This is a genomic window from Streptomyces sp. NPDC059477 (assembly GCF_042749375.1).
Classification (GTDB): domain Bacteria; phylum Actinomycetota; class Actinomycetes; order Streptomycetales; family Streptomycetaceae; genus Streptomyces.
On record NZ_JBHYUG010000055.1, the window covers coordinates 1 to 56,300 of the forward strand.

Consider the following 56,300-nt stretch of genomic DNA (forward strand, 5'->3'; position numbering starts at 1 on the left):
GGGGTCGCGGTCCGGTCCGGGGGGCGGGGTGGTCGGGCGGGTCGCGTCGCGTCGCGGTTTGGGGCGGTGTGCGGTGGGGGCCGCGCCCCCGGGCGGGGGGGGCTGGGCCCCCGGGTCGCGGCCCCCCCCCCCGGGGCCCGCCCGTTCCCCGTACCCGGACACCCCCCCCCGAAACCGCAAACCGCAAGCCCCCGCACACACACGACATATCGCGACCGTCGAACATCGGCCACGGCGTGAGCACTTGGGTCCGGAGCGGATACGGCCGTGTCACGCGGCCGAAACAGCGCGTCCCTAATTTCTGTCGCTCGACAGGAATTCTTCGCGCTCCCAGGCAGGTGCCGCCGTGACCACCACCGCTCCCTCCGACGTCCGCCCCGACCCGCCGCGCTCCGCGCAGTCCGCCCCGGACGGCACGCTCGCCGAGTTCGGCTACCGCCAGGAGCTGCACCGCAGCCTGGGCCGGTACGCCTCGTTCGCCGCCGGGTTCTCCTTCATCTCGGTCCTGACCACCGTCTTCCAGTTCTTCGCCATCGGGTACGCGTTCGGCGGCGCGGTCTTCTTCTGGGCCTGGCCGGTGGTGCTGGTGGGGCAGTTCCTGGTGGCCGCCTGCTTCGCGGAACTGGCCGCGCGCTACCCGATCTCCGGCGCCATCTACCAGTGGTCCACCCGGCTCTCGAACGCCGTCTTCGGCTGGTTCGCCGGCTGGATCATGGTGATCGGGCAGATCGTGGTGGTCGCCGCGGCGGCGCTCGCGCTCCAGATGGTGCTGCCCGCGATCTGGTCCGGCTTCCAGCTGATCGGCACCGACCCGGCCCCCACCTCCGCCGACGGCGCCGCCAACGCCGCCGTCCTCGGCGTGCTCCTGCTGGCCCTCACCACCCTGGTCAACACCCTGGACAACAAGGTCCTGTCGGCGGTCAACCGGATCGGCGTCACCGCCGAGATCATCGGCGCGATCCTGATCGTCGTCCTGCTCCTCACCCACTCCGAGCGCTCCCCCGGCATCACCTTCCACACCACCGGCGGCGCCGAGTCCGGGCTGCTGGGCGCGCTGCTGGTGGGCTCGTTCACGGCGGCGTACGTGATGATCGGGTTCGACAGCGCGGGCGAGATGAGCGAGGAGACCCACCACCCGAGGCGTACCGCGCCGCGCACGATCCTCACCGCGCTCGGCGCGGCGGGCCTGCTCGGCGGGCTGATCGTGCTGGGCGGACTGCTGGCCGCGCCGAGCCTGACCGACGGCCGCCTCGCCGTCGACGGGCTGAGCTACGTCCTCACCAGCAGCCTGGGCGACGGGGTGGGCCGGCTGCTGCTGGCGGACGTGGCCCTGGCCATCGCCGTGGCGGCGCTCGCCATCCAGACCTCCGCCTGCCGGATGCTCTTCTCCATGGCCCGCGACGGGCAGCTCCCCTTCTCCCGCCGCCTGGCCCGCGTCAACGCCCGCACCGGCATGCCCCACGCCCCCGCCCTGGTGGTCGGCGTGCTGGCCGCCGCGCTGCTCCTGCTGAACTTCGCGTCCCCGGAGGCGTTCCTCGCCATCGGCACCACCTGCATCGTCATGCTCTACCTGGCCTACGCGATGGTCACCGGCCCGCTCCTGATCGCCCGCCTGCGCGGCCGTCTCCCCCGCACCGGCACCGACGAGACCGGCGCCCCGCTCTTCTCCCTGGGCCGCTGGGGAGTCCCCGTCAACGCCCTGGCCCTCCTGTACGGCCTGTTCATGACCGTCAACCTGGCCTGGCCCCGCGCCGAGGTGTACGACCCGGCGGGCGGGCATTGGTACTTCCAGTGGTTCACCCTGATCTTCCTGACCGTCACGATCGCGGCGGGGGCCGCCTACCGGGTGTGGCGGACCCGGCGCCCCGAGCCGGTACCGGTGCCGGAGCCGGGCTCGGCCGAGACGCCCACGACGGCCGTCCCGGCGTAGGGCCCGTCGGCATCGTCCTGTCGCCGTCAGTCGCCGCGCACCCGGGCACGCAGGTGCGTGTCGTGCCAGCCGTCCGTGTGGAGCAGCGCGGAGCGCTTGGTGCCCTCCAGGGTGAAACGGGCTCGGGCGGCGACCCGCCGGCCACGGGCCTCGGTGACCGTCCAGTACGCCACCTCGGCCATGCCGTCCCCGAGCGCGAGGGAGCGCAGCGCGACCCGGCCGAGCAGCCGCCCGGAGTCCTCGTCGGCCACCGCGAACTGGACCCCGCGCTCCGCCGCCCACTGCGCCCGCCAGTCCTCGACCCAGCCCCGCACCTCGTCCGCACCGGCCGCCGCCCGCAGATGCCAGCGGTGCAGCGCGGGGTCCTGGTACGCCCGGTGGACGGCGGGCACGTCCCCGTCCCGCCAGGGGCGCAGCAGCAGTCCGTCACCGGTGGGGAGCGTGGGCTGCGGGCTCCCGGCGAGGACACCGGCGGGCAGCACCCGGGAGGTGAGAGGAGGCATGCCCGGTATCCTGCCGGGCCACGACAGCCCGCTCCCAGCGAATTCCGGCACCCGCGCGGCCCCAAGCGCGGCCCCACCCGCCGCCGTTTCCCGGCCCCGCACCCCACCTCGTACCCTGAACCACCATGACCCGCCGATCCGCTCCCCCGCCCGCCCCGCTCCCCCAGCGTGACGGGGTCGACGCGGTGCGGGTGCGGCTGCCGTGGGAGGGGGACTGGGGGTCGGTGCGGGAGTACCTGGTGGAGCGGCTGTCGGGGGCGGGGCCCGGGGTCGTGGCGGGGATGTTCGAGGCGGGGCTGGTCGTCGGGGCGGACGGGCGGGCGGTGGCGCCGGAGACGGACTTCGTCCCGGGGATGTATGTGTGGTTCCACCGCGAGCTGCCCTACGAGGTGCCGGTGCCGTTCCCGATCGACGTGGTCTACCGCGACGAGCATCTCGTCGTCGCCGACAAGCCGCATTTCCTGGCCACCACCCCGCGCGGCAGCCATGTCGTCCAGAGCGCCCTCGCCCGGCTCCGGCGTGAACTGGACCTGCCCGCGCTGGGCGCCGCGCACCGCCTCGACCGGCTCACGGCCGGCCTGGTGCTGTTCACCGTCCGCCCCGGGGAACGCGGCGCCTACCAGCGGCTGTTCGGCGAACGGCGGGTGCGCAAGGAGTACGAGGCGGTGGCGCCGTACGATCCCGGGCTCGCCCTGCCCCGGACCGTGCGCAGCCGGATCCTCAAGGAGCGCGGGGTGCTGGCCGCGCGGGAGATTCCGGGCGAGCCCAACGCGGTGACCGAGGTCGTGCTGGCCGAGCACCGCGCCGACGGGCTGGGCCGCTACCGGCTGCTGCCCACCACCGGCCAGACCCATCAGCTACGGGTGCACATGACCGCCCTCGGGGTGCCGATCCTCGGCGATCCGCTGTACCCGGCCATCGCCCCGCCCGTACCGCCCGGCGACTTCCGCCGCCCGCTGCAACTGCTGGCCCGGGCGCTGGAGTTCACCGACCCGGTGACGGGCGTGGAGCATCGGTTGCGCAGCGGGCGGGTGCTGGGGGCCTGGGCGGAGCCGGAGGAGTGGGCTGCGGGGCGGTAGCCCCCCCCCGCAGCCGGACCGCCGTCCCGCCCCGGCTGCCTCCTCAGTCCCCCCGCCACCACCGTACGAACCGCCGCCAGGCGCCCGGCCGTTTGTCGGGTTCCGGGGCGGGCTCGGGCGGTCGCGTGTACGGGGGTGGCGGGGGCGACGGGTTGGCGCGCAGTGGGGCGGTCGGGGTCGCGCCCGGCCCCGGGGAGACGATCTCCCAGGTCGGCGGGGGCTCCGGGTGCCGGATCGCCGGGGGTGTCTGGATGTCCTGCGTCGGCTTGGGGGCGAAGGTGACGGGGAGGGCGACCAGATGGCGGGAGGCGATGGACTCGGTCCAGCGCAGCCGGTCCTCGGGGCAGTCGAGTTCCACGTCGGGCAGCCGCATCAGCAGCGCGTCGACGCCGGTGTCGGCGATGGCGCGGCCGATGTCCTGGCCGGGGCATTCGTGCGGGCCGCCGCCGAAGGAGAGGTGGGAGCGGTTGCCCTGCATATGGGCGGCGAGGTCGGGCCGCACGCGCGGGTCGATGTTGCCCGGGGCGGGCGCGAACAGCAGGCCGTCGCCGCGTTTGATGCGCTTGCCGCCCAGCTCGGTGTCCTGCTTGGCGAAGTACGCGAACACGGTGCTGAAGGGGGGTTCGTCCCACAGGGACTGCTCGACCGCCTCGGGCACGGTCATCTGGCCGCCGTTGAGCTGGGCGCGGAAGCGGGGGTCGGTGAGGACCATGCGCAGCACGCTGGAGAGCAGGTTGACGGTGGTCTCGTAGGAGGCGAGCAGCACCAGCCGCAGATGCTCGCGCACCTCGTCGTCGCTCAGCTTGGCGGGGTGGCGGACGAGATAGCTGGTGAAGTCCTCCTGGGGGTCGGCGCGGCGGCGCAGGGTGAGCCTGCTGAGCGCGTCCATGACCTTGGCGTGACTGGCGATGGCGGTCTCGGTGCCCTTGAGGGTGTCGCGGGCGGCGTGCACGAGTTCGTCGCCGTACTCGCCGGGCATGCCGAGGATCTCGCACATCACGCCCATCGGCAGATGCTCGGTGAACTCGCTGACGAGGTCGGCGGTGCCCCGCTCGCAGAACCGGTTGACGAGCCGCTGGGTGTGCCGGTTGATGTGCCGGCGCAGCGAGCGGTGATCGATGGTGGACACGGCGCCGGTGACCGCGCCGCGCAGCCGCAGGTGTTCGTCGCCCTCGGCGTGCGAGGCGATGGGCTGCCAGGCGATGTGCGGCATCAGCGGATGGTCGTCCTTGACCTTGCCCTCGGTCATCGGGGTCCAGATGCGGCTGTCGCGGGTGTACTGCGCGGGGCTGCGCACCATGTGCAGGTTCTCGGCGTGGCCGAGCACCACCCACATGGGGATGTCGTCGTGGAGCAGCACGGGCGCGACGGGGCCGTGTTCGGCGCGGAGTTTCTCGTACAGGCCGCTGAGGTCGAGCGCCTCGGGGCCGTAGAGGCGCTGCGGGTCGCCGGGGCCGGGGCCGGGGCGGTGGGCGGGGCAGCCGGGGGGCGGGGCGCCGGGGAGGTCGTCCGTACCGGTCGAGGGGTGGGGTTCAGGCGTCACGGAAGGGCTCCGGTCAGGTGAGGACGCCCGCCGTGGCGAGCTTGTGCAGGAAGCGCATGAGGGTCATCAGGGTGTCCCGGCTGGCGGCCCGGCGGCGGGCGTCGCACTCCACGATGGGGATCTCCGGGGCGAGGTCGAGGGCGGTGCGCAGTTGCTCTACGGGGTAGTGGGGGGCGCCGGGGAAGGTGTTGACGGCGACCACGAAGGGCACGCCGCGCTCCTCCAGGCGGCCCATGACGTCGTAGCTGACCTCCAGGCGCCGGGTGTCGATCAGGACCACCGCGCCGAGGGCGCCCTCGAACAGGCCGTTCCACAGGAACCAGAAGCGTTCCTGGCCGGGGGTGCCGAAGAGATAGAGGACCAGTTGCTCGGAGACGGTGATACGGCCGAAGTCCATGGCCACGGTGGTGGCCGTCTTGGTGTCGGAGCCGCGGTTGTCGTCGACACCGACGCCTGCCTGGGTCATGGTCTCCTCGGTCGTCAGCGGTCTGATCTCGCTGACCGAGCCGACCATGGTGGTCTTGCCGACGCCGAACCCGCCCACGATCACGATCTTCACCGCGGCCTTGGCCGTGTGCGGGAGATGGTCCTCGGTGCGGGGGCCGGGGACGGTGTCAGAGCCTTTGAAGTCCATGCATCACCGCTTCGAGAAGGGACCGGTCGGCAAGCGCCTGGCGGACGATGGGGGCCCGCGCGTGGACCAGTTCGGCCGCCAGCATCTCGGTGAGCAGGACGGTCACCGCGCTGTACGGGAGGCTGAGGTAGGCCGAGAGTTCGGCGACGGACAGGGGGGCGGCGCACAGGCGCAGCACCGCGGCCTGTTCGGGGGCGGTGGAGGGCGGCGGGTCCTCGGCGCGCGCCACGATCAGGGTGACGAGGTCCAGTCCCGCGCGCTCGCTGTCGGCGCCCCCGATGACGTAGAAGCGCTCGGGGTTGCCGCCGGGCCTGCCGTCGCCGGGGGCGGTGTCCTCCGGGGGGTTGTCGTCGGGGGGCCGGCGCTGCGGGGACGGGGTCTCGGGGTGCTGGTCCTCGGGGTGGCGGTCGGCGCGGGGTCGGTGGTCGCGGGGGCGGTCCTCGGGGTGCCGGTCGGTGCGGGGCCCGTTCTGGCGGTGCCGGTCCTCCGGGGGGCGGCCCTCCCGGGGGCTCCGGCCGCCACCGGCACCCGGTGGGGGCGGGGAGGTGGCCGGGGGCGGCGTCGGCGGTGGCCGGAGTGGCTCCTGGGGGTAACGCCTCTGGCGTTTGGGAGGCGTCATACGGTCTGCCCGTTGCTGTGCCGCGCGGGACTGGTGAGGTGGGCGCCGATCCGGACGACCAGGTCGCGCATGCGGCTGCTCATCATGCCGGGCTCGCACCTGATGTCGGACAGGACCGCGAGATAGGCGTTGGCACCGGCCGCCATCAGATAGAAGTAGCCGCGGTCGATCTCGATGACGATGAGGTTCATCTCGCCGTCGCTGCCGGACAGTTCCTGGGCGACGGCGTTGGCGAGGCTCTGCATTCCCGCGCAGGCGGCGGCCACCCGGTCGGCGGCGTCCGGATCGCCGGAGTAGCGGGCGAGGCGCAGACCGTCGGCGGAGAGCACCACGATCATCTCGATGCCCGGCACCCCGTCGTACAGGTCCTTGAGCAGCCAGTCGAAGTTGGCGCGGTACGTCACTTGACGTCCCCTTCGTCATCATCGGCCTCGGTGCGGGCCGTCTCGTCGATCAGGTAGAGGTACTTGGTCGGGTTCCGGGTGAAGTCGGTCGGGTGGGTGCCGGGCGGCAGGTCCTTCTTCAGGCCCTCCCAGAAGGACTCGACCCACGCCCCGGGCGGCACGAACTCCTTCTCCGGGGCCGGCTCGGGCTCGGGTTCCGGCTGCGGGGTCCCGGCGGCCAGGGCGGCCTCACGGGCCTCGCGCTCGGCCTTCTCGGCGGCTTCGGCGGCGTACTGGGCGCGGTACTGCTCGGTGATCCGCTGGGTGATCGGGATGGTGGCGCGGCTGCGGCGCTGCGGCAGGCCGTGGGCCGTCCACTCGGTGATGACCGGGACGTCGTCCTCCAGGGAGACCCCCTGCGGGATCTTCGGGCTGGTGGGGCGCCGCTTCTTGGGCGGGCGCGCGGGGCCCGGCAGGGCGTCGGTGGAGACCGGGATGCCGGTGGCGCCGATGCCGTGCGCGAGGCCGACGCCGCGCTCGTGGGTGAGCATGTCCATCGGCACGATGAGCACCGCGCGGACCCCGCCGTACGCGGAGGTGCGCAGCGCGATCCGCATGTTGAACTGGCCGCACAGCCGCCCGACGACGGCGAGGCCGAGGCGCGGGCTGTCTTCGAGTTCCTGCATGTCGACGCCCATCATGGCGTTCTTGATCATCTTCTCGGCGCCGGCCCGGGACTCCTCGCCCAGGCCCATGCCGCCGTCCTCGATCTCGATGGCCAGCCCGCTCTGCACCTCGATGGCGGTGACATGCACCTTGGTGTGCGGGGGCGAGTAGCGGGTGGCGTTGTCGAAGAGTTCCGCGCAGGCGTGGATGATCGGCTCGACGTAGATGCCCTTGGCGCTGAGCCGGGCGATGTTGTTCAGCTTGATCCGGCGGTACTCCAGGATCCGGGACATCGCGCCGCGCAGGGTGGAGTACATGGAGACGTCCAAGGGCCAGTTGCGGCCGGGGCGTCCGCCGCCGAGCACGGAGATGGAGTCGGCGAGGCGGCCGATCAGCGCGGTGCCGTGGTCGATGCGCAGCAGGTCGTCGAAGACCTCGGGGTTGGTGCCGTGGTCCTCCTCCATCTCGCGGAGTTCATTGGCCTGCTGGTGGACGATGGCCTGGACCCGGCGGGCGATGTTGACGAAGGAACGCTGGGCGGAGTCGCGCAGGTTCTCCTCGTGGTCGACGATCCGCAGCATCAGCCGGACCAGTTCCTTCTGGACGTCGGGGATGCTGCCCCAGCCCTCCTCGATCTCGTCGAGTTCGAGGAGGGTCTCCCGGGCCGTGTTGCCCTTGCGCATGTGGTCGATGGCGCCGGGGACGATGTCGGTGGCGAGGTAGAGCATGCGCCCGTCGTTGGCGGCGATCCGCTCTTCCAGTTCGGCGGTGTACCGGGCGTGCTCGGCCCGCAGTTCGCGGATGGCCCGGCCGCGGCGCACCACCTCGGCGGCGGTCAGGATCACCAGGAGCGTGGCCACGGCGCCGCAGCAGCCGACCGCGAGACGGGCGGCCGGGGCCACCAGGGCGACGGCGGCGCCGGTCGCCGCGGCCATCAGTACGGCGGGCAGCAACAGCAGGCGCGCGTAGGGAAGTTCGCGGCGTCGGGGAGGGGGTTGAACACTCACCATGTGGGCCCTCGGAAGCGAATCGGCGGGGAGGTCGGGCGGGCATCGGGTGGACGTGTGACGGGCGTCGGTCGGGCAGCTGTCGGGCATCGGGCTGGCGTCGGTCGGGCGTCGGGCGTGCTGGGGAGCACCGCGCTGGGGGAACGCTGCGCATCGACACTTCGGCGTGTTCGAGACCTTGGGGATCTTTAGGAACAAACGCACGAATGATCTCAACTCGGTGCGCTGCGGGCGAGCTTAGTCCGGGCGGATCATCGCCGTGTCATCTTCGGCAAGCCCCTGAAATGGCGGCGCGACGGGAGTAGTCTCGGCTCCATTTGCACACTGAGCACCGAATCGCACACGCCGCGTAACGGTGTACAGGCGTCCGAAGTCCTCTCACCGTGACGAGTGAAGCCACCTCGGCCCGCGAGAGCCGGAGCACACCCCTTTGCCGGGCGCCCCGCTCAGCCGCCCCGCGCAGCCGCGCCTGCGCCACTGCGCCCGCTCAGCCGCACCTGCTCTACCGCGGCTACTCGACCGCGCCCGCTCAACCGCCCGCGATCCGCAGCGCGGCGTCCGCCGTGGCCTCCGCGAACACCCGCACCGGGCGTTCGGGCCCCGAGCGCCGGACCAGGATGACGCCCTCGATCAGCCCGAACACCAGATCCGTACGCAGCTCCAGCTCACCCTTGGCCAGCACGCCCCCGGCGTCCGTGGCGGCCAGCAACTTCCGGTAGGCGTCGCGCAGTTCGGCGCGCACCGCGTGGAACCCGGCGAACCGCTCGCTGCGCACCTCGGGCAGCAGATACAGCGCGCCCAGGTTGTCGGGGCCGCCGCACAGCAGCTCCACGTCCGCCCGGCACAGCTCCCACAGCCGCCGCTCGGCGGGCCGGGCGTCCTCGGCGAGCAGCGCACGGGCGTAGGCGAGGGACGGGGTGACCGTCGACTCCAGCAGTTCGGCGAGGAGTTCCTCCTTGCCGGACACGTAGTGGTACATCGACGCCTGCCGCATCCCGGCCCGCTCGGCGAGGGCCCGGGTGGAGGTGGCCGCGTAGCCGAGGGTGGTGAACAACTCGGCGGCGGCCAGCAGCAGTTCGGCGCGTGGCTCCAGCCCGCTGTCCGAGCGCCCCGCGGCCCGGGGCCGTCCGACCCGTCGTGCACCATCCGTCGTCCCCATACGTCCGATCGTCGCACAGCATGTCGCCGGGTGATCACAGCGCACACTGCCGGGCGATCACAGCGCACACCGCCGGGCGATCACCGCCGGTTGCTCACCGCCGCACCGCCGGACGATCCGGCCCCTTCCCCGCGCCCGCCCCGGTCCACCCCGCCCCGCCCCGCCGTGAGCGATCGGTAACCCCCCGGGAACGCACGGGCAACACCGAGGACCCGACCCCCACCTAATTTCTATCGAACGACAGAAACCCCCTTCAGCAGTCCCCTTCAGCAGTCCCCTTCAGGAATCCCCTCTCGTGTCCCATCGGATCGGTACCCCGCCGGAGGTTCCCCATGGCAACAGCCACCACATACGGCGCCCGAGCCCACGCACGGGCGCAGCAAGGCACCCGGGCCGAGGCCATGCCCGTCGTACCGGCCGCCGACTGGCCGGGGCCGCCCTGCGAGGCGGGGCACCTGGTGTGGGCCGAGACGGTCGCGGGCGGGAACTACACCCACCGGGTCCTCGCCCGCGGCACCGAACTGCGCCTGACCGACCTGCGCGGCGACGCCTGCGCCCATCTGCTGCTGTACGCCGCCGACCGGCCCTGGGAGCGGCTGAACGTCGCCGACACGGTCAAGGTGCAGTGGAACGCCTACCTCGGCGAAGGCGGGCTCCTGCTGTCCGACCAGGGGCGGGTGCTCGCGTCGACGGTCACCGACAGCTCCGGGCGCCACGACGCCCTGTGCGGCACCTCCACCCTCGCCCGCAACACCGCCCGCTACGGCGACGGCACCCCCCAGTCGCCCTCCCCCGCCGGGCGCGAGCTGTTCAAGCTGGCCGCCGCCAAGAACGGCCTGGGCCCCCGCGATCTGCCGCCCTCGCTCTCCTTCTTCCAGGGCGTCGAGGTCGGCGAGGACGGCGCCCTGGACTTCACCGGCTCGGCCGGGCCCGGAGCGAGCGTCACCCTGCGCGCCGAGCAGGACATCACCGTACTCATCGCGAACGTCCCGCACCCCCTCGATCCGCGCCCCGGCTACCACAGCACCCCGCTGGAGGTGCTCGCCTGGCGCGCGGCCCCGACCCGCCCCGGCGACCCGCTGTGGGACGCCACCCCCGAGGGCCGCCGCGCCTTCCTCAACACCACCGAATTCCTCGCCGCGAGGGGGCTCGCATGACCAGCAGCCAGAACACCGGGGCCGTCACCGGGACCGACACCGGAGCCGACGCGAGGGCCATCACCCGGACCATCACCGCAGCCGCCACGGAGGCCATCACCCGCACCACCGTCCCCGCCCGCGCCGCCTGGTCGTCCCTGATCCGCCCCGGCGAGACCCTCACCATCACCGACCTGCACGGCAACCAGGCCGTCGACTTCCTCGTCTACGACGCCCAGGACACCGCGATCCGCTACAGCGCGCCCGACACGATCCACGCCCAGGGCGGCATCTTCCTCACCACCGGCAGTGTGCTCCTCTCCACCGAGCACACGCCCCTGATGACGGTGACCGCCGACGAGGTCGGCCGCCACGACACCGTGGGCGGCGCCTGCTCCAAGGAGTCCAACACCCTGCGCTACGGCCACCACACCTGGTCCCAGCACGCCTGCGTCGACAACTTCCTCGCCGAGGGCGCCCGTTACGGCCTCGGCAAACGCGACCTGGTCTCCAACATCAACTGGTACATGAACGTCCCCGTCGAGAAGGACGGCACCCTCGGCATCGTCGACGGCCGCTCGGCCCCGGGCCGCTCCCTGAGCCTGCGCGCCGAACGCGAGGTCCTCGTCCTGGTCTCCAACTGCCCCCAGATCAACAACCCCTGCAACGGCTTCGAACCGACGCCGGTCGAGATGACCGTCACGAAGCCCAGGGCCTCGCGGACGACCCCGGAGACCACCCGATGACCTACGACACCCTCCTGATCGCCAACCGCGGCGAGATAGCCGTGCGCATCATCCGTACCGCCCGTGACCTGGGCCTGCGCACGGTCGCCGTCCACTCCGACCCCGACCGCTCCGCCCCGCACGTGCGGCTCGCGGACGAGGCGGTGCGGCTCGGTCCGGCGCCCGCGCGGGAGTCGTATCTGGACGCCGATCTGGTGCTGAAGGCGGCGAAGGACACCGGCGCGGGCGCGATCCACCCCGGCTACGGCTTCCTGTCCGAGGACGCCTCCTTCGCGCGGCGCTGCGAGGACGCGGGGATCGTGTTCGTCGGCCCGACGCCCCGGCAACTGGAGCTGTTCGGTACGAAGCACACCGCGCGGGCGGCGGCCCGGGCGGCCGGGGTGCCGCTGGCGCCGGGCACGGGACTGCTGGCGTCCCTTGAAGACGCGCTCGGGCAGGCGGCGGCCATCGGCTACCCGGTGATGCTGAAGGCCACCGGCGGTGGCGGCGGCATCGGCATGTCGGCCTGCCGGGACACCGCCGGACTCACCGAGGCGTGGGAGCGGGTGCAGCGGGTCGCCGCCGCGTCCTTCGCCACGCCCGGCGTGTTCCTGGAGCGGCTGGTCGAGCACGCCCGCCATGTCGAGGTGCAGATCTTCGGCGACGGCGCCGGGAAGGTCGTCGCCCTCGGGGACCGTGACTGCTCCCTCCAGCGCCGCAACCAGAAGGTCCTGGAGGAGGCCCCGGCCCCCGGCCTGCCCGACCGGGTCCGCACCGGGCTCGCCAACGCCGCCCGCGACCTGTGCGCCTCGGTCGGCTACCGCTCCGCCGGAACCGTCGAGTTCGTGTACGACGCCGCCCGCGAGGAGGCGTACTTCCTGGAGGTCAACACCCGCCTCCAGGTCGAACACCCGGTCACGGAGGAGACGTACGGCGTCGATCTGGTCGCCTGGATGCTGCGGCTGGCGCGCGGTGAGCGGGATGTCGTGCGCGACCCGGGCGCCCCGCGCGGTCACGCCGTCGAGGCCCGGATCTACGCCGAGGACCCCTCCCGCGACCACCGGCCCGGCGCCGGGCTGCTGACCCGGGTGGAGTTCCCGCCGGATGTCCGCGTCGACGGCTGGGTGGAGACCGGCACGGAGGTGACGACGTCGTACGACCCGCTGCTCGCGAAGGTGATCGCCCACGGCCCGGACCGAAGGACCGCGCTCGAACGGCTGGACGAGGCGCTGGCCCGCACCCGCGTGGACGGCATCGAGACCAACCTGGGCCTGGTCCGCGCGGCCCTGACCGACCCGGACTTCCGTGCCGCGCACCACTCCACGGCCACCCTCGCCGGCGTCCACGACCCCACCCCGCGGATCGAGGTGGCCGCCGCCGGGACGCTCACCACCGTCCAGGACTGGCCGGGCCGCACCGGCTACTGGCAGATCGGCGTCCCCCCGAGCGGCCCCATGGACGACCGCTCGTTCCGCCTCGGCAATCTCGCCCTGGGCAACCCCGAGGGCGCCCCCGGCCTCGAATGCACCCTCCAGGGCCCGTCCCTGCGCTTCACCCACCCCACCACCGTCTGTGTCACGGGCGCCCCGGCCCCGGTGACGCTCGACGGCACACCGCTCGCGCAGTGGACACCGGTCACCGTCCCCGCCGGAGCCCTCCTGGAGGTCGGCGCCCCCACCGGAGCCGGACTGCGCACGTACGTCCTTTTCGCGGGCGGCCTCGACGTCCCCGCCTTCCTGGGCAGCGCGAGCACCTTCACACTGGGCCGGTTCGGCGGGCACGGCGGCCGGGCACTGCGCACCGGCGACGTCCTGCACGGCGGCACCGTCACCGAAGGCACTCCGGTCACCGACCCGCCCGCCTTCACCTCCGTGTGGCACATCGGCGCCGTGGAGGGCCCGCACGCGGCACCGGAGTTCTTCACCGAGGACGACATCCGCGACTTCTACGCCGCCGAATGGAAGGTGCACTTCAACTCCGCCCGCACCGGGGTACGGCTCGTCGGCCCCAAGCCGCGCTGGGCCCGCACCGACGGCGGCGAGGCCGGCCTGCACCCGTCCAACATCCACGACACCCCGTACTCCGTCGGCGCCGTCGACTACACCGGCGACATGCCGGTGCTGCTCGGCCCCGACGGCCCCTCCCTCGGCGGTTTCGTCTGCCCGGCCACCGTGCTCAGCGGCGAGCGCTGGAAGCTGGGCCAGCTCCGGCCGGGCGACACGGTCCGCTTCACCCCGGTCCGCGTGGACGGCTCACCGCGCGCGGAGATCACCGACGGGGGCGTGCTCGCCCGGGACGGCGATGTCACCTACCGGCGCAGCGGCGATGACAACCTCCTCGTCGAGTTCGGGCCGATGCAACTCGACCTCGCCCTGCGGATGCGGGTGCACGCCCTCATGGAGGCGGTCGGCGCGGCGGATCTGCCCGGGGTCCTGGACCTCACCCCGGGCATCCGCTCCCTCCAGATCCGCACCGACCCCGCCCGGCTCCCCCAGCACGCCCTGCTCCCCCGGGTACGGCGGCTGGTGACCGCCCTCCCGCCCACCGACCGCCTGGTGGTCCCGTCCCGCACGGTCCATCTCCCGCTGTCCTGGGACGACCCCGCGACCCGCGAGGCCATCGCCCGCTACATGGCGGGGGTCCGCGACGACGCCCCCTGGTGCCCGTGGAACATCGAGTTCATCCGCCGCGTCAACGGCCTGAACACCGTCGAGGACGTGTACCGCACGGTCTTCGACGCCGAGTACCTGGTGCTGGGCCTGGGCGATGTCTACCTGGGCGCCCCCGTGGCCACCCCGCTGGACCCCCGCCACCGCCTGGTCACCACCAAGTACAACCCCGCCCGCACCTGGACCGCCGAGAACTCGGTCGGCATCGGCGGCGCGTATCTGTGCGTGTACGGCATGGAGGGCCCCGGCGGCTACCAGTTCGTGGGGCGGACCACCCAGGTCTGGTCGGGGTGGACCCAGCGGGGCGCGTTCGAGCCCGGCAAACCGTGGCTGCTGCGCTTCTTCGACCGGATCAAGTGGTACCCGGTGGACGCCGAAGAACTCCTCGAACTACGCGCCGACCTGGTCTCCGGCCGGTTCGTGCCGACGATCGAGGAGGGCACCTTCTCCCTGGCCGCCTACGAGGAGTTCCTCGCCCGCAACGCCGGGTCGATCGCCGATTTCCGTACCCGGCAGCAGTCGGCGTTCGCGGCGGAGCGGGACGCGTGGGAGGCGGCGGGCGAGTTCACCCGGGCCGAGGCGGCGGCAGCGCCCGCGCCCCCGGCGGGCGAGGTGACGGTGCCGCCGGGCGGACGGCTCGTCGAGGCGGAGTTCGCGGCATCGGTGTGGCAGGTGAACATCGCGCCCGGCGACACCGTGACGGCGGGTCAGCCACTGCTCGCGCTGGAGGCCATGAAGATGGAGTCACGGGTGTCCGCGCCGGTGGCAGGCGTGGTGACCGAGGTACTGGCCCGCCCCGGCGACCAGGTGGAGGCGGGCACGGCCCTGCTCGTCCTGGCCCAGGCGACGGGTTGAACAGGGGAGCAGGCAACCGGGCGAACCGGCGCCGACAGTCCGGCCGGCCGAACCAACGACACGAGGAGCGAGCAAGCATGTCCACCACCGTCGACCGGGTCCGTGCCGCCTACGAGCGGATCGTGGCCGTGGACCGCCCGGAGATCTGGATCGACCTGCGTCCCCGCGCGCAGGCCGAGGCGGAGGCGGCGGCCCTGGACGCCCGCGTGGCCGCCGGGGAACACCTCCCGCTGGCGGGCAGGCTGCTGGCGGTCAAGGGCAACATCGACGTGGCGGGCCTGCCCACGACGGCGGGCTGTCCGTCGTACGCCCACCGCCCGGCCGCCGACGCCCCGGCGGTGGCCCGGCTGCGGGCGGCGGGGGCGCTGGTCCTGGGCACCACCAATCTCGACCAGTTCGCGACCGGCCTGGTGGGCACCCGCTCGCCCTACGGCGCCGTGCGCAACGCGTGGGACCCGGCGCGGGTGAGCGGCGGCTCCAGCTCCGGCTCGGCGGTGGCGGTCGCCCTGGGCGTCGCCGATCTGGCCCTCGGCACGGACACGGCGGGCTCGGGCCGGGTTCCGGCCGCCTTCAACGGCATCGTCGGCCTCAAACCGACCCGTGGCCTGATCCCGACGACCGGCGTGGTCCCGGCCTGCGCCACGCTCGACTGTGTCACGGTGTTCGCCCGCACCCTCCCGGAGGCCGAGACAGCCCTGTCGTACCTGACGGCCCCACCGGCCCGGGACCTCCCGCCGCTCCCCGCACGCACCCCGGGCCCCTGGCGCATCGCCGTCCCGCCGACCGGACAGCTGGGCGAGCTGGACGAGGGCTGGGCCCAGGCGTACGAGGCGGCGGTGGCCCGGCTGACGGAGGCGGGCGCGGAGATCCGCACGCTCGACCTCACCCCGTTCACCCAGGCGGCGGCGATGCTGTACGAGGGCGCGTTCGTGGCCGAGCGCTACACGGCCGTGGGCGCCTTCGTCGACAAGGCTCTGGCCGCCGGTGCCACCGACCTCGATCCGACCGTGTCCGGCATCATCACCGGCGCCCGCGATGTCCCGGCCCACCGTCTCTTCGCCGACCAGGCCCGCCTGGCCACCCTGCGCGCCCACGCCCTGGCGGAACTCGCCGACGCGGACGCGCTGCTGCTCCCGACCGCCCCGGGCCACCCCACCCTCGCCGAGGTCGCGGCGGACCCGCTGGGCACCAACGCCCGCCTGGGCCGCTTCACCAACTCCACCAACCTCTTCGACCTGGCGGCGGTGGCCGTCCCGGCGGGCGAGGTGTCGGGCCTGCCGTTCGGCGTGATGCTGATCGGCCCGGCGTTCACCGACGAACGCCTGGCCCGCATCGCGGCCTCGCTGCCCCCACAGGCCCAAGTGGCCGTGGTGGGCGCCCACTTGACGGGCCAGCCCCTCAACCCCCAACTCCTGGCCCTGGGTTCCCGCTTGTCCCGCACGACGACAACGGCCCCCCTCTACCACCTGCACGCCCTGAACACGACGCCGGAGAAACCGGGCCTGGTGTACGTAGGAGAGGGCGGCCAGGAGATCGAGACAGAGATCTGGACCCTCCCCCCGGAGTCCCTGGGCAACCTCCTGACGACCCTCCCCCGCCCGATGACACTGGGCCGAGTCCACCTGGCAGACGGCACCACCACCCCAGGCTTCCTGTGCGAGCCGAGCGCACTGGAAGAAGCGGAGGACATCACGTCATTCCAAGGTTGGCGCGCATATGTGAATCGCCGTGCGGAGGTCTGACCTAAGGGGCGCGGGGAACTGCGCGACCAGCCCCCACCGGCCCGCACCCGCCGCCGAACCCCTCACCCCACCGACGAATAGGCCACAACCCCCCGCAACAACCCATCAACCGCCTTGCGCGCAGCCTTCCCCACCGTCGATCCGCTGGGCGCAGCCGCCGCCACCTGCCCCAGCACATCAATCACCTGCTTGCACCACCGCACAAAGTCCCCGGCCGGCATCTCCGCCTCCCGCAGCACCTCGTCGAGCCCCTTCCCGGAGGCCCACTGGTACGCGGCCCAGGCGAACCCGAGATCCGGCTCACGCTGCCCGACCCCTTCGGTCTGGGTGATCCGGAAGTCCTCCTCCAGGGCATCCAGCCGCCCCCAGATCCGCACCATCTCGCCCAGCGCGGCCGTGGCCTTCCCGGACGGCACCTTGGGTGCCATGGCGTCATCGGCGGCCCGCGCCTCGTACACCAGCGCGGACGCGCAGGCCGCCAGCTCGGCGGGCGCGAGCCCTTCCCACACCCCGGCGCGCAGGCATTCACTGGCCAGCAGATCCAGCTCGCCGTACAACCGGGCCAGCCGCTTGCCGTGCTCGGTGACCTCGTCGTCGCGCAGATAGTCCAGCTCGGTCAGCAGGGCCACGATCCGGTCGAAGGTGCGGGCGATCGTGTTGGTGCGCCCCTCGATCCGCCGCTCCAGCTGAGAGGTGTCACGCAGCAGCCGGTGATAGCGCTCGGCCCAGCGGGCGTGGTCCTCGCGGTCGGAGCAGCCGTGGCAGGGGTGCGCGCGCAGCTCGGCGCGCAGCCGGGCGATCTCCCGGTCGTCGGCGGCCTGGGAGCGCTGCTTGCGGTGCCGGTCGGCCGGGATGTGCCCGGCCTTGGTGCGCAGCGCGGAGGCGAGATCCCGGCGGGACTGCGGGGAGCGCGGGTTGAAGGACTTGGGGATCCGCATCCGCTCCAGCGCCTCCACCGGGACCGGGAAGTCCATCGCGGCGAGCCGCTTGACCTGCCGCTCGGCGGTCAGCACCAGCGGCCGGGGCCCGTCGTGCGCCTCGAAGCCGCGATGCCCGTTGGAGCGCCCGGCGGGCAGCCCCGGATCCAGCACCAGCGCCAGCCCGGCGTACTTCCCCGTGGGGACGTGGATGACATCGCCCGGCTTGAGCCGCTCCAGCGCGACCGCGGCCTCGGCTCTGCGCTGGGCGGCGCCCTGCCGGGCCAGGTCGTTCTCCCGGTCCTTGAGTTCGCGGCGCAGCCGCGCGTACTCCTCGAAGTCGCCGAGGTGGCAGGTCATCGACTCCTTGTAGCCGTCGAGACCTTCCTCGTTGCGCTGCACCTGCCGGGAGATCCCCACCACGGACCGGTCGGCCTGGAACTGCGCGAACGACGTCTCCAGCAGCTCGCGCGAGCGATGCCGCCCGAACTGCTCGACCAGGTTGACCGCCATGTTGTACGACGGCTTGAAGCTGGAGCGCAGCGGATAGGTGCGGGTACCGGCGAGCCCGGCGAGATGGTCGGGGTTCATGCCGCGCTGCCACAGCACCACGGCATGGCCCTCGATGTCGATGCCCCGGCGTCCGGCGCGGCCGGTGAGCTGGGTGTACTCGCCGGGGGTGATGTCGGCGTGCTGCTCGCCGTTCCACTTGACGAGCTTCTCCAGGACCACGGACCGGGCGGGCATGTTGATGCCCAGGGCGAGGGTCTCGGTGGCGAACACGGCCTTGACCAGGCCGCGCACGAACAGTTCCTCCACGACCTCCTTGAAGGTCGGCAGCATGCCCGCGTGGTGGGCGGCGATACCGCGCTCCAGGCCCTCCAGCCACTCGAAGTAGCCCAGGACGTGCAGATCCTCGGACGGGATGGACGCGGTGCGCTCCTCGACCAGTTCACGGACCTTCAGACGGGCCTCGTCGTCGTTGAGCCGCAGGCCCGCGTACAGGCACTGCTGGACGGCGGCCTCGCAGGCGGCGCGGCTGAAGATGAAGGTGATCGCCGGGAGCAGGCCCTCCGCGTCGAGCCGCTCGATGACCTCGGGGCGGCTGGGCGTCCAGATCCGGGAGCGCTGTCTGCGCTCGCGCTCACGGTCGGCCTCGCGCATGGACCGGCCGCGTCTGCGGTCCTGGTAGGAGGGCCGGCTGGCCTCCATGCGGGCCATCCGGGTCAGATCGGGGTTGACGGCCTTGCGGTGGCCCTCGCCCTCCTCGAACAGGTCGTACATCCGCCGCCCGGCGAGGACGTGCTGGAACAGCGGCACCGGCCGGTGCTCGGAGACGATCACCTCGGTGTCGCCGCGCACGGTGTCGAGCCAGTCGCCGAACTCCTCGGCGTTGGAGACGGTCGCCGAGAGTGAGACGAGCGTCACCGACTCGGGCAGATGGATGATCACTTCCTCCCAGACGGCGCCCCGGAAGCGGTCGGAGAGGTAGTGCACCTCGTCCATCACCACATGGCCCAGGCCGAGGAGGGTTCGCGAGCCCGCGTACAGCATGTTCCGCAGCACCTCGGTGGTCATCACGACCACGGGGGCGTCGGAGTTGACGCTGTTGTCGCCGGTGAGCAGGCCGACCTTGTCGGTGCCGTAGCGCCGGCACAGGTCGTTGTACTTCTGGTTCGACAGCGCCTTGATGGGTGTCGTGTAGAAGCACTTGCGGCCCTGGGTGAGGGCGAGGTGGACGGCGAACTCGCCCACGATCGTCTTGCCGGAGCCGGTGGGGGCGGCGACCAGCACGCCCTTGCCGGACTCCAGCGCCTCACAGGCCTCGATCTGGAAGGGGTCGAGGCCGAAGTCGTACATCTCGCGGAAGGACGCGAGCGCGGTGGCCTGGTCCGCAGCACGCCTGCGGGCTGCCGCGTACCGCTCGGCAGGTGAGAGGTCCTGTGTCATCGTGCTTTCGAGCGTACCGGGCCGCACTGACAACAGGACGATCATTATCCCGATCCACGTCCCGGCCCCCCGCTCCGCCGCCGGGATCGGCGCAGCTCAGGGCGCGGCGACCCGTACGGCGGCGGGGACACAGCGCGCGGTCAGCGGCAGCGGCCCGAGCGGTTCGCCGTCGGCGTACCCGGTGAGCCCCCGCGCCACGATCTCGACCGTCGCGGCCCGCACCACACTGACCTTCGGATGCCCGACATGCGTCCCCCGGTACACCTTCGGGAACACCCTCACCAGCGTCCGCCGACTGCAATCCCCCACCACGGTGATGTCGAACAGCCCGTCGCCGAGATCAGCACCGGGACAGATCCGCATCCCGCCCCCGTACGAGGACCCGTTGCCGACCGCGACGAGCGTGGCCTCGATCTCGCGCACCGCTCCGCCGTCGAGCGTGATCCGGTACGGCAGCGGGCGGAACGCGGCGAGTTCGGCGAGCATCGCCAGGTCGTACTTGAGCCGCCCGGCGGGCCACCGCATCCGGTTGCCGCGGTCGTTGACCCGTGAGTCGAAGCCGGTCGCCAGGACGGTCGCGAACCAGCGGTCCCCGACCCGGCCGAGGTCGATCTCCCGGAGCCGGGGGGCCTTGAGCCGGGCGGCGATCAGCCGCCCCGCCGCGGCCGGGTCGCGCAGGGGCAGCCCGAGGGCGCGGGCGAGATCGTTGCCGGTACCGGCGGCGACCAGACCGAGCGGCGTCGGGGTGCCGGCGACGGCCTGGAGCGCGAGATGTGCCATGCCGTCGCCGCCGACGGCGACCAGCGCGCCGGTGCCCGCCGCGACGGCCGCCCGCGCGCGGGCCAGCGCGTCCGGGGCGTCCCGGCCGAGGACCGTACGCACCGAGAATCCGGCGGCCCGCAACGCGGAAGCGGCCGGCCGCGCCGCGTGGGCGCCCCGGCCGCGACCTGCGGTGGGATTCACGAAGAGGGTTATCTCGCCGATGTCACTGCTCTCGCCGATCTCGCCGGTGTCGCTGATCTCACTGGTCATCCCGCAAACCCTATGAGGACCCCACGGGCGCCCGGGTGGGTCCTCAGGTCACGTCGTCATAACCGTTGACCCGGTCCGAGGACGCCTGCTCGGGCAGCGCGCGCGCAGCCGGCACGGTTTCCACCTCGCCGATCGCCTCGGGGGTGAGATCGAGGTCGGAAGCTTCGTCGTCGGCGGGGCCCGCGGCCTCGCGGCGGCGCCTGCGGCGGTCATTGAACAGCGAGACGATCACGGCCACGAAGTACAGGACCCAGATCGGCCCGGCCAGCCCCATCATGGTCAGCGGGTCGGTGCTGGGCGTGGCGATCGCGGCGAAGACCGTGATGCCCATGATCATGGCCCGCCACCAGCCGAGCATCCGGCGGCCGGTGATCGCCCCGGTGAAGTTCAGCATGATCAGCAGCAGCGGCAGTTCGAAGGAGAGGCCGAAGACGATGACCATACGGGTCACGAGGTCGAGCAGATCGTCCAGCGGCAGCAGGTTGTCCACACCGAACGGGGTGAACTCGATCAGCACCTTGGCGGTGGTGGGCAGCAGCTTGTAGGCGAAGAAGGCGCCGCCGAGGAAGAGCGGGAAGCCGGTGGCGACGAACGCGTAGGCGTACTTCTTCTCGTGCCGGTGCAGTCCCGGCGCGACGAACGCCCACAGCTGGTACAGCCAGACCGGCGAGGCCAGCACCACACCGGCCATCAGGGACACCTTCAGCGCCAGCGTGAACGGCGTCAGCAGACCGTTGATGGTGATCTGCGCGCACGGCTCGCTCGTGTCCTGCGCCCGCGCCAGTTGCTCGAAGGTCTGCGAGCAGCCGACCGATTCGAGGATCGGGTCGGTGAAGAAGTTGATGATGTCGTTGTAGAAGAAGGCGGCGACCAACGTGACGAGGACGATGGCGAGCAGCGCCTTCGCGAGCCGGTTGCGGAGCTCACGCAGGTGTTCCGCGAGGGGCATCCGCCCCTCGGGATCCTTCTCCTTGTTGCGGGCAGGCTTCAGCAACCCACGTTCCCATCTCGTGCGGCGGGCCGGAGGTCACCGGCCCATGATCAGCGCTTGGTCGAGTCCGTCGGCTCGGTGACCGGGCGGGAGCTGGTCACATCGCCGGGCGACGCCTGGATGATGCGCTGAGCCGGGCCCTGCTCGTCCGTCTTGGGCGGGTCGGCGGGGGCGGCGGTCTTGCTGCCGTCGTCCTTCATCGCCTTGGCCTCGCTCTTGAGGATGCGCGCGGACTTGCCGAGCGAACGAGCCATGTCCGGAAGCTTCTTCGCGCCGAACAGCAGGATGATGACGACGAGGATGAGAATGATCTCGGGGGCTCCGAGCCTTCCGAACATAAGTCTTTACCTTCTCACCGAGGCGGCTGGGTGGGTGCTGTCCAGCCGGTCGGACAAGAGTCCGATCAGCCGTGCGACAGCGATCGTAACGCTCAGGGGTAAACGCCGAGCAATCCCTGTGCGTACTCCGTACTCCCAATCCGCGGTCCGCGCCTCGTCTCCGGGCCGCGATCAGCAGCGTACCTGCCGGATACGGCCGGATGACAGGGCGAAGGGGCCCAAATCACGTGCGGCGCGGGGCTCCGTACTGGTCCCACCGCGCAGCCGCCCCTGTCCCGCGAACCCTGATCCACAGTGGATCCACAGCTCGCGTTCACAGCGAATCCGCAGATCGCGCGGTGCTCACCGATGCCCGTTCCAGCTCCTCGGCGGCCCGGTTGATCCGGGTCGCCGCCTCCGTGACCTGGCGCCCCAGCCCTTCGGCCGCCAGGAAAACCCGGACCGCGAGCACACCGAGCACCATGATCCCCAGGAAACCCACGCCTACCGCGAACATCGGCCAGAACATGGGCCAGAGCCTAGACCGTCTCGGGTGCGGGGGTGCACGCCGGTCGGGGCGGGACCGCGCGTCCGGGCGGGATCGCGAAGAAGCCCGGGCGGGACCTCAGTGCGCCGAGTGCAGTCTCAGCGTGCTGACCCCGCCGCCGGTGAGCAGCTGCACGATCCGCTCGCCGGCCGGCTTGCGCACCAGCGTCTCGCACTGTGGACACGTGAAGGAGTAGAACGTGGTGCGGCTGGTGGCGCCGATGGCCAGCCGCAGCGCGTTCGCGCCCAGTTCGAAGCTGCCCCGGCAGTCCGGGCAGCCCGCCCGGAACACCACGGGAGCCACACTTCTCATCCCGGCGAACGCGGCGGCGACCGTCATGTCCCGCGCACCGGACGACACCGTCTCACTCACAGCGCCAGCTCCTCTTCCCTCGCTCGTTCACCCCGGACGCCCCGGCCGGTGCCGGGTTCCCTCGCCCGCGTGTTGCCCGCATGTCGTACGTGTGGTCCTCGGCGCTCGTGGCCGGGGGTTCGGGTGGGCCCTGCCGGAGGCCCGGGCGGGTTCCGCCGGGTGCCCGGGGCCCGCGTGGGCTGCGTCCCGAGACGGGTGCCGTCCGGCCGGAGCCGGGGCGGGCCGCCTACTCGGGTAGGCAGCGATCAGGTCTCCGGCCGCTCCCTGGCAGCGTCTGGCGCGACCACGCCGGTACGGGCCGCACCGGCACCAAGGTGGTCGCCCTCGCGGCTCACGCCGTCCGGTGGTCCGAACCGCCGCCCGGTCTCTCGTCCGGACCGTCACCGACGGCATCGGACTCACCCGGCACACCCGAGGCACTCACCACACCCAACGTCCGGTCTCCCGGATCAGCGTGGCCCGTCGGATCCAGCTGACCCATCCGACCCATCCGACCCAGCCCACCCCATCCGATCCGCCTGATCTGTCCGGCCCGTCCGACCCGACTGCCCCGCCTGACTCCCCCCGCCCGACTGACCATCCCGGCCCGTCCGGCCCGTCCCCTCCGTGTAGTCCGCCTCGACGCCGTCATACGCCGCCAGCGCCTCGCGGGCCGCCTGGCGGGCGCTGGTGGCCAGCTCGCGGGGGGCCACGATGCGGCCGTCGGCGCCCAGGCGCAGGGCCAGGCGTCTGAGGGAGGCCGGGTCGGGGGTGCGCAGGGTGATACGGAGGCCGCCGTCGGGCAGTTCGTCCGCGCTGTCGTGGGGGTAGTACTCGGCGACCCAGCGCCCGCCCGGGCCGACCTCCACCACGACCTCGGGATCCTCGGCGGCGGGCTGCACCAGCCCCTCCGACAGATCCCGCAGCTCGACCTCGGGCGGCGCGGACGGCTCGTCCAGGACCCGGATCTCGGCGACCCGGTCCAGCCGGAAGGTGCGCCGGGCCTCGGAGCGGCGGCACCAGGCCTCCACATAGGTGTGCCCCACGCTGACCAGGCGGATCGGGTCGATCTCGCGCTCGGTCAGCTCATCACGGGCCGGTGAGTAGTAGCGGATCCACAGCCGGCGGCGCTCGGAGATCGCCCGGTCCACATCGGCGAAGACCCCGCCCTCGGACTCGAAGGTCACCGACAGCCGGGAACTGGCCCCGGCCGTCTCCCCGGCGGCGGTCTCCACCTTGGCGGTGGCCCGCAGCAGCGCCTGCCGGTCGCCCTCACGCAGCCCGGGCAGCGTCGACACGGCCCGCGCGGCGACCAGCAGCGCGGTCGCCTCGTCGGCGGCCAGCCGCAGCGGCTCGGCGGCCTCCGCCCCCAGCGCGGCCGGATTGTGCCACCAGATCCGCTCGCCGTCGGTGTCGATGTCGAGCAGATCCCCGCCCCGGAAGCTGGTCCCGCACATGGGCAGCACATCGAGATCGGAGACCAGCTCGTCCTCGGTGATCCCGAAGGCGCGCGCCACGTCCTCGATCCGCGCCCCGGGCCGCTCCCGCAGATAGGTCACCAGGGAGAGCATCCGCCGGGTCTGGTCGATGGCGTTCACAGGCCTGATCGGTTTGCCGGCCACAGTCCCCACTTCGTCGTCCGCCGTCCCTCAGCCCTTGGCCACGGCACGCAGCCGGTCCAGCACATCGGCCCGCAGCTCCGACGGCTCCAGGACCACCACATCGGGCCCGAACTCCACCAGCCAGGCATCCAGTCCATGCCCGTACGGAACGTCCAACTCGTCCCAGCCGTCGCCGAGTTCCCGGACCATGGTGGCCTTCGCCCGCAAGGGGTACCCGGAGCCCGAGCGCAGCCGGATCCGGGCGCTGCGGTCGGCGGTCTCCCCGGCCCAGCCGGCGACCGTCTCGCGCACGGTGACCACATCGGGGACGGGCACCGAGAACCGCCCGCCGCGCGAGCGCACCTTCCCGGTGATCCGCGACAGCCTGAACACCCGCTCGGCGCCCCGGTCCCGGTCGAACCCGGCCAGATACCAGTGCCCGCGCCAGCACTCCAAGGCCCAGGGCTCGACCGTACGGGTCTCGGGGTGCGCGGCGGTGGCCTTGCGGTACTCGAAGGCGACCGGGCGCCGGTCGCGGCAGGCCAGCATCAGCGGCTCGAACGCCGCCTCGTGCACCGGGATCCGGGGTTCGAGGGCGCTGTGGGTCTCGTAGGGGTCGACGTCCTCGGGCAGTCCGGCGGCGCGCAGCTTCTGGAGCGCGCCGCTCGCGGCACCGGCCAGCCGGGCCTGCTGCCACACCTTGGCGGCCAGCCCGAGCGCGGCGGCCTCCTCGGCGTCGAGGGTGATGGGCGGCAGCCGGTTGCTGTCCCGGCGGGCGAGATAGCCGACCTCGCCGTCCAGGTTCTCCACGGTCTCGATGACCAGGCCCAGTTCGCGCAGATCGTCCTTGTCCCGCTCGAACATGCGATTGAAGGAGTCGTCGCTGCCCGCTTCGAGATAGGCCTCGATGGACTCCCGCAGCTCACGCTTGCTGAGCGGTCGCCGGGTCCCGAGCAGACACAGCGCGAGGTTCATCAACCGCTCGGCCTTGGCAATGGCCATCGACGCCCTTCGCCTTCCCTATGGTGCTTAGACCGATGACCGTACCGTTCCACAGTACGGTCACAAAAGCCGAGGGCCCATGCCCGCACAGGCATGGACCCCAGCTGATCGAGTCCGGTCCGGTCCCGAACGCGATACGCGCGAGAACCGGACCGGAATCAGAACGCCTCGACGTTCCGTACGACGATCAGACCTTGACCAGGTCGCAGACGAAGATCAGCGTCTCGCCCGGCTTGATCCGGCCACCGGCACCCCGGTCGCCGTACGCCAGATGCGGCGGGATGACCAGCTGACGCCGGCCGCCGACCTTCATGCCCTGCACACCCTGGTCCCAGCCGGTGATGACCTGGCCGACACCGAGCTGGAAGCTCAGCGGCGTACCCCGGTTCCAGGACGCGTCGAACTCCTCACCACTGGAGAAGGCAACACCCACGTAGTGCACGGAGACGGTGTCGCCCGCCTTCGCCTCCGGGCCGTCGCCCTCCCAGATGTCCTTGATCTCAAGGTTCGCCGGGGGCTCGCCGCCCGGGAAGTCGACCTCGGGCTTGTCGATGCTCACGTCTCGCTCCTGCGTCTTCTGCGGATAGTGCAACGCGACCAGTGTTTCATCCCGGCCGCGCGCGGGCGCGGGCAGCGGGCCCCGCCCTGCGCCGGACGTGCGCCCCGCCTACATTTTCGCCAGGATGTCCACCGAGAAGACCAGCGTGGAGTCCTTCGCGATGCCGCTGCCCTCCGGCGGCTGGTCCCCGTACCCCAGCGCCGGCGGGACCACGATCAGGACCCTGCTGCCCACCTTCTTGCCGGTCAGGCCCTGCGACCAGCCCTTGACGACCTGCTGGAGCGAGAACGACGTCAGCGCGTCACGGCTGTAGCTGGAGTCGAACTCCTTGCCCGTGTCCCACAGCACACCCTTGTACTGCACCAGCACGGAATCCTCCGCCGCCAGCTCCACCCCGTCACCCTCGATGACATAGTTCGCCACCAGATCGGTGGGCGGATCCGACTTGGGGACCGTGATCGCCGGAGCCTTGCCGTCCGTGTTGGTACCGACCTTCGGCAGATCCACATTGTCCTGGGCGACATCCGTGCCCTTGGCGGAACTCTTCGAGTTGTACGCGTTCTGGATGTCCACCACGAACACCAGCGTGTCCGTGCCCTTGATCCCCGCCTGCTCATTGCCCGACGTGCCGTACCCCCAGGTCGGCGGCACGGACATCTCCACCCGGCTGCCCGCCTTCTTGCCCGCCAGCGCATACCGCCAGCCGTCGATGATGGAACCCGCCGCGAGCTGGATCACCAGCGGAGCACCCCGGTCGTAGGAGTTGTCGAAGACCGTCGCCGTGTCCCAGATCTGACCCAGGTAGTTCGCCTGGACGTAGTCGTTCTCCGCGACCGTGGTACCACCGCCCGCGATCACCGTCTTCACCGCGAGCTGGTCCGACGGCTCCCCGCTGCCCTTGGCGACCGTCGGCTTCTCATCGAACTTCGTGCCCGCCGTGATCGCCGGCAACGGACCGTCCACGATCTTCGGCGGCGGCGGCGCCGACGACGAAGCCGACGCGGACGGCGACGCACTGCCACTGGCGTTGCCGGAGTCGGAGCCGTCGTCCCCGCACCCGGCGAGAGTGACCAGGCCGGCGGGAACGGCGATGAGAACAGAGCGACGGCGCACGGTGGGGGCCTCGTAATCGATCGATCTTGTCGGTTGGGTGCGCGCAACTCTACGGCGTGAGAAGGGCGCCGTACGAGAAACGTACGGCGCCCGTGTGGCGTTCCGGCGATCATCCGGAACGGGGCACTCACATACCGGCGATCAGCTTCTCCACCCGGTCGTCCACCGAACGGAACGGGTCCTTGCACAACACCGTGCGCTGCGCCTGGTCATTGAGCTTCAGATGCACCCAGTCGACCGTGAAGTCCCGGCGCTGCTCCTGCGCCCTGCGGATGAAGTCACCCCGCAGCCGGGCCCGAGTGGTCTGCGGGGGCACGGACTTGCCCTCGAAGATCTTCAGGTCGTTGCAGATCCGCGCGGCCTGCCCCCTGCGCTCCAGCAAGTAGTACAAGCCCCTGCGGCGGTGGATGTCGTGGTAGGCGAGGTCTATCTGCGCCACGCGCGGATGCGACATCGTCATGTTGTTCTTGGCCCGGTACCGCTCGATGAGCTTGTACTTCATCACCCAGTCGATCTCGGTACCGATCCGGTCCAGATCCTCGGCCTCGATCGCGTCGAGCGTACGGCCCCACAGCTCCAGCACCTGCTCGACCGTACCGGTGCGGATGCCCCGGCGCTCACAGAAGTCCACGGCCTTCTCGAAGTACTCGCGCTGCACCTCCAGCGCGGACGCCTCCCGGCCGCTGGCCAGCCGCACCTTGCGACGGCCCGTGATGTCATGGCTCACCTCACGGATCGCCCGGATCGGGTTCTCCAGCGTGAGATCACGCATCACCGTGCCCGCCTCGATCATGCGCAGCACCAGATCGGTGGCCCCGACCTTGAGCAGCATGGTCGTCTCGGACATGTTGGAGTCACCCACGATGACATGCAGCCGCCGATAACGCTCGGCGTCCGCGTGCGGCTCGTCCCGGGTGTTGATGATGGGCCGGGAGCGGGTCGTCGCCGAGGAGACGCCCTCCCAGATGTGCTCGGCACGCTGACTGACGCAGTACACGGCACCGCGCGGCGTCTGGAGCACCTTGCCCGCACCGCACAGCAACTGCCTCGTGACGAGGAACGGAATCAGAATGTCCGCGAGCCGGGAGAACTCCCCGTGCCGGGCCACCAGATAGTTCTCATGGCAGCCGTAGGAGTTTCCCGCCGAATCGGTGTTGTTCTTGAAGAGGTAGACGTCGCCCGCGATTCCTTCCTCGTGCAGGCGTCGTTCGGCGTCCACCAGGAGTCCTTCGAGAATGCGCTCGCCGGCCTTGTCGTGAGTGACCAGTTCGGTCAGGTTGTCACATTCGGGTGTCGCGTATTCCGGATGTGACCCGACGTCGAGATAGAGCCGGGCGCCGTTGCGCAGAAAGACATTGCTGCTTCGGCCCCATGACACGACACGGCGGAAGAGGTACCGCGCCACCTCGTCAGGAGACAGACGCCGCTGTCCCCTGAACGTGCACGTGACGCCGTACTCGTTCTCCAGCCCGAAAATGCGGCGGTCCATGACTGAACATTACGCCCGATCACCCGAACTGAAACGGGGATCGGGGGCACGGTTCAGATCATTTTCCGAAGAAGCCGCAATCACCGCTTCCCGCACAGGAGCTGCGAGGACCCGCCCCATGGCCACCAGGACCAGCAAAGACACGGCCCCCGACACCGCCGGAACCGCGAACCCCCACCGGGCCCCACCCCACTCCACCACCGGCCCCGCCAGCCCCGTACCCACCGACGCCCCCACCGTGAACGTCGTCACCAGCCACGAGAACGCCTCCGTCACCGTCCCCGCCGGAGCGTGCCGGTCCACGATCACGAACGCACACGCCAGCGCCGGCGCCAGAAACAGCCCCGCAACCGCCGTCAGCACCGTCATCGCCACCGGACCCGGAATCAGCATCAACGGCACATACCCCACCGCCAGCAACGCCACCAGCACCCGCAACCGCCGCTCCGGCACCCCCGTCCACCGCCGCGCCCCGTACACCGCGCCACCCACCAGCGCACCCAGCCCGACGCCCGCCATCAGCCACCCGTACACCACATCACCGCCACGGTCGTCCGCGTACGACACCGCCGCCACCGTGATCGAACCCAGCGCCACACCGACGAACAAGAACGCCCCCAGCAGCACCAGCAGCCCCGGCGAACGCAGCGCCCCCAGCCAGTGCGCCTCCCGGGGCGCCGAACGCCACGCGCGCGAAGGCGCCGACACGGCCACCGACAGCGCCCCCAGCACCCCGACCACGTTCAGCACCACCAGCGCCGCCGGCGCCGACCACAGCGCCACACACACCGTGACCAGCAGCGGGCCGACCGTGAACAGCACCTCCTGCGCCACCGCGTCCATCGCGTACGCCGTGTGCACCTGCCCGTCCTTGCGCAGCACCGACGGCCACAGCGCCCGCAGACCGCCCTCCAGCGGCGGCGTGAACAGCCCCGCCGCCGCGACGGCCGCATGGGCGAGCACCAGCGGACCGGTGCCCGCGAACGCGAACACCGCCATGGCGGCGGCCGAGGCGAGCACCGCGGGCAACTGCACACGCGGCTGCCCGTACAGATCCACCAGCCGGCCCAGCAGCGGCTGCCCGACCGCGTTCGCCACGCCGTACACCGCCGCCAGCGCCCCCGCCAGGCTGTAGGAACCGCCCTCCGCGCGGACGAACAGCACGATCGCGATCGGCGCGGTGGCGTTCGGCAGCCGCCCCACCAGCGTGCCCACGAGCAGCCGGGCGGCGTGTCTCGTCCTGAGGATCTCCAGGTAACCCGTGGCCATCGCGCACGCCCTTCCGGCCGAAGTGTTACGTATAACGTCTGAGGTCATACGTACCATGAGCGCTGACCGGACGTCCACACAGCCGGACGCCCGCACAGGCCCACGCAGAAGGAGCAGACGCACGGTGGCACACGGCAGCACCCGCCCCACCAGCCGGGACGTCGCCCAGACCGCAGGCGTCTCCCAAGCCGCCGTCTCCCTCGTCCTCGGCGACAAATGGCGCGGCCGGGTCTCCGAAACCACAGCCGAACGCGTCCGCGAAGCCGCCCGCACCCTCGGCTACCGCCCCAACCTCGCCGCCCGCAACCTCCGCCTCGGCCGCACCCGCACGATCCTCCTGGTCGTCCCCGCACTCACCACCGAATTCTTCGCCGGCGTCTACACCGGCGCCGCCCGCATCGCCGCCCACCACGGCTTCGGCGTCGTCCTCTACCCCTCCCCCGAAGGCATCGGACCCGCCCGCTCCCCCTTCGCCTCCGCACAGGCCGCCCTCGACGGCGTCCTCGCCTCCTCCATGGCCGCCGACGCCCTCACCGCCATCCGCGGCGACCAGCTCCCCCTCGTCATGCTCGACAGCGACCCCCACGGCAGCCTCGGCGCCGCCACCGTCAACCTCGACATCGCCGACGGCGTCCGCCAGCTCACCGACCACCTCACCGGCCTCGGCCACCGCCACCTCCTGCACCTCGCGGCCGACATCGCCTCCTGGACCTTCGAGGTACGCGCCCGCGAACTCACCACCCGCCTCGCCACCGTCCCCGGCGCGACCGTACGCACCGCCCGCGCACCCATCGCCATCGACGCCGCCCGCGACGCCGCCGAGGCCGCCCTCACCGCCCCCGGCCCCCGCCCCACCGCCGTCATCTGCGACGACGACAAACTCGCCGCCGGCGTCTACAAAGCCGCCCGCCGCCTCGGCCTGGCCATCCCCGACGACCTCTCCGTCACCGGCCTGGACGACCTCGCCCTCGCCACCGCCCTCGACCCCGAACTCACCACCGTCCGCCTCGACGCCGAACTCTTCGGCGAACGCGGCATGCAAGCCCTCCTGGCCGTCCTGGACGGCCGCGAGCCCCACGGCGGGGACATCCCCGTACACCTCGTCGTCCGGGGCTCCACCGCGCCACCACACACCTCCTGACACACCTGTGCCCCGACCGGACGGCCGGGGCACAGACAAGCAAAGGCAGGGCGAGCAAGGTGGGCGGAGTGAGCGTGATGGCTACTCGTCGCCGGACCCGGCGGACTCCCCGGAACCAGAACCAGAACCGGAACTTGAACCGGAATCGGAACCCGAACCGGACGACTCGCCGTCCGCGTCCCCGTCCTCCACCGCTGGCGCCTCGCCGCCCTCCAGCAGACGCACCAGCTGGCTCCCGACGATCCGCCGGAACTTCCGCTTCTGCGGACGCGTCCGGTCCAGCACCGCGACCTCCAGCCGCTCCGCCGGAATCTCCCGCTGACTCCCATTGGACTCACGCGACAGCGCCTGGACCGCCAGCTTCAACGCCGCGGCCAAAGACATCCCGTCCTCATGCCGCTGATCGAGGTAATTACTGATCAGCTCGGCATTCCCGCCCACCGCGACCGAACCGTGCTCATCCACGATCGAACCATCATGCGGCAGCCGATAAATCTGGTCACCCTCCGGAGTCACCCCCACCTCGGCGACCACCAGCTCCACCTCGTACGGCTTCTCCGCCGCACTGGAGAAGATCGTCCCCAGCGTCTGCGCGTACACGTTCGCCAGACCACGGGCCGTGACATCGTCCCGGTCGTACGTGTACCCCCGCAGATCCGCGTACCGCACACCACCGATCCGCAGATTCTCGTACTCGTTGTACTTACCGGCCGCGGCGAACCCGATCCGGTCATAGATCTCGCTGAACTTGTGCAGCGCACGGGACGGGTTCTCACCGACGAACACGATGCCGTCGGCGAACTGCAACACGACGAGGCTGCGGCCCCGGGCAATGCCCTTACGGGCGTACTCCGCCCGGTCGGCCATGGCCTGCTGAGGTGAGACATAGAACGGCGTCGACACCGGTTATCCGTCCCTTTCTGTGGAAGTCACTCGATCACCCGGACACAAGAGGCACACGACACACGCCCCGGCTACAGCAACGCGGCCCGCGGACCGTCAGGCTGCTCCAGCCGCCGCTCCAGCACCGAACGGGCGATCCCCGCCGACTCCACCTCGCCCAGCCGGCGGAAACCGTCATCGGTGATCACGGTGACGATCGGATAGATCCGGCGGGCCACATCGGGACCACCCGTCGCCGAATCGTCGTCCGCCGCGTCGTACAGCGCCTGCACCACGAGGGTGATCGCCTGTTCCTCGTTCAGATCGTCACGGAACAGCTTCTTCATCGCGCCCCGCGCGAAGATCGAACCCGAACCGGTGGAGGCATAACCCTGCTCCTCCGAACGGCCACCGGTGACGTCGTACGAGAAGATCCGGCCCTTGCCCCGATCCACGTCATACCCGGCGAACAACGGCACCACCGCCAGCCCCTGCATCGCCATGCCCAGATTCGAGCGGATCATCGTCGACAGCCGGTTCGCCTTGCCCTCCAGCGACAGCTGCGCGCCCTCGACCTTCTCGAAATGCTCCAGCTCCAACTGGAAGAGCTTGACCATCTCCACGGCCAGACCCGCCGTACCGGCGATCCCCACCGCCGAGTACTCATCGGCCGGGAACACCTTCTCGATGTCCCGCTGCGCGATCACATTCCCCATGGTCGCCCGGCGGTCACCGGCCAGCACGACACCACCCGGGAACGTCACGGCCACGATCGTCGTGCCGTGCGGCGCCTCGATCGCGCCCTGCACCGGGGGCAGCCTGCGGTTCCCCGGCAGCATCTCGGGCTGGTGGTCCGAGAGAAAGTCCACGAACGAGGCCGACCCAGGCGTCAGGAAGGCAGCCGGTAGACGCCCGGTGCTACGAGTGTTGGCTTCCACGAGGTTCCTTCCAGATAGACGGCAGCCCGACGTACAGCGTCGGGATCGTCTCCCAACTTGCCGATGGCCGAATTGCAGTTGAAGCACAGTACGCCACGGACCCTACCCGTCTGGTGGCAGTGATCCACATGAACGGCCGGAGCCTTCAGACAGATCACACACAGCCCCATCTGAGAGGCGACCATCTCGTCCCGCTCGGCCTCGGTGAGACCGTACTGACGCTTGAGGTGCCCGGCGCGGCCTTCGCCTGCTCGGCACGTCTTGCAGCGCGTGGAGAGTCCGTCCGAAGCAGTCGCGTTGCGGTGCCACTCGCTCCAGGGCTTGACCTCACCGCACCGACGACAGAGCTTGTGCCCTTCGGGCACCTCCACCCTCTCGCGGACGGCCTTCCCCATGGCCTCCCGGCGCCGCCGGTAGTGCGCGGCGCTGTACTCCGCCACACACTCCCGGCAATGCGCCTGGAGACCATCACGCCTGTTCCGATCTCGTGCGAACGCCGCAGGAGGCAAGTCCCGCCTGCACTTCCTGCACCACTTCGCGCCCGGTTCCTCGGCCATTCCCGCCTCCCCCGCCATTTTCAATTCGAAGGCGAAATGGCCAATTCGCCCCTACTCCCCACCTTTTTGCACGAAGGAGCGCACGAAATCCTCGGCGTTTTCTTCGAGTACGTCATCGATTTCGTCGAGGACGGAGTCCACGTCATCGCTCAGCTTTTCGTGTCGCTCCTTGAGGTCCTCGGCAGCCTGGGTCTCCGCTGCCTGCTCCTCGACCTCTTCCGTGGAGCGCGTCGCCTTCTGCTGTCCGCCGCCGGTGTCCTTGGTCGCCATCACCCTCACCCCGCTCGGTTCGCCCGACAAATTCGGCATTGCTGCCGATCGGTCATGATCAGACCCTACTCGCCAGGTCTGACAATGGCCCCGCAGTTGTTCCAACGTACGGGGACCACCTCGATGATTCCCGGGCGCGGGACTTCCCACCCAGTGGGAACGGCCCGCCCGGGGTCGCTGTCAGCCGCCGGAAAGCACCCTGACCAGGTCTTCTGCGGTCCGGCAGCGGTCGAGTAGTTCCTTGACGTGATTACGCGTTCCGCGAAGCGGTTCGAGGGTTGGGACCCGCTGGAGGGAGTCCCGGCCCGGCAGATCGAAGATCACGGAGTCCCAGGAGGCGGCGGCGACGTCGTCGGCGTACTGCTCCAGGCAGCGCCCGCGGAAATAGGCGCGGGTGTCCTCCGGGGGCTTGCTCACGGCCCGCTCGACCTCGGCCTCGTCCAGCAGCCGTTTCATCCGGCCGCGGGCCGCCAAACGGTTGTAGAGGCCCTTCTCGGGGCGCACGTCGGCGTACTGGAGGTCGACGAGCTGGAGCCGGGCGGCGTCCCATTCGAGGCCGTCGCGGCGGCGGTAGCCCTCCATCAGCTCGCGCTTGGCGACCCAGTCCAGTTCGCCCGAGAGGCTCATGGGGTCGTTCTCCAGGCGGTTGAGCGTGTCTTCCCAGCGGGCCAGGACGTCCTTGGTCTGGTCGTCGACGTCGGCGCCGTGGCGTTCCTCGACGTATTTGCGGGACAGCTCGTAGTACTCCATCTGGAGTTGTACGGCGGTCAGGGTCCGGCCGCTGCGGAGGGTGACGAGGCGCTTGAGGGTGGGGTCGTGGGAGACCTGGTGGAGGGTGCGGACGGGCTGGTCGACGGCGAGGTCCACGGCGATGAAGCCGTCCTCGATCATGGACAGGACCAGGGCGGTCGTGCCGAGCTTGAGGTAGGTGGAGATCTCGGAGAGGTTCGCGTCGCCGATGATCACGTGGAGCCGGCGGTATTTCTCGGCGTCGGCGTGGGGCTCGTCGCGGGTGTTGATGATGGGCCGTTTGAGGGTGGTCTCCAGGCCGACCTCGACTTCGAAGTAGTCGGCGCGCTGGCTGAGCTGGAAGCCGTGGTCATGGCCGTCCTGGCCGATGCCGACGCGGCCGGCGCCGGTGAAGACCTGGCGGGAGACGAAGAAGGGGGTGAGGTGGCGCACGATGTCCGAGAAGGGGGTTTCCCGCTTCATCAGGTAGTTCTCGTGCGTGCCGTAGGAGGCGCCTTTGTTGTCGGTGTTGTTCTTGTAGAGGTGGATGGGCTGGGCGCCGGGGAGCTGGGCGGCGCGCTCGGCGGCCTCGGCCATGATGCGTTCGCCGGCCTTGTCCCACAGGACGGCGTCGCGGGGGTTGGTGACCTCGGGGGAGCTGTATTCGGGGTGGGCGTGGTCGACGTAGAGCCGGGCTCCGTTGGTGAGGATGACGTTGGCGAGGCCGATGTCCTCGTCGGTGAGCTGGCTGGCGTCGGCGGATTCGCGGGCGAGGTCGAAGCCCCGGGCGTCGCGGAGCGGGTTCTCCTCCTCGAAGTCCCAGCGGGCCCGGCGGGCCCGGTGCATCGCCGCCGCGTAGGCGTTCACGATCTGGGACGAGGTGAGCATGGCATTGGCATTGGGGTGGCCGGGGACGGAGATCCCGTATTCCGTCTCGATGCCCATTACTCGCCGTACGGTCATGCGGCCCTCCTTGCCCGGCGGCACCCTCGGTCGTGGGGGCCGCTCAAGTACCGCTGGTGCTCCGGTGCGTGTGCGGTGCCCGTCCCCGCACTGCGCGACCCGGCGGTACGGAAGAGCCTAGAACGGCTTTGCGCTGGTGGGGAGATCATTTGCGTCATTGCCTTGCTCCAGCCGTGGCCTGTTCGTGGCCGGAAAAACAGTTGGCTGCGGGTACCCGGTGAGGGGACCCGCAGCCGCCCTGCCTTTACAGGTACTGTCCGGTGTTGGCCACCGTGTCGATGGAGCGGCCGGTGTCGGCGCCCTGCTTTCCGGTGATGAGGGTACGGATGTAGACGATCCGTTCGCCCTTCTTTCCGGAGATGCGGGCCCAGTCGTCCGGGTTGGTGGTGTTGGGGAGGTCCTCGTTCTCCTTGAACTCGTCCACGCATGCCTGGAGGAGGTGGGAGACGCGGAGGCCCTTCTGGTTGTGCTCCAGGAAGTCCTTGATCGCCATTTTCTTGGCGCGGCCCACGATGTTTTCGATCATGGCGCCGGAATTGAAGTCCTTGAAGTAGAGGACTTCCTTGTCGCCGTTGGCGTAGGTGACTTCCAGGAAGCGATTTTCCTCGGATTCTGCGTACATGTGTTCCACGGCCGTCTGGATCATGCTTTCGACGGTGCCGCTCCTGGAGTCGCCGTGCTCGGCGAGGTCGTCGCCGTGCAGGGGGAGGCGCTCCGTGAGGTATTTGCCGAAGATGTCCTGGGCCGCTTCGGCGTCGGGTCGCTCGATCTTGATTTTCACATCGAGTCGGCCGGGCCGCAGAATGGCGGGGTCGATCATGTCCTCGCGGTTGGAGGCGCCGATCACGACCACGTTCTGGAGGCCCTCGACGCCGTCGATCTCGGCGAGGAGCTGGGGGACGATGGTGTTCTCGACGTCGGAGCTGACGCCGGAGCCGCGGGTGCGGAAGAGGGATTCCATCTCGTCGAAGAAGACGATGACGGGGGTGCCCTCGCTGGCCTTCTCGCGGGCGCGCTGGAAGATCAGGCGGATCTGCCGCTCGGTCTCGCCGACGTACTTGTTGAGCAGCTCGGGGCCCTTGATGTTGAGGAAGAAGCTCTTGCCGGCGGCCTGGCCGGTGACCTCGGCGACCTTCTTGGCCAGCGAGTTGGCGACGGCCTTGGCGATGAGCGTCTTGCCGCATCCGGGGGGTCCGTAGAGGAGGACTCCCTTGGGCGGACGCAGTTCGTGCTCCCTGAACAGGTCGGGGTAGAGGTAGGGGAGCTCGACGGCGTCGCGGATGGCCTCGATCTGGTTGCCGAGGCCGCCGATGGCCTCGTAGCCGATGTCGGGGACCTCTTCGAGGACGAGTTCTTCGACCTCGCTCTTGGGGACGACCTCGTAGACGTAGCCGGAGCGGGGTTCGAGCAGGAGGGCGTCGCCGGGGCGGATGGTGACGTCCAGCAGGGGCTCGGCGAGCCGTACCACCCGTTCCTCGTCGGTGTGCCCGGTGACCAGGGCGCGCTCGCCGTCCTCAAGGATTTCCTTGAGGGTGACGATGTCCCCGACGCGCTCGTACGCCATGGCCTCGACCACGTTGAGCGCTTCGTTGAGCATGACTTCCTGGCCGCGCCGCATGTCGTCGAGTTCGACGCTGGGGCTGACGTTCACGCGGAGTTTGCGTCCTCCGGTGAAGATGTCGGCGGTGCCGTCCTCGTTGGACTGCAGGAAGACACCGAAGCCGGCCGGCGGCTGTGCGAGCCGGTCGACCTCCTCCTTGAGGGCCACGATCTGGTCGCGGGCCTCTCGGAGGGTGTTGGCCAGTCGCTCGTTCTGGGCGGACACGCCGGCCAGGTTCGTCTGTAGCTCGACGATCCGCTCTTCGAGAATCCTCGTGTGTCGCGGAGAGTCGGCGAGCTTGCGCCGCAGGACGGCGATCTCCTGCTCAAGGTAGGCAATCTGCCCTGCCGGGTCGTCGGACCCGCGTCCTGGGCGGATGCCGCGGTTCATGTCGTCGTCGTGGGCTGCCACGGTCCTCACCTCCTCCAAGGGGAGCTGGACGCTTCCAGACCCTACCTGGGTGGGTGTCGATTGAAACCCCTAGATCACAAAGACTGTCAAGGTGTGTCGTCGGTCACCCTGCGCTCTCCCTCACGCCGTCTGGATACCCACCTAACGCTATTCAGAAGCGGCCTGTTCCGAGGGAGGAGGTGTCAAATTCCTCCGTGGCTGGCTGGAGTTGCCCGCGGGGAGGGCCGGACTGCCTGCGTCGGGGCGGTTTCGGGGGCCTGTCGGGGTGGTCCGCGCGGGTGGTGGAGCACGGTGGGAGGGGGGTGGTGGCGCGCGCGGGAGCCTGCCCGGCGAGTGGTCACGGAGAGTGTTCACGCGGCGGGTGGGGGCTTGGGGTTCGTGGGGGTTTCGTACGGGCCGGATGACCTTGGTGGCGGTCAGGGGGCGGGGGGGGGCCGATGGAGGGGCTGGCACCCACGGTGGCGATCGGTTACTGATAGTGATGGTTGGGTGCGGTTGCTCCGACCAGGTCACGCGGCGGGTGCGGGCCGGGTCCGGCGGGGGTGCGCGCCCGGTGGGGGCCGCCGCTTGTCCGGTGGGGGCTCAGACGCTGCGGGCGCCGGCGGACTCCTGGCGGAGGAACGATCCGTCTTTCCACTGCCAGGTCGGATGTTCGGTGATGTCCGGGCAGCAGGTGGGTACGTCGGAGGACGAGTAGCCGAGGAGGGTGGCCTGGACCGCTCCGTCGCGCAGGGCGAGTTCCTGGACGGTGGTGCGGTCCTTGGGGTCGACGAGGGTGGCGACCAGACGGGGCGTGGTGGCGTCCGTGCTCTGGGTGAGGACGTAGACCCCGTCGGGGGGTGTGCTCATCGCCGCGTCGCAGTGGACGACGGCGACCGTCTCGGGGCGGTCGTCGCCGTCGAGGTCGCCGGTGGCTTCGCGGACCACGATGGCGTCGACGGGGCCGCAGTCGATCGGGAAGGCGACGCCCTCGGTGGACGGGGGCGCGGCGGCCGGGGCGGCGCTGGGCGCGCGGTCGCCGGGCTGGGCGGCGGTGGCCGCGTCGGGCTGCGCCACGGAGGAGAGGGCGACGACACCGGCGAGGGCGGTCGCGGTGGCGAGCCAGTGGATGGGGCGGGTGTGTGCGTGTGCCTGGGCCAGTTCCGGGACGGCGGAATGCTGCACTAGGAGTGTCTCCTGTGAGGGCTGTGCCGGTGGGGGTGGCCAGCATGGTGCCACACGGCACGGTGTGGGGGAACGGCGGGGTGGGCGGTGGGTGGTGCGGAGCTGATGGAGGGTCGGTGCGGAGCTGGTTCGCGGTGGGTGTGGAGAGCTGACGGATGGTCGGCTGCGGTCTGATGGGGGGCGGTTGGGGGCGAGCGGGGGGCGGTGGTTCCGGTGGGCGGCCCGGTGCCGCTGGGTGAACGAAAGCGGGGGGCGCGCGCGGGAGGCCCAGGGGGGGGGGGGCAGCGCGCGCGCGGGGGGGGGGGGGGGGGGGGGGGGGGGGGGGCGGGGGGCGGGGGCCCCCCCCCCCCCCCCGGGGGGGGGGGGGGCGGGGGGGGGGGGCGCGCGGGGGGCGGCCCGCGAGGGCGTTGGAGAGGGTGTGGGCGGGTGCCGGGGCGGGCCGGTGGAGGCGCGGTGGTCGCGGCTCGGTCGGTTTTCCGGCCCCGGGCGGGTCAGCGGTCGCCCATGCCTCCGTCGGCGTTGGGGCCGGTGTAGTCGTCGCCGTAGGCGCCCTTGGCGGGGCGGCGGCGGCGCATGGGGGGTTCGACGCCGTCGGCGAGGCGGCGGGCGGTGAGGAGGAAGCCGGTGTGGCCGATCATCCGGTGGTCCGGGCGGACGGCGAGGCCCTCGATGTGCCAGTTGCGGATCATCGACTCCCAGGCGGTGGGCTCGTTGAAGGAGCCGATCTCGCGGATGGACTCGACGGTCCGGGCGAGCTGGGTGGTGGTGGCGACGTAGCAGCAGAGGATGCCGCCGGGGACGAGTGCCTTGGAGACGGCGTCGAGGCATTCCCAGGGGGCGAGCATGTCGAGGATGACGCGGTCGACGTCGGTGTCGGAGAGGTTGTCCTGGAGGTCGCCGACGGTGAGCTGCCAGGCGGGGTGGCGGCCGCCGAAGTAGCGTTCGACGTTCTGCCGGGCGATGTCGGCGAAGTCGGCGCGGCGCTCGTAGGAGTGGAGCATGCCCTGGTCGCCGATGGCGCGGAGCAGGAAGCTGCTGAGTGAGCCGGAGCCGACGCCGGCCTCCACGACGCGGGCGCCGGTGAAGATGTCGGCGAAGGCGAGGATCTGCCCCGCGTCCTTCGGGTAGACGACGGCTGCCCCGCGGGGCATGGACAGGACATAGTCGGGGAGCAGGGGGCGCAGCGCGAGGTAGGCGACGTTTCCGGTGGTGCGGACAACGCTGCCCTCGGGTGCGCCGATCAGTTCGTCGTGCGGGAAGGAGCCCTTGTGGGTGTGGAAGTTCTTCCCGGCTTCGAGCGTGAACGTGTAGTGGCGGCCCTTGGGGTCGGTCAGCTGTACCTGGTCCCCGACCTTGAAGGGCCCGCGCCTGCGGGCGGCACCGGTCGGTTCGGACATGTGAACAGCCTACCGGCACCGGGCGGGGCCGCCGACCACGGCCACCGCACAGGCGTGCGAATGGGTCGGGGCTGTCAGGAGGGGCGGGCCATGGCTTTGACGAAGGCCCGTTCCACGTCGGCGGCGGAGAGCACGCCGTAGATCTCGCCGGTGTCCTCGACGACGAGGTATTCGGTCGCGGGGGTGGCGCGGAGCACTTCGAGGAGGTCCTCACCGGCGAGTTCGGCGGAGACGCGCATGCCGTCGGTGAGGTCCTGGGCGAGGCCGCTGACCGGGACCCAGGGGCGGCGGTGTTCGGGTACGCCGACGATGGCGGCCTCGCGGACCAGGGAGACGGGGTGGCCGTCGCCGTCGACGACGACCAGTGCGCGGGCGCCGGAGGCGTTGGCGCGGCGCAGGGCCTCGGAGAGCGGGGTGTCGCTCTGGACCGGGACGGCGCGGCGGGTCAGGGCGCGGGCGCGCAGCTCGGGCAGGTGTTCACGCAGCCGGGCGACGCGCAGGCTGTTGCCGGCGCCGGTCCAGATGATGGCGGCGAGGATCGCGGCGAGCAGGGCGTCCATGACGGTGTCCATGCCGACGTTGTCGGCGGCGCTGCTGCCGAGGAGGCCGGACTGGGTGAGCAGTGGCAGGCCGATGAGGACGGCGACGGCGAGCGCGCGGCCGACCCAGGCGGCGGCGACGGTGCCGCTCATCGGGCGGCCGGTGATCTTCCAGACGACGGCGCGGAGCATTCGGCCGCCGTCGAGGGGGAGGCCGGGCAGGAGGTTGAAGGCGGCCACGATGAGGTTGGAGATCATCAGGCCGGCGAGGAGCACGCCGGGGACGGTGCCGGGTTCGACGAGTTGCATGGCGAGGTAGAAGACGCCGCCGAGGACGAGCGAGAGCAGGGGGCCGACGAAGGCGAGGACGAATTCCCGGCCGGGGGTCTCGGCCTCTTTCTCGATCTCGGAGACGCCGCCGAAGAACTGGAGCTGGATGCGGCGTACCGGGAGTTTGTAGCGGATCGCGGCGACCGTGTGGGCCAGTTCGTGGACGAGTACGGAGGCGTAGAAGGCGACGGCGAAGAAGAGGGCGACGAGGTAGCGGGCGGCGCCCAGCTCGGGCAGTACGCGGTCGAGCTGTCCGCCGAAGACCCAGGTGATGAGCGCGGCGACCAGGAACCAGCTGGGGGCGACGTAGACGGGTACTCCGAAGGGGCGCCCCATGAGGAGGCCGCCGCCGGGGTCCTTGGGGCGCTTCGGGGGCTGTGTCCTGGCCATGCCGGAGTGGGCGAGGGGGCGGTCGGGGTGGGTGTCGTGGCCGTCGTGGGGGTGGGGGGTGGGTTTGGGCGGCGGGGTGGACGGGGTGTGGGCGAGCGGGGGGCCGTGGCTCTCGGGTGGTTTGGGGGGCTCGGGTGTCTTGGAGAGCCTTGCCGGTGCGGGGGTGTCTGTGGGGGTGGCGGCGGGGGGTGCGGGTTCGGCCCGCTGGTCGGTGCGGTCCGTGCCGTTGTCCGTGCTGCCGGTGGCGTCCGTGGGTGTGGCCGTCGGGGTGGTGGCGGCGGCGTCCGGATCGGGGGCGTCGGGAGCGGGAACGTCCGGCTCGGCGTGGGTTTCGGCGATGTCCGTTTCGGGGGCTTCCGTTTCGGGGGCGCCCGACTTAGGGGCTTCCGGCTCGGGGGCTTCCGGCTCGGGGGCTTCCGGCTCGGGGGTGGACTCGGCGTTGTCGGACCGGCCGGTCCCGTTGTCCGGGCGCTTGTCGCGGTCCGGGTCCGGGCTGGGGGTCGGGTGGGGGCGCGGGCGGTCGGCAGAGGGATCCGTCGGCGCCGTGGGGCGCTCGGTCGACTCGTCGTTCTGCGACCGCGGCTGCCGGCTCCCGCCGCTCTCGTCCACGCTGTCCCCTCGTTCGACGCGTCTTCCGCTCCTGCCGGGCGGAAGGGTATGGGGTCGATGGTATGCGTCCGTCAGGGCGAAGGACGCCCCGGCACCCCTTCAGTTTCCCCTCCTGCCCCTCCCGTGACGAGCGGGGTGGGTCACTGTCAGTGGCGGGCCGTAGGGTCTGTGGCATGGAGAGCAGCGGCGGGGTCGGGGCCCCGGGGCCCGGGAGTGGTGCGGTCGAGGCGGTGGCGCCCGGCGTGGGCGAGGTGACGGACGGTGCGGTGCGGGCGGCGGGACCGGTCGGGACGGCGCCGGGGTCGTTGTCGCCGTCGCGGGCCAGTGACTTCATGCAGTGCCCGTTGCTGTACCGGTTCCGGGTGATCGACCGGCTGCCGGAGAAGCCGTCGGAGGCGGCGACGCGGGGGACGCTGGTGCACGCGGTGCTTGAGCGGCTGTTCGACGCGCCGGCCGGGGAGCGTACGGCGCCGCGGGCGAAGTCGCTGGTCCCCGGGCAGTGGGACCGGTTGCGGGAGAGCCGGCCGGAGCTGGCCGAGCTGTTCGCGCAGGATCCGCAGGGCGAGCGGCTGTCGCGGTGGCTGGGTGAGGCGGAGCGGCTGGTGGAGCGGTGGTTCTCGCTGGAGGATCCGACGCGGCTGGAGCCGGCGGAGCGCGAGCTGTTCGTGGAGACCGAGCTGGAGTCGGGGCTGCGGCTGCGCGGGATCATCGACCGGGTGGACGTGGCGCCGACGGGTGAGGTGCGGATCGTCGACTACAAGACGGGCAAGGCACCACGGCCGGAGTACGCGGAGGGCGCGCTGTTCCAGATGAACTTCTACGCGCTGGTGGTGTGGCGGCTGAAGAAGATCGTGCCGCGGCGGCTCCAGCTGGTGTATCTGGGCAGCGGGGATGTCCTGACCTACGATCCGGTGCTCGCCGATCTGGAGCGGGTGGAGCGCAAGCTGCTGGCGCTGTGGGAGGCGATCCGGCTGGCGACGGAGACGGGTGACTGGCGGCCCCGGCCGACCAAGCTGTGCGGCTGGTGCGATCACCAGGCGGTGTGCCCGGAGTTCGGGGGGACTCCCCCGCCGTATCCGCTGCCGGTGAAGGGTGCGGGGGCCGTGGCGGGTGCGGTTCCGGTCGGCGCGCGGCCGGAGCCGATTTCCGCCGGTGGGGACGCCGGGGCCGTGCCGGATGCGGCTCCGGCTGGGTCTCTGCCGGTGCCGGTTTCCGTCGGTGGGGGCGCCGGGACCGTACCGATCACCGCCCCGGGCGGCGCCCAGCCGGAGCCGATTCCCGCCGGCGGGGACGCCGGGACTGCGCCGATCACCACCCCGGCCGACGCCGGTTCCCGCCGGTGAGGGTGGCCCGTCCGGTGTGGCTGCCGGGGTGGGCTCGGCCGTGGGCGGGGTGGTGCCGGTGAGGGGGGACGGGGGCGGGCCGGGTGAGCAGGGCAGAATGGGATCGGACTAGCGAAGGAGAGTGACGTGGCCATCCGTGTCCTACTGGTCGATGACCAGCCGCTGCTGCGCACGGGTTTCCGGATGATTCTGGAGGCCGAGCAGGACATCGCGGTCGTCGGCGAGGCCGGGGACGGTCTCCAGGCCCTCGATCAGGTGCGTGCCCTCCAGCCCGATGTGGTGCTGATGGACATCCGTATGCCCCGGATGGACGGTGTGGAGGCGACGCGCCAGATCACCGGTCCGGAGCGGGACGGTCCGGCGAAGGTGCTGGTGCTGACGACGTTCGATCTCGATGAGTATGTGGTGGAGGCGCTGCGGGCGGGGGCGAGCGGTTTTCTGCTGAAGGACGCGCCCGCGCATGAGCTGGTGCAGGCGATCCGGGTGGTGGCGGCCGGTGAGGCGATGCTGGCGCCGAGCATCACGCGCCGGCTGCTGGACAAGTACGCCACGCATCTGCCGTCGGGTGACGAGCCGGTGCCAGACACGCTGCACACGCTGACCGACCGCGAGGTGGAGGTGCTGAAGCTGGTGGCGCGCGGGCTGTCCAACGCGGAGATCGCGGCCGATCTGTTCGTCAGTGAGACCACGGTCAAGACGCATGTGGGGCATGTGCTGACCAAGCTGGGGCTGCGTGACCGGGTGCAGGCCGCGGTGTACGCGTACGAGAGCGGGTTGGTGCGGCCGGGCGCGCAGTAGCCCGTGTGACGGACAGCATCAGGGCGCCCCTTCCGTGGCAGTGGAGGGGCGCCCTGTGCCGTGCGGGGGCGGGGAGGGGCTCAGCCCTTGCTGATCTCCCAGAAGCGGAACACCGTGGAGGCGTCCAGGCAGTACTCCAGGCCGTACACGCCGTCGCCGACGACGGCGTACTGCTTGGCCTGCCAGACCGGGATCATGGGGACTTCCTCGGCGACCAGGTCCTGGAGCTGGTCGTAGTCCTTGTCGGTGGCGGCGCGGTCGCTCTGGGCGGCGGTGCGCGGGATGAGGGTGTCGGTGATGGTGCTGTTGGTGTAGTTGTTGCCGAGCACATTGCCCTCGCCGAAGAACGGGGCGGTGAAGTTGTCGGGGTCGGGGTAGTCGGGCACCCAGCCCTTGACGTAGACGCCGTACTTGCCGTCGGCGATGTCCTTCTCGTACTGGTCGAAGTCGACGGACTTGACTTCGGCGTCGAACAGGCCGCTGGCGTTGAGCTGGTCGGCTATCGCCTTGAGTTCCTGGTCGGTGGCGGGGCCGTAGCGCGACGGCGTGGACCACAGGGTGAGTTCCACCGTGTCGGTGATGCCGTCCTCGGTGAGGGCGTCCTGGGCCTTGGTCTTGGAGGGGCTGGCGCCGTAGGTGTCGAAGAAGGCGGTGTTGTGGCCGCTGATGCCCGCCGGGATGATCGAGTACAGCGGGGTGGCGGTGCCTTCGTAGACCTTTTGGACGAGGGCCTCGCGGTCGAGGAGGTAGGCGATGGCCCTGCGGACGCCGAGCTGTCCGGTGACCGGGTCGTCCATGTTGAAGACGAGGTGCTGGACCTCGGCGCTGCTGCCCTCGACGACCTCGGTGCCGGTGCCGTCGGAGGAGCGTTCGATGTCGGCGATGTCGCCGGCGCTCAGTCCGCGGTAGGCGATGTCGACGGCGTTGTCGGCGAGTGCGGTCTTCAGGGCGCCCTGGTCGCCCTTGTAGAACTTGAGGGTGACGCCTTCGTTGGCGACCTCGGCGGTGCCTTCGTAGTACTCGTTGACGGAGAACACGGCCTGGTCCTCGGAGAAGGACTCCAGCTGGTAGGGGCCGGAGCCGACGGCCTCGCCGTCCTCGCGCAGGGCGTCGGCGTCGTAGGAGCGGTGGTCGACGATGGAGCCGGCGCCGGAGGCGATCTTGCTGGGGAAGGTGGCGTCGGAGGTCTTCAGGTGGAAGACGACGGTCTTCTCGTCGGGGGTCTCGACGCGGTCGAGCGTCGGGAACATCACGGCGGGGCCGTCGGGGTCGTCGATCTTCAGCAGGCGGTCGAAGGAGTACTTGACGTCCTTCGAGGTGAGGGCGTCACCGCTGCTGAACTTCAGGCCGTCCTTGAGGGTGCACTTGTAGAGGGTGCTGGCGGTGTCCGTGAAGGCGCAGCTCTCCGCGGCTTCCGGCTGGGGCTCGGTGCTGCCCTTGGGGAAGCTGAGCAGGGACTGGAAGACGTTGTTGAAGAGCAGCCATGAGCCGGGGTCGTAGCCGGAGGCCGGGTCGGTGGCGAGGACGTCGTCGGACATGCCGATGACGACGTTGCCGCCGTCGCCGCCGGATCCGCCGCTCTGGGTGCCGCATCCGGCCAGCAGGCCGCCGGCCAGCCCTGCCACGAGCGGCAGCACGGGCCACTGGTTGCGCTTGTTCACGGGGATTGCCTTGTCGTCGTTCGGGTCGGACCTGGAGGCGTTGCGGTGGTGCGGGCCCGGTCGGGGATCTGGGTGGGCGTCAGGCGCCCACGCCGCGGTTCAGCTCCCACAGCTGAAGGGTGGAGGAGGCGTTGACGGCGTAGGCGGTGCCGGTGATGTCGTCGCGGGCGGCGACGTACTGCTTGCCCTGCCACAGCGGGATGACCGGTACGTCCTCGGCGACGATGTCCTGGATCTCGGTGAGTGCGTCGGTGGCGGAGATCCGGTCGGGCTCGCGGCGGGAGTCGGGGATGAGGGTGTCGCGGATGCGGGTGTTGGTGTAGGGCGACTTGAGGAAGTTGTCCTTGTCGAGGAAGGGTGCGAGGAAGTTGTCGGCGTCGGGGAAGTCGGGGAACCAGCCCATGCCGTACACCTCGTACTCGCCGTTGCGTTCGGCGGGGATGAAGGTGTCCCAGGCGGTGCCCTTGATGCTGACGTCGAACAGGCCGCTGTCGTTGAGCTGCTTCTGGAGCACCTCGAACTCCCGCTTGGTGGCGGCGCCGTAGTGGTCGGTGGTGTAGTTCAGGGTGAGCTTGACCGGGGTGGTGACGTCGGCGTCGGTGAGCAGGGCCTTGGCCGCGGCGGTGTCGGGGTCGCCGTACTTGTTGAGGAACGAGTTGGAGTGGCCGGTGACGGCGGCGGGGACGAGCGAGTAGAGGGGCTCGGCCTGGGTGCCGTAGACCTCGGAGACGAGGGAGCCGCGGTTGATGAGCTGGGCCATGGCCTGGCGGACGGCCTTGTCGCGGACGCTGGGGGCGTCGGTGTCGAAGGCGAGGTAGCGGATCTCCAGGCCCTGGACCTCGACGAGTTCGATGGAGCCGTCGGTGCTGTTGGAGAGTTTGTCGATCTGCTCGGGCGTCATGGAGCGGGTCATGACGTCGATGTCGCCCTTCTCCAGGGCGGCGCCCATGGCGTCGGCGTCGGCGAAGGAGCGGATCTCGGCCTTCTCGTTGTTCACCGTGAGGGAGCCCTTGTAGTTCGGGTTCCTGGTGAACACGGCGGAGACCATCTCGCCGTCCTCGATCGTGGGCTCGATGGTGTAGGGGCCGGAGCCGGAGATGTCGAAGCCGTCGCGGAGCTTGTCCTTGGCGTAGTCGTCGGGGTTGACGATGCCGGCGACGGGGGTGGACAGCTTGTACGGGAAGGTGGCGTCGGCGGTCTTGAGGTGGAAGATCACCTCGCGGTCGCCGGAGGTCTCGATGGTGTCGATGGTGGACAGCAGGGCGAAGACACCGCTGTCGGCCTGGAGGGTGAGGGCGCGGTCGATGGAGTACTTGACGTCCTCGGCGGTGATGGCGTCGCCGTTGGAGAACTTCAGGTCCTTGCGCAGCTTGCAGACGAAGCGTTCGTTGCCGCTGTCGGTGAAGGTGCAGCTCTCGGCGGCCTCGGGGACGGGTTCGCCCTCGCCGCGCGGCTGGACCATGAGGGTCTGCACGGTCTGGCGCAGGACGTTCCAGCTGCCGACGTCGTAGGCGTAGGCGGGGTCCACGGGCGCGGGGGCGTCCTTGGTGGCGATGAACCGGTCGGTGGTGCCCGTGACGATCGCGTCGCCCCCGCCGCCGGCGCCGTCGGATCCCCCGCAGGCGGCGAGCGCCGGGACGAGCAGACCGGCCACGGCCGGCAGCACCAGAATCTTGCGGTTCATGCTCGGGTTTCTCCAGGGCTTCGGGTCCGTGCATCGCACACGCAGGGGTGGCGCGGTGGATGCCGGGGGTGGGAGCGGGGTCTCGCGACGAGGTTAGTCGGCGCCCGCAGCGGGGTTCGTGGAGCCCGGAGTTGGTTCTTCATCACGCTGCGAAACCGGGTGTGGACGCACCGAAAACCCGACAGTGGAAGGATTCGTGCAGCTTTTCACCAATCAGGACACAACGGTGCGTCAACAGCGATGTAACGAGGGCGAAATCGGGGCGGAAAGCACACGCCTGTTGCCCTGTCGACCCCGCGTGACGTGGTGAACGTCACATCGTCAACGAGAGGTTCAGGCATCGGGATTCGGTTGTCGGGGCGGGAGGAATGCACGCGCCCGGAACTGGCCCAGAACCGGCCCGGACGTCTGACGGGCACGGGTGTCGTCAGGCGGCCATCAGACGGGTGTCGTCAGGCGGCCATCAGGCTGTGCAGGAACGCGAGGTTCACCTCTTCCAGGGAGTTCACGACGGTGCGCCGGGCGGCCGGTGCGATGGGTGCGACGGAGGGCACGGCGACGACATGGCAGCCGGCCGCCTCGGCGGCGGCGACGCCGGTCACGGTGTCCTCGACGACCGCGCACCGGGCCGGGTCCACGCCGAGTCCGGAGGCGGCCAGGAGATACGGGTCGGGGTGCGGCTTGGTGCGGGCCACCTCGTCGCCCGCGACGGTGAGCGTGAAGTGGTGTGGGCCGAGCGAGGTGAGGACCCGGTCGATGATGCGCCGGTGCGAGGCGGAGACCAGGGCCGTGGGGATGCGCTGGGCGGCCAGTTCGGCGAGCAGCCGGGTGGCGCCGGGCATCAGCGGCAGGGCGTGGTCGATGCGGTCCTCGAAGCCCTGGTTGAGCAGACCGGTGAGGTCGGCCAGGGCGATGTCGGCGCCGGTGGCCTCGATGAGGAACCCGGCGCTGCGGGTCATCGGGCCGCCGACCACGACATGGCGCCAGGAGTCGTCGAGCGTGTGGCCGAGTGCGGCGAAGATCTCGACCTCGACCTCCCACCAGAAGCCTTCGGTGTCCACCAGGGTGCCGTCCATGTCGAGGAGCACGGCCTGAAGACCGGAGCCTTCGGCCGTACGGGTGTGAAGCGCGGGGACGGTGGTCGTCATCCGGCGTACCTCCTTGGGGGACGACCAGGCCGGTTCCCGCGCGGGGAACCGGCCTGGCGTGGACCGACCAGTGTACGTCGGGTTCGATCAGAGTGCCGGATGAGTTCGAACGGGCACCGGGAGCCCCGTTCGTCACATTGAGTCACCTGGCGGCACCCCGACGCACCCCGACCGCTGCGTCACCCTGAGTCACCGAAACCCTGGAGACCCCTGGAGGGCTCAGCGGGCGTTGAAGTACTTCGCCTCCGGGTGGTGGATGACGATCGCGTCGGTGGACTGCTCGGGGTGGAGCTGGAACTCCTCCGAGAGCTGTACGCCGATCCGCCCGGGCTCCAGCAGCTCGGCGATCTTCGCCCGGTCCTCCAGGTCGGGGCAGGCGCCGTAGCCCAGGGAGAAGCGGGCGCCCCGGTACTTGAGGGCGAACATGTCCTCGACATCGGCCGGGTCCTCCCCGGCGAAGCCCAGTTCGGAGCGCACGCGCGCGTGCCAGTACTCGGCGAGGGCCTCGGCGAGCTGGACGGACAGGCCGTGCAGTTCGAGGTAGTCGCGGTAGGCGTCGGCCTCGAACAGCCGGGCGGTCTCCTCGCCGATCCGGGAGCCGACGGTGACCACCTGGAGGCCGACGACATCCTTCTCGCCGGACTCCTCGGGGCGGAAGAAGTCGGCGAGGCAGAGGCGGCGGCCACGGCGCTGGCGGGGGAAGGTGAAGCGGGTGCGTTCGTTGCCGGACTCGTCCAGGATGATCAGGTCGTCATCCTTGGAGACACAGGGGAAGTAGCCGTAGACGACGGCCGCTTCCAGCAGGTTCTCCGTCTGGAGCCGGTCGAGCAGCCCGCGCAGCCGGGGCCGTCCCTCGGTCTCCACGAGGTCCTCGTAGGTCGGTCCCTCGCCGGTGCGGGCCTGCTTGAGTCCCCACTGGCCCTTGAACAGGGCGCCCTCGTCCAGCCAGGAGGCGTACTCCTTGAGCTGGATGCCCTTGATGACGCGGGTGCCCCAGAACGGCGGCTCCGGTACGGGGTTGTCGATGGCGACGTCGGAGCGGACATGGCCTTCCTCGGGTCGCTCCTCGGCCACCGTGGCCGCCGCCGCCCGCACCCGGCGCTGCTTCAGCTCCGGCAGCTTCGCCCCGGGAACCCCGCGCTTGACGCCGATGAGGGCGTCCATCAGGCGCAGGCCCTCGAACGCGTCGCGGGCGTAGCGGACCTCGCCCTGGTAGATCTCGTGCAGGTCCTGTTCGACGTAGGCGCGGGTGAGGGCGGCGCCGCCCAGGATGACGGGGAAGTCGGCGGCCATGCCGCGGGCGTTCAGCTCCTCCAGGTTCTCCTTCATGATCACCGTGGATTTCACCAGCAGCCCGGACATGCCGATGACGTCGGCCTTGTGCTCGGCGGCGGCGTCGAGGATCGCGGAGACGGGCTGCTTGATGCCCAGATTGACCACGTTGTAGCCGTTGTTGGAGAGGATGATGTCCACGAGGTTCTTGCCGATGTCGTGGACGTCGCCGCGCACGGTGGCGAGCACGATGGTGCCCTTGCCGGCCTCGTCGGTCTTCTCCATGTGCGGTTCCAGATGGGCCACCGCGGTCTTCATCACCTCGGCGGACTGGAGCACGAACGGCAGTTGCATCTGGCCGGAGCCGAACAGCTCGCCGACCACCTTCATGCCGTCGAGCAGGATCTTGTTGACGATGTCGAGCGCGGAGGTGTTCTGGAGCGCCTCGTCGAGGTCGGCTTCGAGGCCGTTGCGTTCACCGTCGATGATCCGCCGCTTGAGGCGCTCGTCCAGCGGCAGCGCGGCGAGTTCCTCGGCCCTGCCCGCCTTGAGGGACTTGGCGGTGGCGCCCTCGAAGAGGGCCATCAGCTTCTGGAGCGGGTCGTATCCCTCGGCACGCCGGTCGTAGATCAGATCCAGGGCGGTGGTGACCTGCTCGTCGTCGAAGCGCGCGATGGGCAGGATCTTGGAGGCGTGCACGATCGCCGAGTCCAGTCCGGCCTTGACGCACTCGTCCAGGAAGACGGAGTTCAGCAGGATACGGGCGGCCGGGTTGAGGCCGAAGGAGATGTTGGACAGGCCGAGGGTGGTCTGGACGTCCGGGTGGCGGCGCTTGAGTTCGCGGATGGCCTCGATGGTGGCGACGCCGTCGCCGCGGGACTCCTCCTGGCCGGTGCAGATGGTGAAGGTCAGGGTGTCGATGAGGATGTCGGACTCGTGGATGCCCCAGTTGCCGGTGAGGTCGTCGATCAGCCGTTCGGCGATCTCGACTTTCTTCTCCGGGGTACGGGCCTGGCCCACCTCGTCGATGGTCAGCGCGATCAGCGCGGCGCCGTGCTCCTGGGCGAGCGCGGTGACCTTGGCGAAGCGGGACTCGGGGCCGTCGCCGTCCTCGTAGTTGACGGAGTTGATGACGGCGCGTCCGCCGAGCTTCTGGAGTCCGGCCCGGATCACGTCGACCTCGGTGGAGTCCAGCACGATCGGCAGGGTGGAGGCGGTGGCGAAGCGGCCGGCCAGTTCCTCCATGTCGGCGACGCCGTCCCGGCCGACGTAGTCGACGCACAGGTCGAGCAGGTGGGCGCCCTCGCGGATCTGCTCGCGGGCCATCTCCACACAGTCGTCCCAGCGCGCCTCCAGCATGGCCTCGCGGAACTTCTTCGACCCGTTGGCGTTGGTGCGCTCGCCGATCGCCAGGTACGAGGTGTCCTGCCGGAACGGCACCGACTGGTAGAGGGAGGCGGCGCCCGGCTCGGGCCGGGGGTGGCGCTCGGTGGGGGTCTGCTCGCGGACCCGCTCGACGACCTGCCGCAGATGCTCCGGGGTCGTCCCGCAGCAGCCGCCGACCAGGGACAGCCCGTAGTCGCGTACGAAGTTCTCCTGGGCGTCGGCCAGCTCCGGCGCGGACAGCGGGTAGTGGGCGCCGTCCGAGGTGAGGACCGGCAGACCGGCGTTCGGCATGCAGGACAGCGGGATGCGGGAGTGCCGGGCGAGGAAGCGCAGGTGCTCGCTCATCTCGGCGGGGCCGGTGGCGCAGTTCAGGCCGATCATGTCGATGCCGAGCGGCTCCAGCGCGGTGAGCGCGGCGCCGATCTCCGAGCCGAGCAGCATGGTGCCGGTGGTCTCGACGGTGACCGAGACGACGAGGGGTACGTCGTAGCCGGCGGCCCTCATCGCACGCCGGGCGGCGATCACGGACGCCTTGGTCTGGAGCAGGTCCTGGGTGGTCTCCACGAGCAGCGCGTCGGCGCCGCCGGCGAGCAGGCCCTCGGCGTTCGCCTGGTAGGCGTCGCGGATCAGCTCGAACGTGGTGTGGCCGAGCGTCGGCAGCTTGGTGCCGGGGCCCATGGAGCCCAGCACCCAGCGCGGCCGGCCGTCCTGGGCGCCGAAGTCGTCGGCGGTCTCGCGGGCGATACGGGCCCCGGCCTCGGACAGTTCGAACACGCGCTCGGGGATGTCGTACTCGCCGAGGGCGCTGAGGTTGGCGCCGAACGTGTTGGTCTCGACGCAGTCCACCCCGGCGGCGAAGTACTCGGCGTGCACGGAGCGCACGATGTCCGGGCGGGTGACGTTGAGGACCTCGTTGCAGCCTTCGAGCTGCTGGAAGTCCTCCAGGGTCGGGTCCTGCGCCTGGAGCATGGTGCCCATGGCGCCGTCGGCGACCACCACACGGGTGGCCAGCGCCTCACGGAGCGCGGACGCGCGGGTCCGGGGGTCGGCGGAAGGGGTCGGCGGCACAGAGGCCATGAAAGGGCTCCCTCGATGCGACGGCTGTCGGCTTTGCGTCCTGGTCAGGATGCGCTCGGACGGTACCGGGCGCTTCCCGGAGCCCTCCCCGGCACCACCGCGGGTCCTCCCGGAGGTGGCACCCGGCCTCGGCCGGACGCTCCTGCGGACGGTACCCGGCCAGTGCCGGACGCTCCCCCGGTTCACACCCGGGCGGTTCCCGGGCGCTCCCCGAATCGAGGACGCACGCCGCCAGGGTAGCCGGGAGAGCGCGAAAACAGTGAGGACGTCCAGGGGACGGACGGGTGCGGGGGTGGATTCCGCCCTGCGCAGCCCTGTGGGGCGGCAACTTCGGGCCCCGGCGCCACGGGGTCCGCGGGACCAGGGACAATCCCCCAGGAACCCGAGGGGATCACCATCCCTGACGCTCCGGCACGACACGCCCCGGAAGGACACGCCCCGGGACGACAGACATCGGGACGACACACATCGGGACGACCCGTACTCGTACAGCTCGCACGACCCGCACCATCCACACAACGCGCACCAGCGCGACACACGCCGTCCGACCGTTGGCGGGACGTCGGCGCCCACGAGTAGTGTTCGACAATGCCGAACGGTGGCCGTCAGGCCCCGGCGCGGTGTCGACGAGGACGGACGGAGGCAGGACGGCGATGGCACGGAACATCCAGTCGCTCGAACGGGCCGCCGCGATGCTGCGGCTGCTCGCGGGCGGCGAGCGGCGGCTCGGTCTGTCGGACATCGCCTCCTCGCTCGGCCTCGCCAAGGGCACCGCGCACGGCATCCTGCGCACCCTCCAGCTGGAGGGCTTCGTGGAGCAGGACGAGGCGTCGGGGCGGTACCAGCTGGGCGCGGAGCTGCTGCGCCTGGGCACCACGTACCTGGATGTGCACGAGTTGCGCGCGCGGGCCCTCGTCTGGACGGACGACCTGGCGCGTTCCAGCGGCGAGAGTGTCCATCTGGGGGTGCTGCACCAGCACGGGGTGCTGATCGTGCACCACGTCTTCCGGCCCGACGACAGCCGGCAGGTGCTGGAGATCGGCGCGATGCAGCCGCTGCACTCCACGGCCCTGGGCAAGGTGCTGGCGGCGTACGACCCGGTGGCGCACAGCGAGGCGCTGGAGAGCGAGCGCAAGCCGTTCACCGACCGGACGGTGTACGACGCCGAGGGCTTCGAGCAGGTCCTGGATCTGACGCGGGCGCGGGGTTACGCGGCGGACGTCGAGGAGACCTGGGAGGGCGTGGCCTCGATCGCCGCGCCGATCCACGACCGGCGGCGGATGCCGGTCGGCGCGGTGGGCATCACGGGCGCGGTGGAGCGGGTGGCGCGCGACGGGGAGCTGCGGCCGGAGCTGATCGCGGCGGTGCGGGACTGCGCCCGCGCGGTCTCCAGGGACCTGGGCGCGGGGCGTTTCTGAGAGGTCTCCCGGCGGGCGCCGAGCCCCCCGGCCCACAAGCCGACAGGTCGACTTCCGGGCTTCGCCCTACCCTGAAACGAACAGATCGCCCAAAAAGGGATAGATCGTAGCCACGGTTGACAACAGATACCGATCAGTATCGATCGGACTTCCGACAGCGGAACCCCTTGACGCATGCGTAGCGCCAGAGCAAGACTCGCGTCCATCGGTCGGCATTGTCGAACACCAGACGGCAATACGCGTCACGGTGGGCGGACGGTGCGGGCCGGCGGACCCCTGAAAGGGATGAAGGGGTTCTGCTTCCCCTGGACGAAGGACAAAGGAGTCGCGGGTGTCCAGCTCCGACATCTTCATCGGCGAGATCATTGGTACCGCCCTGCTCATCCTGCTCGGCGCCGGCGTGGTCGCCGCCGTCTCGCTCAAGGCCTCGAAGGCCCGTAACGCCGGCTGGCTGGCCATCACCTTCGGGTGGGGCTTCGCCGTCATGGTGGCCGTCTATGTCTCGGCGCCGCTCTCCGGCGCCCACCTCAACCCCGCGGTGACCCTCGCGCTGACGATCGAGGACGGCAAGTGGAGCGACCTGCCCATCTACTGGGGCGGTCAGCTGCTCGGCGCCATGATCGGCGCGGCCCTCGTCTGGGTGGCGTACTACGGCCAGTTCCACGCCCATCTCACCGACCGCGAGATCGTCGGCGACCCGACCCCACGCGGCGCGAAGTCCGTGGAGGCCCGGGAGCGGGGTGCGGGCCCGGTGCTCGGCATCTTCTCCACCGGTCCCGAGGTGCGGAAGGTATGGATGAACCTGGCCACCGAGATCATCGGCACGTTCGTCCTGATCATCGCCATCCTCACGCAGGGTCTGAACAACAACGGCAACGGTCTGAGCGTGCTCGGCGGTCTGGTCACCGCCTTCGTCGTGGTCTCCATCGGTCTCTCCCTCGGTGGCCCGACCGGCTACGCCATCAACCCGGCCCGTGACCTCGGCCCGCGGATCGTGCACGCCCTGCTCCCGCTGCCGAACAAGGGCGGCTCCGACTGGAGCTACGCCTGGATCCCGGTGGTCGGCCCGCTGATCGGCGGCGCCGCGGCGGCCGGGCTCTTCAACGCCGCATTCCCCCATTGAGCCGAGACTTGAGCCGGGACGCCGACCGGGTGGGACCGGGCAGCAGCCGTCCCCCCGAGCGCACGCCCCCGAAGTCCCCGGACCACGGACCACGGAACCCCCAGGAGCACACCGTGAGCGACGCCCACACCGCCGGACCGTTCATCGCCGCCATCGACCAGGGCACCACCTCCTCCCGCTGCATCGTCTTCGACCGCGACGGACGGATCGTCTCCGTCGACCAGAAGGAGCACGAGCAGATCTTCCCGAAGCCGGGCTGGGTCGAGCACGACGCCAACGAGATCTGGACCAACGTCCAGGAGGTCGTCGCCGGAGCCATCGAGAAGGGCGGCATCACCCGCGACGACATCAAGGCCATCGGCATCACCAACCAGCGTGAGACCACCGTGCTGTGGGACCGGCACACCGGGGAGCCGGTCCACCACGCCATCGTCTGGCAGGACACCCGCACCGACGCCCTGTGCAAGGAGCTGGGCCGCAATGTCGGCCAGGACCGGTTCCGCCGCCAGACCGGCCTGCCGCTGGCCTCCTACTTCGCCGGTCCGAAGGCCCGCTGGCTGCTGGACAACGTCGAGGGACTCAAGGAGCGCGCCGAGGCCGGCGACATCCTGTTCGGCACCATGGACACCTGGGTCATCTGGAATCTGACCGGCGGCGTCGACGGCGGCCACCACGTCACGGACGTCACCAACGCCTCCCGCACCCTGCTGATGAACCTGCACACCATGCAGTGGGACCCGAAGATCGCCGACTCCATCGGCGTCCCGCTGGCGATACTCCCGGAGATCCACTCCTCCTCGGAGGTGTACGGCGAGATCAAGGGCGGCCGGCTCGGCGAGCTGCTCGGCGGCATCCCGGTGGCCTCGGCGCTCGGCGACCAGCAGGCGGCGCTGTTCGGCCAGACCTGTTTCTCCGAGGGCGAGACCAAGTCGACGTACGGCACCGGCACGTTCATGGTGATGAACACCGGCGGGAAGATCATCAACTCGTACAGCGGGCTGCTGACGACCGTCGGCTACAAGATAGGCGACCAGGACACGGTCTACGCCCTGGAGGGCTCGATCGCGGTCACCGGCTCGCTGGTGCAGTGGATGCGCGACCAGATGGGCCTGATCTCGACGGCCGCCGAGATCGAGACCCTCGCGCTGACCGTCGAGGACAACGGCGGCGCGTACTTCGTACCCGCCTTCTCCGGTCTCTTCGCGCCGTACTGGCGTTCGGACGCGCGCGGGGTCATCGCCGGTCTGACCCGGTACGTCACCAAGGCGCACCTGGCCCGTGCCGTGCTGGAGGCCACCGCCTGGCAGACCCGCGAGATCGCGGACGCCATGACGAAGGACTCCGGCGTGGAGCTGACCACCCTCAAGGTGGACGGCGGGATGACCTCCAACAATCTGCTGATGCAGACCCTCGCGGATGTGCTGGACGCGCCCGTGGTGCGTCCGATGGTCGCCGAGACCACCTGCCTCGGCGCCGCCTACGCCGCCGGTCTCGCGATCGGCTTCTGGAACGGCACCGACGAACTGCGCGCCAACTGGCGCCGGGCCGCCGAGTGGACCCCGCGCATGGACGCGGAGACCCGCGAGCGGGAGTACAAGAACTGGCTCAAGGCCGTCGAGCGGACGATGGGCTGGCTGGACGACGAGAGCTGAGACCCGGACGGGAGCTGACCCGCCGGCCGT

Annotated in this window: 41 protein-coding genes and 3 pseudogenes; 12 read left to right on the plus strand and 32 right to left on the minus strand. The window is 71.0% G+C overall.

The genetic code is table 11. The features are described 5' to 3' along the window. Window positions 1–346 precede the first annotated feature (346 nt). On the plus strand, window positions 347–1,930 hold the full coding sequence (locus ACFXAZ_RS25165) for an amino acid permease (protein WP_384595448.1): 1,584 nt from the start codon (window positions 347–349) through the stop codon (window positions 1,928–1,930). Between the two features lie 26 nt (window positions 1,931–1,956). On the opposite strand, the gene ACFXAZ_RS25170 is transcribed toward ACFXAZ_RS25165, so the two are convergent. Then, on the minus strand, window positions 1,957–2,433 hold the full coding sequence (locus ACFXAZ_RS25170) for a GNAT family N-acetyltransferase (RefSeq protein WP_384595451.1): 477 nt from the start codon (window positions 2,431–2,433) through the stop codon (window positions 1,957–1,959). A gap of 125 nt (window positions 2,434–2,558) precedes the next feature. On the opposite strand from ACFXAZ_RS25170, the gene ACFXAZ_RS25175 reads away from it, so the two are divergent. Continuing rightward, window positions 2,559–3,512: a pseudouridine synthase gene (locus ACFXAZ_RS25175; RefSeq protein ID WP_384595454.1), complete on the plus strand. Its 954-nt coding sequence runs from the start codon at window positions 2,559–2,561 to the stop codon at window positions 3,510–3,512. Between the two features lie 43 nt (window positions 3,513–3,555). Here the strand turns inward: ACFXAZ_RS25175 and ACFXAZ_RS25180 are convergent, their stop codons facing one another. The 6 genes and pseudogenes from ACFXAZ_RS25180 to ACFXAZ_RS25205 form a co-directional block, all read right to left on the minus strand. After that, window positions 3,556–5,055: a cytochrome P450 gene (locus ACFXAZ_RS25180; protein ID WP_384595457.1), complete on the minus strand. Its 1,500-nt coding sequence runs from the start codon at window positions 5,053–5,055 to the stop codon at window positions 3,556–3,558. A 13-nt stretch (window positions 5,056–5,068) separates the two neighbouring features. After that, window positions 5,069–5,689, minus strand: coding sequence for an ATP/GTP-binding protein (locus ACFXAZ_RS25185; protein WP_384595461.1), 621 nt, complete (start codon window positions 5,687–5,689; stop codon window positions 5,069–5,071). Beyond that, window positions 5,670–6,065 (minus strand): annotated as a pseudogene (locus ACFXAZ_RS25190) (DUF742 domain-containing protein); the annotation flags it as partial. The gene ACFXAZ_RS25185 and the pseudogene ACFXAZ_RS25190, both read right to left, overlap by 20 nt. Window positions 6,066–6,304: 239 nt before the next feature. Then, window positions 6,305–6,712 carry a roadblock/LC7 domain-containing protein gene (locus tag ACFXAZ_RS25195; RefSeq protein ID WP_384595464.1) on the minus strand — a complete coding sequence of 136 codons (408 nt, stop codon included), beginning with the start codon at window positions 6,710–6,712 and terminating at the stop codon, window positions 6,305–6,307. Further along, window positions 6,709–8,367 (minus strand): ATP-binding protein, encoded by a 1,659-nt coding sequence (locus ACFXAZ_RS25200; RefSeq protein ID WP_384595467.1) that lies wholly within the window; start codon window positions 8,365–8,367, stop codon window positions 6,709–6,711. Before ACFXAZ_RS25200 ends, ACFXAZ_RS25195 begins: the two co-directional genes overlap by 4 nt. Before the next feature lie 526 nt (window positions 8,368–8,893). Beyond that, window positions 8,894–9,523, minus strand: a complete 630-nt coding sequence (locus ACFXAZ_RS25205) for a TetR/AcrR family transcriptional regulator (protein ID WP_384595470.1) — start codon at window positions 9,521–9,523, stop codon at window positions 8,894–8,896. A 332-nt stretch (window positions 9,524–9,855) separates the two neighbouring features. On the opposite strand from ACFXAZ_RS25205, the gene ACFXAZ_RS25210 reads away from it, so the two are divergent. The 4 genes and pseudogenes from ACFXAZ_RS25210 to atzF all read left to right on the plus strand — a co-directional run. Further along, complete coding sequence (locus ACFXAZ_RS25210) at window positions 9,856–10,680, plus strand: urea amidolyase associated protein UAAP1 (RefSeq protein WP_384595473.1); 825 nt, start codon at window positions 9,856–9,858, stop codon at window positions 10,678–10,680. Window positions 10,681–10,775: 95 nt separating this feature from the next. Continuing rightward, entirely contained in the window at window positions 10,776–11,405 is a 630-nt protein-coding gene (locus ACFXAZ_RS25215; protein ID WP_384595562.1) for an urea amidolyase associated protein UAAP2, read from the plus strand. Then, complete coding sequence (locus tag ACFXAZ_RS25220; RefSeq protein ID WP_384595476.1) at window positions 11,402–14,908, plus strand: 5-oxoprolinase/urea amidolyase family protein; 3,507 nt, start codon at window positions 11,402–11,404, stop codon at window positions 14,906–14,908. The genes ACFXAZ_RS25215 and ACFXAZ_RS25220 overlap by 4 nt, the downstream gene beginning before the upstream one ends. 62 nt (window positions 14,909–14,970) lie before the next feature. Continuing rightward, window positions 14,971–16,650: pseudogene (gene atzF / locus ACFXAZ_RS25225) on the plus strand (allophanate hydrolase); the annotation flags it as partial. Window positions 16,651–16,712: 62 nt separating this feature from the next. Here the strand turns inward: atzF and ACFXAZ_RS25230 are convergent. The 12 genes from ACFXAZ_RS25230 to ACFXAZ_RS25285 form a co-directional block, all read right to left on the minus strand. Beyond that, window positions 16,713–19,562 carry a DEAD/DEAH box helicase gene (locus ACFXAZ_RS25230; protein WP_384595479.1) on the minus strand — a complete coding sequence of 950 codons (2,850 nt, stop codon included), beginning with the start codon at window positions 19,560–19,562 and terminating at the stop codon, window positions 16,713–16,715. Between the two features lie 51 nt (window positions 19,563–19,613). After that, window positions 19,614–20,549 carry a diacylglycerol kinase gene (locus tag ACFXAZ_RS25235; protein ID WP_384595482.1) on the minus strand — a complete coding sequence of 312 codons (936 nt, stop codon included), beginning with the start codon at window positions 20,547–20,549 and terminating at the stop codon, window positions 19,614–19,616. A 43-nt stretch (window positions 20,550–20,592) separates the two neighbouring features. Then, window positions 20,593–21,543 carry a twin-arginine translocase subunit TatC gene (tatC, locus tag ACFXAZ_RS25240; protein ID WP_384595485.1) on the minus strand — a complete coding sequence of 317 codons (951 nt, stop codon included), beginning with the start codon at window positions 21,541–21,543 and terminating at the stop codon, window positions 20,593–20,595. 47 nt (window positions 21,544–21,590) lie between these two features. After that, window positions 21,591–21,878, minus strand: coding sequence for a Sec-independent protein translocase subunit TatA (gene tatA, locus ACFXAZ_RS25245; RefSeq protein WP_384595488.1), 288 nt, complete (start codon window positions 21,876–21,878; stop codon window positions 21,591–21,593). Window positions 21,879–22,191: 313 nt separating this feature from the next. Next, window positions 22,192–22,386: a hypothetical protein gene (locus tag ACFXAZ_RS25250; protein ID WP_384595491.1), complete on the minus strand. Its 195-nt coding sequence runs from the start codon at window positions 22,384–22,386 to the stop codon at window positions 22,192–22,194. 96 nt (window positions 22,387–22,482) lie between these two features. After that, window positions 22,483–22,776, minus strand: coding sequence for a hypothetical protein (locus tag ACFXAZ_RS25255; protein WP_384595494.1), 294 nt, complete (start codon window positions 22,774–22,776; stop codon window positions 22,483–22,485). A gap of 449 nt (window positions 22,777–23,225) precedes the next feature. Continuing rightward, window positions 23,226–24,377 (minus strand): helix-turn-helix transcriptional regulator, encoded by a 1,152-nt coding sequence (locus ACFXAZ_RS25260; RefSeq protein WP_384595497.1) that lies wholly within the window; start codon window positions 24,375–24,377, stop codon window positions 23,226–23,228. 27 nt (window positions 24,378–24,404) lie between these two features. Beyond that, window positions 24,405–25,358: a helix-turn-helix transcriptional regulator gene (locus tag ACFXAZ_RS25265; protein WP_384595500.1), complete on the minus strand. Its 954-nt coding sequence runs from the start codon at window positions 25,356–25,358 to the stop codon at window positions 24,405–24,407. Between the two features lie 187 nt (window positions 25,359–25,545). Further along, on the minus strand, window positions 25,546–25,917 hold the full coding sequence (locus ACFXAZ_RS25270; protein ID WP_384595503.1) for an FKBP-type peptidyl-prolyl cis-trans isomerase: 372 nt from the start codon (window positions 25,915–25,917) through the stop codon (window positions 25,546–25,548). 108 nt (window positions 25,918–26,025) lie between these two features. Further along, window positions 26,026–27,030, minus strand: a complete 1,005-nt coding sequence (locus tag ACFXAZ_RS25275; protein WP_384595506.1) for an FKBP-type peptidyl-prolyl cis-trans isomerase — start codon at window positions 27,028–27,030, stop codon at window positions 26,026–26,028. A 127-nt stretch (window positions 27,031–27,157) separates the two neighbouring features. Further along, entirely contained in the window at window positions 27,158–28,519 is a 1,362-nt protein-coding gene (gene pafA / locus ACFXAZ_RS25280; protein ID WP_382687883.1) for a Pup--protein ligase, read from the minus strand. 9 nt (window positions 28,520–28,528) lie between these two features. Then, a complete protein-coding gene (locus ACFXAZ_RS25285; RefSeq protein WP_384595509.1) occupies window positions 28,529–29,788 on the minus strand; it encodes an MFS transporter in 1,260 nt (419 codons plus the stop codon). A 124-nt stretch (window positions 29,789–29,912) separates the two neighbouring features. Here ACFXAZ_RS25285 and ACFXAZ_RS25290 point away from each other — a divergent pair, with 124 nt between their 5' ends. Beyond that, a complete protein-coding gene (locus ACFXAZ_RS25290; protein ID WP_384595512.1) occupies window positions 29,913–30,929 on the plus strand; it encodes a LacI family DNA-binding transcriptional regulator in 1,017 nt (338 codons plus the stop codon). An 81-nt stretch (window positions 30,930–31,010) separates the two neighbouring features. On the opposite strand, the gene prcA is transcribed toward ACFXAZ_RS25290, so the two are convergent. The 9 genes from prcA to ACFXAZ_RS25335 form a co-directional block, all read right to left on the minus strand. Further along, entirely contained in the window at window positions 31,011–31,832 is an 822-nt protein-coding gene (prcA, locus tag ACFXAZ_RS25295) for a proteasome subunit alpha (protein WP_384595515.1), read from the minus strand. Window positions 31,833–31,903: 71 nt separating this feature from the next. Then, window positions 31,904–32,749: a proteasome subunit beta gene (prcB, locus tag ACFXAZ_RS25300; protein ID WP_384595518.1), complete on the minus strand. Its 846-nt coding sequence runs from the start codon at window positions 32,747–32,749 to the stop codon at window positions 31,904–31,906. Continuing rightward, window positions 32,701–33,306 carry an endonuclease VII domain-containing protein gene (locus tag ACFXAZ_RS25305; protein ID WP_384595521.1) on the minus strand — a complete coding sequence of 202 codons (606 nt, stop codon included), beginning with the start codon at window positions 33,304–33,306 and terminating at the stop codon, window positions 32,701–32,703. Before ACFXAZ_RS25305 ends, prcB begins: the two co-directional genes overlap by 49 nt. A 51-nt stretch (window positions 33,307–33,357) precedes the next feature. Next, window positions 33,358–33,576, minus strand: coding sequence for a ubiquitin-like protein Pup (locus tag ACFXAZ_RS25310; RefSeq protein ID WP_384595524.1), 219 nt, complete (start codon window positions 33,574–33,576; stop codon window positions 33,358–33,360). Window positions 33,577–33,756: 180 nt separating this feature from the next. After that, entirely contained in the window at window positions 33,757–35,268 is a 1,512-nt protein-coding gene (gene dop / locus ACFXAZ_RS25315; protein ID WP_384595527.1) for a depupylase/deamidase Dop, read from the minus strand. A 244-nt stretch (window positions 35,269–35,512) separates the two neighbouring features. After that, window positions 35,513–37,279, minus strand: coding sequence for a proteasome ATPase (arc, locus tag ACFXAZ_RS25320; RefSeq protein WP_382687905.1), 1,767 nt, complete (start codon window positions 37,277–37,279; stop codon window positions 35,513–35,515). Between the two features lie 582 nt (window positions 37,280–37,861). Next, window positions 37,862–38,443 carry a hypothetical protein gene (locus tag ACFXAZ_RS25325; protein ID WP_384595530.1) on the minus strand — a complete coding sequence of 194 codons (582 nt, stop codon included), beginning with the start codon at window positions 38,441–38,443 and terminating at the stop codon, window positions 37,862–37,864. 491 nt (window positions 38,444–38,934) lie between these two features. Continuing rightward, entirely contained in the window at window positions 38,935–39,840 is a 906-nt protein-coding gene (locus ACFXAZ_RS25330) for a tRNA (adenine-N1)-methyltransferase (protein WP_384595533.1), read from the minus strand. A gap of 74 nt (window positions 39,841–39,914) precedes the next feature. Beyond that, window positions 39,915–41,708, minus strand: a complete 1,794-nt coding sequence (locus ACFXAZ_RS25335; protein ID WP_384595536.1) for a site-2 protease family protein — start codon at window positions 41,706–41,708, stop codon at window positions 39,915–39,917. Between the two features lie 173 nt (window positions 41,709–41,881). Between ACFXAZ_RS25335 and ACFXAZ_RS25340 the strand changes: the two are divergent. Then, window positions 41,882–42,817, plus strand: a pseudogene (locus tag ACFXAZ_RS25340) (RecB family exonuclease); the annotation flags it as partial. Between the two features lie 360 nt (window positions 42,818–43,177). After that, window positions 43,178–43,849 (plus strand): response regulator, encoded by a 672-nt coding sequence (locus tag ACFXAZ_RS25345; protein ID WP_384595539.1) that lies wholly within the window; start codon window positions 43,178–43,180, stop codon window positions 43,847–43,849. An 80-nt stretch (window positions 43,850–43,929) separates the two neighbouring features. Here ACFXAZ_RS25345 and ACFXAZ_RS25350 read toward each other — a convergent pair whose 3' ends face one another. The 4 genes from ACFXAZ_RS25350 to metH all read right to left on the minus strand — a co-directional run bounded on the left by ACFXAZ_RS25350 (window position 43,930) and on the right by metH (window position 52,077). Continuing rightward, the gene (locus ACFXAZ_RS25350) at window positions 43,930–45,510 is read right to left on the minus strand and encodes an ABC transporter substrate-binding protein (RefSeq protein WP_384595542.1); all 1,581 of its coding nucleotides are present in this window, start codon (window positions 45,508–45,510) and stop codon (window positions 43,930–43,932) included. A 79-nt stretch (window positions 45,511–45,589) separates the two neighbouring features. Further along, window positions 45,590–47,194, minus strand: a complete 1,605-nt coding sequence (locus ACFXAZ_RS25355) for an ABC transporter substrate-binding protein (RefSeq protein WP_384595545.1) — start codon at window positions 47,192–47,194, stop codon at window positions 45,590–45,592. Window positions 47,195–47,646: 452 nt separating this feature from the next. Then, window positions 47,647–48,342, minus strand: a complete 696-nt coding sequence (locus ACFXAZ_RS25360) for an HAD family hydrolase (RefSeq protein WP_384595547.1) — start codon at window positions 48,340–48,342, stop codon at window positions 47,647–47,649. 219 nt (window positions 48,343–48,561) lie between these two features. Further along, on the minus strand, window positions 48,562–52,077 hold the full coding sequence (gene metH / locus ACFXAZ_RS25365; protein ID WP_384595550.1) for a methionine synthase: 3,516 nt from the start codon (window positions 52,075–52,077) through the stop codon (window positions 48,562–48,564). A gap of 653 nt (window positions 52,078–52,730) precedes the next feature. On the opposite strand from metH, the gene ACFXAZ_RS25370 reads away from it, so the two are divergent. The 3 genes from ACFXAZ_RS25370 to glpK all read left to right on the plus strand — a co-directional run bounded on the left by ACFXAZ_RS25370 (window position 52,731) and on the right by glpK (window position 56,270). Beyond that, window positions 52,731–53,495 (plus strand): IclR family transcriptional regulator, encoded by a 765-nt coding sequence (locus ACFXAZ_RS25370; RefSeq protein ID WP_384595553.1) that lies wholly within the window; start codon window positions 52,731–52,733, stop codon window positions 53,493–53,495. A gap of 331 nt (window positions 53,496–53,826) precedes the next feature. Further along, the gene (locus tag ACFXAZ_RS25375) at window positions 53,827–54,618 is read left to right on the plus strand and encodes an MIP/aquaporin family protein (protein ID WP_384595556.1); all 792 of its coding nucleotides are present in this window, start codon (window positions 53,827–53,829) and stop codon (window positions 54,616–54,618) included. A gap of 113 nt (window positions 54,619–54,731) precedes the next feature. After that, window positions 54,732–56,270 carry a glycerol kinase GlpK gene (gene glpK / locus ACFXAZ_RS25380; protein ID WP_384595559.1) on the plus strand — a complete coding sequence of 513 codons (1,539 nt, stop codon included), beginning with the start codon at window positions 54,732–54,734 and terminating at the stop codon, window positions 56,268–56,270. The last annotated feature ends 30 nt before the right edge of the window (window positions 56,271–56,300 follow it).

Coding starts and splice junctions, on each gene's coding strand:
- ACFXAZ_RS25210 (WP_384595473.1), top strand. CDS start 9,856: ATGGCAACAGCCACCACATACGGCGCCCGAGCCCACGCACGGGCGCAG.
- pafA (WP_382687883.1), bottom strand. CDS start 28,519: ATGGACCGCCGCATTTTCGGGCTGGAGAACGAGTACGGCGTCACGTGC.
- metH (WP_384595550.1), bottom strand. CDS start 52,077: ATGGCCTCTGTGCCGCCGACCCCTTCCGCCGACCCCCGGACCCGCGCG.
- ACFXAZ_RS25235 (WP_384595482.1), bottom strand. CDS start 20,549: ATGACCAGTGAGATCAGCGACACCGGCGAGATCGGCGAGAGCAGTGAC.
- ACFXAZ_RS25230 (WP_384595479.1), bottom strand. CDS start 19,562: ATGATCGTCCTGTTGTCAGTGCGGCCCGGTACGCTCGAAAGCACGATG.
- ACFXAZ_RS25355 (WP_384595545.1), bottom strand. CDS start 47,194: ATGAACCGCAAGATTCTGGTGCTGCCGGCCGTGGCCGGTCTGCTCGTC.
- ACFXAZ_RS25285 (WP_384595509.1), bottom strand. CDS start 29,788: ATGGCCACGGGTTACCTGGAGATCCTCAGGACGAGACACGCCGCCCGG.
- ACFXAZ_RS25305 (WP_384595521.1), bottom strand. CDS start 33,306: ATGGCCGAGGAACCGGGCGCGAAGTGGTGCAGGAAGTGCAGGCGGGAC.
- ACFXAZ_RS25360 (WP_384595547.1), bottom strand. CDS start 48,342: ATGACGACCACCGTCCCCGCGCTTCACACCCGTACGGCCGAAGGCTCC.
- ACFXAZ_RS25250 (WP_384595491.1), bottom strand. CDS start 22,386: ATGTTCTGGCCGATGTTCGCGGTAGGCGTGGGTTTCCTGGGGATCATG.
- ACFXAZ_RS25185 (WP_384595461.1), bottom strand. CDS start 5,689: ATGGACTTCAAAGGCTCTGACACCGTCCCCGGCCCCCGCACCGAGGAC.
- ACFXAZ_RS25310 (WP_384595524.1), bottom strand. CDS start 33,576: ATGGCGACCAAGGACACCGGCGGCGGACAGCAGAAGGCGACGCGCTCC.
- ACFXAZ_RS25330 (WP_384595533.1), bottom strand. CDS start 39,840: ATGTCCGAACCGACCGGTGCCGCCCGCAGGCGCGGGCCCTTCAAGGTC.
- tatA (WP_384595488.1), bottom strand. CDS start 21,878: ATGTTCGGAAGGCTCGGAGCCCCCGAGATCATTCTCATCCTCGTCGTC.
- ACFXAZ_RS25175 (WP_384595454.1), top strand. CDS start 2,559: ATGACCCGCCGATCCGCTCCCCCGCCCGCCCCGCTCCCCCAGCGTGAC.
- ACFXAZ_RS25265 (WP_384595500.1), bottom strand. CDS start 25,358: ATGGCCATTGCCAAGGCCGAGCGGTTGATGAACCTCGCGCTGTGTCTG.
- ACFXAZ_RS25370 (WP_384595553.1), top strand. CDS start 52,731: ATGGCACGGAACATCCAGTCGCTCGAACGGGCCGCCGCGATGCTGCGG.
- ACFXAZ_RS25205 (WP_384595470.1), bottom strand. CDS start 9,523: ATGGGGACGACGGATGGTGCACGACGGGTCGGACGGCCCCGGGCCGCG.
- dop (WP_384595527.1), bottom strand. CDS start 35,268: ATGACCGTACGGCGAGTAATGGGCATCGAGACGGAATACGGGATCTCC.
- ACFXAZ_RS25220 (WP_384595476.1), top strand. CDS start 11,402: ATGACCTACGACACCCTCCTGATCGCCAACCGCGGCGAGATAGCCGTG.
- ACFXAZ_RS25200 (WP_384595467.1), bottom strand. CDS start 8,367: ATGGTGAGTGTTCAACCCCCTCCCCGACGCCGCGAACTTCCCTACGCG.
- ACFXAZ_RS25170 (WP_384595451.1), bottom strand. CDS start 2,433: ATGCCTCCTCTCACCTCCCGGGTGCTGCCCGCCGGTGTCCTCGCCGGG.